Source organism: Frankia sp. AvcI1 (genome assembly GCF_001420875.1).
In the GTDB taxonomy this organism is placed as follows: Bacteria; Actinomycetota; Actinomycetes; order Frankiales; family Frankiaceae; genus Frankia; species Frankia alni.
This window is the reverse complement of sequence record NZ_LJFZ01000019.1, coordinates 57672-115342: the sequence shown is the minus strand read 5'-3', so window position 1 is coordinate 115342 and position 57671 is coordinate 57672. Positions and strand designations below refer to the sequence as shown.

General features: G+C 73.0%; 28 protein-coding genes, 1 tRNA gene and 43 pseudogenes (2 of these 72 cut by a window edge). 26 read left to right on the top strand and 46 right to left on the bottom strand.

The features are described from left to right. The 3 genes and pseudogenes from UK94_RS58585 to UK94_RS58575 all read left to right on the top strand — a co-directional run. Positions 1-824: pseudogene (locus UK94_RS58585) on the top strand (cation:proton antiporter); its annotated part reaches 339 nt to the left of the window's first position; the annotation flags it as partial. A 1-nt stretch (position 825) separates the two neighbouring features. Beyond that, a pseudogene (locus UK94_RS58580) lies at positions 826-1215 on the top strand (cation:proton antiporter); the annotation flags it as partial. A gap of 5342 nt (positions 1216-6557) precedes the next feature. Beyond that, positions 6558-6956 (top strand): hypothetical protein (locus UK94_RS58575; RefSeq protein WP_235488758.1); only part of this gene is annotated, 399 nt, incomplete at its 5' end. A 332-nt stretch (positions 6957-7288) separates the two neighbouring features. Here UK94_RS58575 and UK94_RS74405 read toward each other — a convergent pair. From UK94_RS74405 to UK94_RS58545, 10 genes and pseudogenes are all read right to left on the bottom strand, one after another. Then, positions 7289-7519, bottom strand: a pseudogene (locus tag UK94_RS74405) (FAD-binding oxidoreductase); the annotation flags it as partial. Position 7520: 1 nt separating this feature from the next. Further along, a partial coding sequence (locus tag UK94_RS58570; protein WP_313949552.1) for a styrene monooxygenase/indole monooxygenase family protein occupies positions 7521-7913 on the bottom strand: 393 nt, incomplete at its 3' end. A 413-nt stretch (positions 7914-8326) separates the two neighbouring features. Further along, a pseudogene (locus tag UK94_RS58565) lies at positions 8327-8554 on the bottom strand (ATP-binding protein); the annotation flags it as partial. Between the two features lies 1 nt (position 8555). Continuing rightward, positions 8556-8866: ATP/GTP-binding protein (locus tag UK94_RS58560; protein ID WP_235488756.1), on the bottom strand; the 311-nt coding region annotated here is incomplete at its 3' end. Positions 8867-8913: 47 nt separating this feature from the next. Beyond that, positions 8914-9285: a DUF742 domain-containing protein gene (locus tag UK94_RS19575; protein WP_011602992.1), complete on the bottom strand. Its 372-nt coding sequence runs from the start codon at positions 9283-9285 to the stop codon at positions 8914-8916. Then, positions 9282-9432 (bottom strand): annotated as a pseudogene (locus tag UK94_RS58555) (roadblock/LC7 domain-containing protein); the annotation flags it as partial. The pseudogene UK94_RS58555 and the gene UK94_RS19575, both read right to left, overlap by 4 nt. A 1-nt stretch (position 9433) precedes the next feature. After that, positions 9434-9719, bottom strand: a 286-nt coding sequence (locus tag UK94_RS19570; RefSeq protein ID WP_235488754.1) for a roadblock/LC7 domain-containing protein, incomplete at its 3' end; no start/stop codon positions are given. Positions 9720-9822: 103 nt separating this feature from the next. Next, positions 9823-10213, bottom strand: a pseudogene (locus UK94_RS74400) (ATP-binding protein); the annotation flags it as partial. Between the two features lies 1 nt (position 10214). Continuing rightward, positions 10215-10422, bottom strand: a pseudogene (locus UK94_RS58550) (ATP-binding protein); the annotation flags it as partial. Between the two features lie 43 nt (positions 10423-10465). Then, positions 10466-10939, bottom strand: a pseudogene (locus UK94_RS58545) (ATP-binding protein); the annotation flags it as partial. 925 nt (positions 10940-11864) lie between these two features. Here UK94_RS58545 and UK94_RS19560 point away from each other — a divergent pair. Continuing rightward, positions 11865-12305 carry a hypothetical protein gene (locus tag UK94_RS19560; RefSeq protein WP_041938999.1) on the top strand — a complete coding sequence of 147 codons (441 nt, stop codon included), beginning with the start codon at positions 11865-11867 and terminating at the stop codon, positions 12303-12305. A 2217-nt stretch (positions 12306-14522) separates the two neighbouring features. Here the strand turns inward: UK94_RS19560 and UK94_RS58540 are convergent. The 3 genes and pseudogenes from UK94_RS58540 to UK94_RS58530 form a co-directional block, all read right to left on the bottom strand. After that, positions 14523-15573: pseudogene (locus tag UK94_RS58540) on the bottom strand (RQC domain-containing protein); the annotation flags it as partial. 1 nt (position 15574) lies between these two features. Beyond that, positions 15575-15847, bottom strand: a pseudogene (locus UK94_RS58535) (ATP-dependent DNA helicase RecQ); the annotation flags it as partial. 1 nt (position 15848) lies between these two features. Further along, positions 15849-16511: RecQ family ATP-dependent DNA helicase (locus UK94_RS58530; protein ID WP_235488752.1), on the bottom strand; the 663-nt coding region annotated here is incomplete at its 3' end. Positions 16512-16748: 237 nt separating this feature from the next. On the opposite strand from UK94_RS58530, the pseudogene UK94_RS58525 reads away from it, so the two are divergent. Further along, positions 16749-17208: pseudogene (locus tag UK94_RS58525) on the top strand (protein kinase); the annotation flags it as partial. 1 nt (position 17209) lies between these two features. Continuing rightward, positions 17210-18526, top strand: a pseudogene (locus UK94_RS76255) (protein kinase); the annotation flags it as partial. A 396-nt stretch (positions 18527-18922) separates the two neighbouring features. On the opposite strand, the pseudogene UK94_RS58515 reads toward UK94_RS76255, so the two are convergent. The 18 genes and pseudogenes from UK94_RS58515 to UK94_RS19500 all read right to left on the bottom strand — a co-directional run. After that, positions 18923-19028 (bottom strand): annotated as a pseudogene (locus tag UK94_RS58515) (hypothetical protein); the annotation flags it as partial. Position 19029: 1 nt separating this feature from the next. Continuing rightward, positions 19030-19959, bottom strand: a pseudogene (hypE, locus tag UK94_RS19540) (hydrogenase expression/formation protein HypE); the annotation flags it as partial. A gap of 108 nt (positions 19960-20067) precedes the next feature. Continuing rightward, positions 20068-20848, bottom strand: a pseudogene (hypD, locus tag UK94_RS19535) (hydrogenase formation protein HypD); the annotation flags it as partial. Position 20849: 1 nt separating this feature from the next. Next, positions 20850-21180, bottom strand: a pseudogene (locus tag UK94_RS58510) (hydrogenase formation protein HypD); the annotation flags it as partial. Then, positions 21177-21443 carry a HypC/HybG/HupF family hydrogenase formation chaperone gene (locus UK94_RS19530; protein WP_011603003.1) on the bottom strand — a complete coding sequence of 89 codons (267 nt, stop codon included), beginning with the start codon at positions 21441-21443 and terminating at the stop codon, positions 21177-21179. The gene UK94_RS19530 and the pseudogene UK94_RS58510, both read right to left, overlap by 4 nt. A 4-nt stretch (positions 21444-21447) precedes the next feature. Next, positions 21448-22244, bottom strand: a pseudogene (locus tag UK94_RS58505) (carbamoyltransferase HypF); the annotation flags it as partial. A gap of 1 nt (position 22245) precedes the next feature. After that, positions 22246-23922 (bottom strand): carbamoyltransferase HypF (gene hypF, locus UK94_RS19525; protein WP_235488750.1); only part of this gene is annotated, 1677 nt, incomplete at its 3' end. After that, the gene (locus UK94_RS58500; protein ID WP_235488800.1) at positions 23919-24029 is read right to left on the bottom strand and encodes a hypothetical protein; all 111 of its coding nucleotides are present in this window, start codon (positions 24027-24029) and stop codon (positions 23919-23921) included. The genes UK94_RS58500 and hypF, both read right to left, overlap by 4 nt. Positions 24030-24380: 351 nt before the next feature. Further along, a pseudogene (locus tag UK94_RS58495) lies at positions 24381-24758 on the bottom strand (hypothetical protein); the annotation flags it as partial. Between the two features lie 24 nt (positions 24759-24782). Beyond that, positions 24783-25100, bottom strand: a pseudogene (locus tag UK94_RS58490) (hypothetical protein); the annotation flags it as partial. Positions 25101-25741: 641 nt separating this feature from the next. After that, positions 25742-26416 (bottom strand): annotated as a pseudogene (locus UK94_RS58485) (hypothetical protein); the annotation flags it as partial. Further along, positions 26409-26981 carry a hydrogenase maturation protease gene (locus tag UK94_RS19510; protein WP_063822609.1) on the bottom strand — a complete coding sequence of 191 codons (573 nt, stop codon included), beginning with the start codon at positions 26979-26981 and terminating at the stop codon, positions 26409-26411. The pseudogene UK94_RS58485 and the gene UK94_RS19510, both read right to left, overlap by 8 nt. Positions 26982-26995: 14 nt before the next feature. Further along, a pseudogene (locus UK94_RS58480) lies at positions 26996-27253 on the bottom strand (nickel-dependent hydrogenase large subunit); the annotation flags it as partial. A 1-nt stretch (position 27254) separates the two neighbouring features. Next, positions 27255-27488: pseudogene (locus tag UK94_RS58475) on the bottom strand (cytochrome-c3 hydrogenase); the annotation flags it as partial. A gap of 1 nt (position 27489) precedes the next feature. Continuing rightward, positions 27490-27643, bottom strand: a pseudogene (locus UK94_RS58470) (hypothetical protein); the annotation flags it as partial. A gap of 1 nt (position 27644) precedes the next feature. Then, a pseudogene (locus UK94_RS58465) lies at positions 27645-28117 on the bottom strand (cytochrome-c3 hydrogenase); the annotation flags it as partial. A 1-nt stretch (position 28118) separates the two neighbouring features. Beyond that, positions 28119-28492 (bottom strand): nickel-dependent hydrogenase large subunit (locus tag UK94_RS58460; protein ID WP_235488796.1); only part of this gene is annotated, 374 nt, incomplete at its 3' end. Positions 28493-28672: 180 nt separating this feature from the next. Next, complete coding sequence (locus tag UK94_RS19500; RefSeq protein ID WP_041939002.1) at positions 28673-29644, bottom strand: hydrogenase; 972 nt, start codon at positions 29642-29644, stop codon at positions 28673-28675. Between the two features lie 208 nt (positions 29645-29852). On the opposite strand from UK94_RS19500, the gene UK94_RS19495 reads away from it, so the two are divergent. The 4 genes and pseudogenes from UK94_RS19495 to UK94_RS58450 form a co-directional block, all read left to right on the top strand. Further along, a complete protein-coding gene (locus tag UK94_RS19495) occupies positions 29853-30269 on the top strand; it encodes a hydrogenase maturation nickel metallochaperone HypA (RefSeq protein WP_231861567.1) in 417 nt (138 codons plus the stop codon). A gap of 6 nt (positions 30270-30275) precedes the next feature. Further along, positions 30276-30840: pseudogene (gene hypB / locus UK94_RS19490) on the top strand (hydrogenase nickel incorporation protein HypB); the annotation flags it as partial. Position 30841: 1 nt separating this feature from the next. After that, positions 30842-30903 (top strand): annotated as a pseudogene (locus UK94_RS58455) (hypothetical protein); the annotation flags it as partial. Between the two features lies 1 nt (position 30904). Beyond that, on the top strand, positions 30905-31124 hold a 220-nt coding region (locus UK94_RS58450; protein ID WP_313949551.1), incomplete at its 5' end, for a GTP-binding protein. Positions 31125-36157: 5033 nt separating this feature from the next. On the opposite strand, the gene UK94_RS19480 is transcribed toward UK94_RS58450, so the two are convergent. Continuing rightward, the gene (locus UK94_RS19480; RefSeq protein ID WP_041939003.1) at positions 36158-36535 is read right to left on the bottom strand and encodes a hypothetical protein; all 378 of its coding nucleotides are present in this window, start codon (positions 36533-36535) and stop codon (positions 36158-36160) included. A gap of 1208 nt (positions 36536-37743) precedes the next feature. Between UK94_RS19480 and UK94_RS58445 the strand changes: the two are divergent. The 4 genes and pseudogenes from UK94_RS58445 to UK94_RS58430 form a co-directional block, all read left to right on the top strand. Beyond that, a pseudogene (locus UK94_RS58445) lies at positions 37744-38166 on the top strand (acyltransferase family protein); the annotation flags it as partial. Between the two features lies 1 nt (position 38167). After that, a pseudogene (locus UK94_RS58440) lies at positions 38168-38263 on the top strand (hypothetical protein); the annotation flags it as partial. Position 38264: 1 nt separating this feature from the next. Continuing rightward, positions 38265-38307, top strand: a 43-nt coding sequence (locus UK94_RS58435) for a hypothetical protein (protein WP_235488793.1), incomplete at both ends; no start/stop codon positions are given. 10 nt (positions 38308-38317) lie between these two features. Then, positions 38318-39141, top strand: an 824-nt coding sequence (locus tag UK94_RS58430; protein WP_235488748.1) for an acyltransferase family protein, incomplete at its 5' end; no start/stop codon positions are given. 159 nt (positions 39142-39300) lie between these two features. Here the strand turns inward: UK94_RS58430 and UK94_RS19465 are convergent. From UK94_RS19465 to UK94_RS58415, 4 genes and pseudogenes are all read right to left on the bottom strand, one after another. Further along, positions 39301-39373: transfer RNA gene (locus UK94_RS19465), tRNA-Arg, on the bottom strand. A 238-nt stretch (positions 39374-39611) separates the two neighbouring features. Next, positions 39612-40002 (bottom strand): annotated as a pseudogene (locus tag UK94_RS58425) (aldo/keto reductase); the annotation flags it as partial. A 1-nt stretch (position 40003) separates the two neighbouring features. After that, positions 40004-40060, bottom strand: a pseudogene (locus UK94_RS58420) (hypothetical protein); the annotation flags it as partial. 9 nt (positions 40061-40069) lie between these two features. Beyond that, a partial coding sequence (locus UK94_RS58415) for an aldo/keto reductase (RefSeq protein ID WP_235488746.1) occupies positions 40070-40511 on the bottom strand: 442 nt, incomplete at its 3' end. 399 nt (positions 40512-40910) lie between these two features. On the opposite strand from UK94_RS58415, the gene UK94_RS19455 reads away from it, so the two are divergent. The 3 genes and pseudogenes from UK94_RS19455 to UK94_RS74395 all read left to right on the top strand — a co-directional run. Further along, on the top strand, positions 40911-41630 hold the full coding sequence (locus UK94_RS19455; RefSeq protein ID WP_055750972.1) for a single-stranded DNA-binding protein: 720 nt from the start codon (positions 40911-40913) through the stop codon (positions 41628-41630). Between the two features lie 17 nt (positions 41631-41647). Then, positions 41648-42515: pseudogene (locus UK94_RS76250) on the top strand (hypothetical protein); the annotation flags it as partial. A gap of 1 nt (position 42516) precedes the next feature. Further along, positions 42517-43181, top strand: a pseudogene (locus UK94_RS74395) (hypothetical protein); the annotation flags it as partial. A 791-nt stretch (positions 43182-43972) separates the two neighbouring features. Here UK94_RS74395 and UK94_RS19445 read toward each other — a convergent pair. Then, positions 43973-45171 (bottom strand): annotated as a pseudogene (locus UK94_RS19445) (DUF1254 domain-containing protein); the annotation flags it as partial. 331 nt (positions 45172-45502) lie between these two features. On the opposite strand from UK94_RS19445, the pseudogene UK94_RS58405 reads away from it, so the two are divergent. The 4 genes and pseudogenes from UK94_RS58405 to UK94_RS58390 form a co-directional block, all read left to right on the top strand. After that, a pseudogene (locus tag UK94_RS58405) lies at positions 45503-45886 on the top strand (ATP-binding cassette domain-containing protein); the annotation flags it as partial. A gap of 1 nt (position 45887) precedes the next feature. Beyond that, positions 45888-46123, top strand: a pseudogene (locus UK94_RS58400) (ATP-binding cassette domain-containing protein); the annotation flags it as partial. A 1-nt stretch (position 46124) separates the two neighbouring features. Next, positions 46125-46614: pseudogene (locus UK94_RS58395) on the top strand (ATP-binding cassette domain-containing protein); the annotation flags it as partial. 1 nt (position 46615) lies between these two features. Further along, on the top strand, positions 46616-47185 hold a 570-nt coding region (locus tag UK94_RS58390), incomplete at its 5' end, for an ATP-binding cassette domain-containing protein (protein WP_235488745.1). Between the two features lie 78 nt (positions 47186-47263). On the opposite strand, the pseudogene UK94_RS58385 reads toward UK94_RS58390, so the two are convergent. From UK94_RS58385 to UK94_RS58360, 6 genes and pseudogenes are all read right to left on the bottom strand, one after another. Continuing rightward, positions 47264-47364, bottom strand: a pseudogene (locus UK94_RS58385) (globin); the annotation flags it as partial. Position 47365: 1 nt separating this feature from the next. Then, positions 47366-47431 (bottom strand): annotated as a pseudogene (locus tag UK94_RS58380) (globin); the annotation flags it as partial. 1 nt (position 47432) lies between these two features. Then, positions 47433-47584: pseudogene (locus tag UK94_RS58375) on the bottom strand (globin); the annotation flags it as partial. A 1-nt stretch (position 47585) separates the two neighbouring features. After that, positions 47586-47701, bottom strand: a pseudogene (locus UK94_RS58370) (globin); the annotation flags it as partial. A gap of 27 nt (positions 47702-47728) precedes the next feature. Further along, positions 47729-48805, bottom strand: a pseudogene (locus UK94_RS58365) (alpha-amylase family glycosyl hydrolase); the annotation flags it as partial. Between the two features lies 1 nt (position 48806). After that, a partial coding sequence (locus tag UK94_RS58360) for an alpha-amylase family glycosyl hydrolase (RefSeq protein WP_268761509.1) occupies positions 48807-49511 on the bottom strand: 705 nt, incomplete at its 3' end. A gap of 503 nt (positions 49512-50014) precedes the next feature. On the opposite strand from UK94_RS58360, the gene UK94_RS19425 reads away from it, so the two are divergent. Continuing rightward, positions 50015-52276 carry a SpoIIE family protein phosphatase gene (locus UK94_RS19425; protein ID WP_235488743.1) on the top strand — a complete coding sequence of 754 codons (2262 nt, stop codon included), beginning with the start codon at positions 50015-50017 and terminating at the stop codon, positions 52274-52276. A 45-nt stretch (positions 52277-52321) separates the two neighbouring features. Here the strand turns inward: UK94_RS19425 and UK94_RS19420 are convergent. From UK94_RS19420 to UK94_RS19415, 3 genes and pseudogenes are all read right to left on the bottom strand, one after another. Next, positions 52322-53508, bottom strand: a pseudogene (locus tag UK94_RS19420) (SDR family oxidoreductase); the annotation flags it as partial. 1 nt (position 53509) lies between these two features. Continuing rightward, positions 53510-53989 (bottom strand): NAD(P)H-binding protein (locus UK94_RS58355; protein WP_235488741.1); only part of this gene is annotated, 480 nt, incomplete at its 3' end. A 66-nt stretch (positions 53990-54055) separates the two neighbouring features. After that, a complete protein-coding gene (locus UK94_RS19415) occupies positions 54056-54571 on the bottom strand; it encodes an HNH endonuclease (protein ID WP_009739884.1) in 516 nt (171 codons plus the stop codon). Between the two features lie 476 nt (positions 54572-55047). Here UK94_RS19415 and UK94_RS58350 point away from each other — a divergent pair. From UK94_RS58350 to UK94_RS19400, 4 genes and pseudogenes are all read left to right on the top strand, one after another. Continuing rightward, a pseudogene (locus UK94_RS58350) lies at positions 55048-55731 on the top strand (mechanosensitive ion channel); the annotation flags it as partial. 1 nt (position 55732) lies between these two features. Further along, a partial coding sequence (locus tag UK94_RS58345) for a mechanosensitive ion channel (RefSeq protein WP_235488739.1) occupies positions 55733-56343 on the top strand: 611 nt, incomplete at its 5' end. Positions 56344-56519: 176 nt separating this feature from the next. After that, positions 56520-57251, top strand: coding sequence for a response regulator transcription factor (locus tag UK94_RS19405; RefSeq protein ID WP_041939006.1), 732 nt, complete (start codon positions 56520-56522; stop codon positions 57249-57251). Between the two features lie 290 nt (positions 57252-57541). After that, positions 57542-57671: the 5' end (the start) of a HAMP domain-containing sensor histidine kinase gene (locus tag UK94_RS19400; protein ID WP_235488788.1), read on the top strand. Its footprint extends 1406 nt past the window's final position; only the first 130 of its 1536 coding nucleotides appear in the window; its start codon is at positions 57542-57544; its stop codon lies beyond the right edge, outside the window.

The window sequence follows — 57671 nt, the reverse complement described above, 5'->3', positions numbered from 1 at the left end:
GTGATCGGCGAGATCCTCGCGGGCCTTGCCCTCGGCCCGAGCCTGCTGGGCCTGTTGCCGGGTGATCTTCCGCGGACGCTGTTCCCTCCGGACACCCGCCCCTCTCTGAACATCCTGTCCCAGCTCGGCCTGGTGCTGTTCATGTTCGTCGTCGGCTACGACCACGACCTCGGTGACGTCCGCCGCCGGGGAGGGCTGACGGTCGCCCTGACGGCGGCGTCGATCCTGGTGCCGTTCGGCAGCGGCATCGGCGTCGGCGTCGTCCTGCATCCGTGGCATCGCAGCGTCGACGGAAAGGCGGTCGACCTCCTGCCGTTCGCGCTGTTCCTCGGCACCGCCATGTCCATCACCGCGTTGCCGGTGCTCGCCCGCATTCTCACCGAGCGGCGCATGGCCGGCGACGCGGTCGGGAAGATGGCGCTGACCTGTGCGGTCATCGGGGACGCCATCGGCTGGTGCACGCTCGCGGTGGTCGTCGCCGTGGTGCACGCGAGTGGCCCGTGGGGGTTCCTGCGCATGGTCGGTGAACTCGCCGGCCTCGTCGCCGCGCTGGCGATCGTCGTGGCGCCGCTGGCCCGGGTGCTGGCACAACGGGCGGCCGCGCGGGCGGATCCGCGCAGCGTCGGTCCGGCCCTGCTCACCTTCGCCGTCGTCGGCCTGCTTCTCTGCTCGTGGGCGACCGCCGAGATCGGCCTGCACCCGGTGTTCGGGGCGTTCGCGTTCGGCACCGCGCTGCCCCGGTCGAGTCTCGGCCGGCTCGCGCCGGACCTGGGGGCGAACATCGAGCGGTTCGGGGCGATCCTGCTGCCGGTCTTCTTCGTCGCNGCGGGCCTGTCGGTGGACCTGGGCGCCGTGGACGGGCGTGGCCTGCTGGAGATCCTGCTGATCGTGGTGGTGGCCTTCGCGGCGAAGATCATCGGTGCGGGCGGTGCCGCCGCACTGTTCGGGCTGGGCCGCCGAGGAGCGACGACCTTCGCCGTGCTGATGAACACCCGCGGACTCACCGAGATCGTCATGGCCCAGATCGGCCTGGACATGGGCGTACTCGACCAGACGACCTTCACCGCGCTGGTCGTGATGGCGCTGCTCACCACCGCGGCGACCAGCCCGCTGCTCGACCGCCTCGGCATCCCCGTGCCGCCGGTGACCCCCATCCCGGCCACCCGGTCACCCCTCGATGCCACCGCGGCGCCGGCGCCGAGCGGCGAGGCGAGGNGGCTGCCTCGGAATCCAGCGAGGTAGTCGACAACCCCGGACTTCATACTTTCTGCGCCAAATTCCGTCATCCCCTGATCTCAGAGCACATACTCTGACCAGGAACTCGTAGGGCGCCACCAAGGGTGCAGAGGTCGTCGCTAGCCGACTTGTCTCGGTAGCGCTTGACCCGCTGTCGTAATGAGGTTGCCCGGTTTTCGGCCCGCAAGTTGGCTGGCCGGCAAGGGGGGCGNGCGCGTGGCTTACTTCTTCATCAGCTATCGGCACCCACACAGGGATGACGCTGTTCGCCTGGCGGAGATACTCGGTGCGGACGGACACCAGGTGTTCCTGGACGAGAGCGACATACAAGTAGGGGATGACTGGCAAAAACGGATCTCCCAGGCGCTACACGCCTGCGACGCGGTCTTAGCATTGGTGACGCCGGGTTACCCCGAGTCGGGCTGGTGTGTAGCCGAGGTGGCGATCGCGATCGATCGCGGCAAACGAGTTCTCCNGTTCGTGCGGGACGCGTCGCCGGNGACGATTCCCTTCCTCGAACGTGCGCAGTATTGGAAATGGTCGCCCGAGCACCCCGAGGCGATTTTACGGCTGCGGAGCGCGCTGAAGGCGTACGACACGCAGTGGCCCCAGGGCCGTCCCACCGGCCCGCTCGCCAACGGGCTGATCGGTTCCGCGAGACGCGGGCTCCAGAATCCGTTTCCCGGCCTCGAGAGCTTCGACAGCAAGCGGTCGTGGGCGTACTTCGGCCGGGCGAGGGAGATTCGCGAGGTGCTGGAGCGGCTGCGGGCCACCGAGCCTGCCGCCAGGGTCGACCCGGTGTTCATCGTCGGGCCCTCCGGCTGCGGCAAGTCGTCGCTGGCCCAGGCCGGCGTGCTGCCCAGGATTCTGGNGGAGCCCGGCTGGGCGGCACTGCCCACCGTGCCGGTCGACCAGGATCTGCTGACTCCGCTGGNCGCCGCGTTCGTCGTGTCCGCCGGGTACCTCGGCCTTGACGACTGGACGGCGCAGGGCGTGCGGGAGCGCCTGCGCCCCGAGGGTGATGGCGACGAGTCGGTCCCGACCTTGGCGGCCTTCCCGACCAGCGCCGGCCTGCGCGCCGTCGCGGACGATCTGCTGGCAAGGGCCGTCTCTACCAAGGACGCCAACCTGCTGATCGTGCTCGATCAGGTGGACGAGGCGATCTCGACTCAGGGCAGGAGTGCCATGGCGGCGGTGGCCGGACTGCTGTCCGCCGCGGCCGGGCCGCGGGTCCGGGTCNGCGTCCTGGCGACGTTGCGATCCGAGTTTCTCGACAGACTGCGTATGGCAGAGGGGTTCCCGCAGATCCAACTCTTCCTGCTCAGGTCGATCGACAGGTCCCAGTTGCGTGACGTGATCCGCGAACCGGCCAAGGAGGCGAAGCGGGAGGTCGAGCCGAAGTTAGTGGACCTCCTGGTCAGAGACACCGGCAGCGGCGATGCCCTGCCGCTGTTGGCACTTACGCTCAGGCGGCTCTTCGAGGCGACTGCCGCCGACGGCAGGCTGGACGTCGAGGGCTACGAGCGGGTCGGCACGGTCCACGACGCCTTGGATCGGCAGGCCGGCGAGGCCCTCATGGCGCGGGTGGACGCTGGGCGGGATCGACAGACCGTCCTCACCAGCCTGTTGGAGCTGGTCGCGATCGGNCACGACGGCGAGCCGGTGTGCCTGCGCCGGCCCTGGCGCGACATCGGCGCCGAGTCGCACGCCGACCTCGACGCCTTCGAGGCACGGCGGCTGCTGAGGAAGACCGATGATGGCTACGTCATCGTCACCCACGAGGCCGGGTTCATCAGATGGCAGCCGCTGAAGGACATGATGGGGGNCCGCCAAGCCCTGCTCCTGGAGCAGCGGGCGGCTAAGAATGCCGCTGAAGAGTGGGAGCGGACCAAGCACGAGAAGGCAGTCCGGTTGTGGTCCCTCAGTCGACTTGATGCGGCTCTGCTCTCCCTGCTGGGCGCACAGCGGCCTGCAGGGCGTGGCCACCCGCTCCACGGGCTGCGTCGGTTGACCGGCTATCGGTCGGAGATCCTGGACTGTATCGACCAGCTCGGCACCTCGGAGGGATCCCGCGCTTTCCTCAAGGAAAGCTATCGTCAGGGCCGCCGTCACCGCTGCAAGCAGATCTTCATCGCTTGCAGTGTGGCGTTGGTAGTGGCGGGATTGTTTACGTCTGCCGTCTACAAGGCCGTCGAGGCGAACAGTAAGGCGCATGACGCGGAGACGGAGAAGGGGAACGCGCGGTACAGTCAATGCAAGGCGGTGAGTGAGCGGCTTGTCCAGAATGCGCAGGGTCTGCGGGACAACAATCCCCGCGACGCTCTCAGGCTTGGCCTCGCCGCTTCCACCAGTCCATGTCACACTGACAATGCCACAAGCAACCTGCTCACGCTGCAGGAACTGTATTTCGACCGCACTGAGACGGCGCCGTCGGTCAGCTCGGTCACCCACGTCGCCGCGGTACACGCGCTCGCGGCGAGCCCCGATGGGCTCCATCTGGCCACCGCCACCGAGGGCAAGGGCGTGGACCTCATCGACCTGCGGGGGAACACGCACCGCCCGCTGCGCTTCGNCGGTCCCGCGTATGCGGTCGCCTTTGACCGGGGCGGCGACTTGCTCGCCGTGGCCGGGCGGTCGGGCGACATCGCGGTGTGGAATCTCCCTTCCGGTCGGCCGCCGGCGCTGATCCACGGGACGGGCGAGCCGGTGAACGGCATCGTCTTCTCTCGCGACTCGACTCAGGTGATCACCGCTGGCCAGGACGGCACCGTGCGGACCTGGGACGTCGCGACCCTGCGAGAGACGGGGCGGGCGTGGCGGACCAACGGCTCACCGTTCGAGGGTCTCGCCGCCAGCCCGGACGGCCGGCTGTTGGCCACCGCCGGTTCCGACACTGACGTCGTGCTGTGGGACGTGNCCAGCGGGACTCCCCGCGCCACGCTGCGTGGACACACCGGTCCGGTGCGCGCGGTCGCGTTCAGCGTGGACGGGACGAGCCTGGCCAGCGCGTCCGACGATGGGTCCGTGCGGCTGTGGAACACCGCGAACCCCAGCGCCGGGGCTACCGTCGTGCTCACCGGGCACAATGACCGGGTGCGGGCGGTCGCCTTCTCCCCCGACGGCGAGGCGATAGCCTCCGGCGGGGACGACGCGTCGGTGCGGCTGTGGCACTGGCGCTCCGGCCAGCAGCGGCGTGCGTTCGCCGGACCGACCGGGTCAGTCAGCGGTCTGGCCTTCACCGCGGGCGGGCTCAGCCTGGCCGGCGCAGGACTCGACGGCAGCGTGGGGCTGTGGGACGTCGCCACCGGTGGCCCTGAGGCCGTGCCCGGGACGAGCGCGGTGGCCTTCGGACCCGCCGGAAGTGGCCTGCTCGCCACCGGTGCGCCGCGCCACCCGATCACGCTATGGGACACCACCGGGCGGCGGGCGCCACTCGTGCTCGGCGGCTCGACGCCTCCCTCCGCCGAGACCGAAGGCGTCGGCGCGGCCCGCTCGGCGCCGGGCACCTCTGCCCGCCGCCCGGCGACCGACGGCGCTGAGCCGTTCGCGCTCGCGTTCAGCCCGGACGGCGCGCTGCTCGCCGGGGCATTGAGCGGCGGGCGGATCGGGCTTTGGCGCACCGCCGACGGGCGGCTGGAGACGACGCTGACCGGCCACGTGGGCGCCGTCTATTCCATTGCATTCAGTCCCGACGGCGAAATGCTGGTCAGCGGCGGGCAGGACGCGAGCGTCCGGCTGTGGACGCTGCAGCACGGCACCGTGCCGCCCACGGTGTTCCACGGTCACCTCGGGCCGGTGCGATCCGTTGCCTTCAGCCCCGACGGCGATCACTTCGCCAGCGGGAGCGACGACGGCAGCGTCGGTCAGTACGACAAGGTCTGCCAGCCCGGCAAGATCTGCGGCGGCAACGCCGACAGCGGGGGCTGGCGGGCTAAGGCCCGCTACCACCACCTGCCGCCGGTCGACGCGGTCGCCTTCAGCCCGGACAGCATGGTGCTGGCCAGCGGCAGCGAGGACCACACGGTCGCGCTGTGGCCGGTTCGCCTGCCGGGCGATCCGCCTTCCTCGATCATCAGTGGGCCCTCCCAGCCGATCGTGTCGCTGGCCTTCTCCCCGGACGGGAAGCTGATCGCCGGCGCCGCGGCGGACGGCACCCTGCAGCTTTGGGACGGCGGGGACGCTCACGCTTCCCGCGGCATCATTCGGACCCGGCGGTCGGCGTCGGCGGTCGCCTTCAGCTCCGACGGCAGACAGATCGCAAGCGCCGGCGACAACGGCACGCCAGCGCTGTGGCAGGTGGAACCGGCCGCGGTGGAGGCGAGCATCTGCGCGCTGGACCTGGAACTCACCCCGCAGCAGTGGCGCCAATACGTGCCGGACGTACCCCCCTGGCGGGAGTGCCCATGATCGTCAACCNCCCGGGCCGGCCGCCTACCCGGCGTTCGGTGCTGCTCGCAGGCCTGCTCACCGGTGGGCTAGCAGCGGGCTGCGAGCACGGCGCCGTCGACTCCTCCCACCAGTCCTCGCCGCCCGATCCCGACGCGGACGACGTCACCTGGTTCAAGAGCTCGATCACCCAGAGCGCGAACGATCCCGGCCGGATCCTCGTCGATCTGTACGAACGCGACAATCTTGGCGGTCGGGTCACGACGATCGCCGCCGACACCCGAACCGACACGATGCGGGAAAGCCTGCGACGCACGATTCAGAGTAGGGAATCCAGACCCGATGTTTATCTCGGTGACGTCATCTGGCCGGCGGAGTTCGGCCATAACGGCATCGCGGCCCCGTTGGACGGCCGGCTGAACCCTGCGTTCTGGAATCGCTACGACCCCGACCTGGTGGTCGCGTCGCAGTACGACCATCGGACGTACGCCGCGCCGCTGTTCGCGGATCAGGGGGTGCTGTACTACCGTCCATCCCTGGTGGGTAGGCCGCCGGCGACCTGGCAGGAGCTGGCCGCCATCTGCCGGGACAGCGCCCACGCCCCGAATCTCAACGGTTTTCTCTGGCAGGCTGCCGATTACGAGGGCCTCACCTGTTGCTGGACCGAGTTCGCGGCCGGGTCCGGGGCGCCGATCGCCACCAGCCGCCTCGAACCGGCGCCGCTGAACAGCCCACCGGCCGTCGAGGCGCTGCGCTTCGCTCGGCACCTCATTGCGGAGGGCATCTCCCCGCCGGCGGTGATGGGATTTCAGGAGACACACGTCACCCAGGAGTTCAGAGCCGGCCGCGCGCTTTTCATGCGGGGGTGGGGCACGGCCTGGCAGGCCCTGATCGAGCCGGTGACCTCTCAGATCGTCGATGATGTCGCCGTGGCNCCGCTGCCCACCTTCACCACCGGAGGCCCGCGGTACTCCACCGTCGGCGGCTGGAGCCTGTTCGTGAACCCGTACAGCCGGCGCCTCCGGCAGACCGTGCGCTTCATCGACTGGATGACCAGCGTGCCCGCGCAGAAGATTCTCGCCAGATCGGCAACGATACCGACGATCCGCACCGTTCGGGCCGACGCCGAGCTGCGTGAGCAGTATCCGCCGTTGCAGGCGGCGGCCGCGTCCACCAAGGCCTATCGACCAGCGGGCCTGCTGGGCTACGCCGAGGTCAGCAGGGCCATCCATACCAACGTGCAGCTCGCGCTGCGCGGTCAGCTCGAACCGGCCGAGGCGCTGCGCAAGGCGCAGCGCGACTGCGATCGGGTTCGAGGCGCCAAACCGAGCTGAGGGCCGTCGCGCCTTACGGCGGCCCGCGGCGTCGTTACCGGGCCGAGGTCAGAAGCCGGCGAGGTAGGCGGCGGTCTTCGTCGGGTCGAGGAACCAGTGCTGGAAGTCGCTGGGGTCGTCGAAGCCGTTGACGAAGCGGCGGGCGACGGCGTCGTGTGCCCCCGCCGCGCCGAGGATCTGCTGGACGTGCTCCGGCGGCGGGGCGAGCAGCGCGTTGGTCCAGGTGGTGACGTGCTGGGCGTAGTCCCAGTACTGGTCGAAGGCGCCCTGCATCCAGGCGCGGTCGAACGGCCTGTCGCCGTGGGCGAGGATGCTGTCCAGGTAGGAGGCGNCACACTTCGCGGCGTTGTTCGCGCCCTGCCCGGTGATCGGGTCGTTGGCGACGACGACGTCGGCCATCCCCAGCACCGCCCGGCCCGACGGCAGCTCGCCGACCGGCCGGCGCACGACCGGCGTGTAGCCGCCGGCCAGCGTGGCCTGGGCGTCGGTGAGCTCCACGTCGGCGCAGCGCTCGTACTCCCACGGCACGTACGTCCGGGTCAGCTCAAGGATGCGGCGCAGGTNCTCGGCGGGCTCGGGGTGGTCGTCCCAGCAGTCCAGCGGGCCGCCGGGGATCCCCTCGAAGAACAGGATGTCGCAGTTCCCGCTGAGCGTGTACGCCGGGATGACGAACAGTTCCCCGACCCCGGGGGCGATGTTGAAGCGGACGCCGGGGGCGTCGGGGTGCTCGGGGCGCGGCGCGAGCCCGTGCACATACGCCAGCGACAGCACCCGCTGCGGCGCGGTGTACGGCGAGCGGGCGGGGTCCCGGTCGAACAGGCCGACCAGCTCGCCCTTGCCCGCCGCCACGATGACGAGGTCGTACAGCTCGGCGAGGGAGTTCAGGTCGGAGGTGGTGACCCCGGAGATGATGAGCTTGCCGCCGCGCTCCTCGAACAGCTCCGACCAGCCGGCCATCTTCACCCGCTGGTCAATCGACTGGGCGGGATGGTCGAGCCGGCCGAACCAGTCCAGCGCCCGGGTGCNGTCCGGCGCCNCCAGCGACACGCCCAGCCCCTGGATCCCGACCGCGTCGGCCTCCCACAGGTTCAGTCCGTGGTCGCGCTCGTNCTGCAGCGCCGTGTGGAACATGGCCTGGGTGGACATCACCCGGCCGGTGCGGATCTCCTCGGGGGTGCGTGCCGACATCATCGTGACGTCGTAGTCGTGCTCCCGCAGGGTGAGGGCGAGCTGCAGGCCCGACTGGCCGGCGCCGACGATCAGGATCTTGCGCATGAGTGCGTCCTCCTCGGGGTCAGGCCAGGAACGGTGGGTCAGGCCGGGGACGTTGGGTCAGGCCGGGGACGTTGGGTCAGGCCGGGGCTGGTGGGTCAGGCCAGGGACATGGCGTAGCGGACCAGTTCGCGCAGGGCCTCGGCGGTCGACGCCGGGTCCCGCGCGTCGCAGGTGATCAGCGGGATGCCCGGCCGTAACGCGAGGGCGTCCCGCACCTCGTCGAGGTCGTGCCACAGCCGGCCGTCGAACAGGTTGACCGCGACGACGAAGGGCACCGTCGAATCATGCTCGAAGTAGTTGACCGCGGCGAAGGACTGGTCGAGNCGGCGGGTGTCGGCGAGGACGATCGCGCCCAGCGCGCCGCGGGAAAGGTCGTCCCACAGGAACCAGAACCGCGCCTGGCCCGGCGTGCCGAACAGGTAGAGCACCAGGTCGGAGTCCAGCGAGATCCGGCCGAAGTCCATGGCCACCGTCGTGGTGGTCTTCTCGCCGTGCGGGGGCAGGTCGTCGACGCCCTCGCTGGCCTCGGTCATCCATGCCTCGGTGTTGATCGGCGGCACCTCCGACACCGAGCCGACCATCGTCGTCTTGCCGACGCCGAACCCTCCGGCGATCACGATCTTCGCCGAGATCATCAGCCGGTCCGGGTCGGCGCCGGCGACCTGCCCCGCCGCGTTCCCGCTCAGACCGGCAGCTCCCGCAGGCCGCTGAGGATCCGCTCCAGCACACCGCGGTCATGGGAGTAGGCGTGCGCCGTCGGATGGATGAACACCGCGCCCTGGGTGGCGAGATCACTGATCAGCACACGGACGACGCCGAGGGGGATCGACAGGAGCGCCGACAGCTCGGCGATCGAGAGCTGCGTCCGGGCCCGTTCGTAGAGCGCCTTCGACTCGGGCATCAGCGACTCGCTCAGCGCCGGGTCGTAGCTGGGAACCGAGACCAGCGTCTCCACCAGCAGGTGGTGACGGGTCCTGGTGCGTCCCCCGGTGAGCGTGTACGGGCGGATGCGCCGGCTGCGCGTACGCGGCAGAGCCGGCGGTCCCGGCGTCACAGCTGCCGGCCGGAGAGGACGCGGCGCAGGTCCGCTCGGGTCTGCGGGGTCAGCGCGTGGCCGGCGTGCTGCACGAACTGGGTCATCTCGTAGGCCACGACCTTCATGTCGCAGTCGGCGTCGGTGAGCACCGCGAGGCCCGCGCCCNCATCGATGCCCATGAACAGCAGGTAGCCCGACGACAGCCGGACGATGATCTGCTCGCAGGTCCCCTTGTCGAACAGCGCGGCGCTGTTGCGGGCGAGGCTCAGCATCCCGCTGGCGATCGCGGCGAGCTGCTCACCCTCGACGGTGCTGACCGAGTCCGACGAGGTGAGCGACAGCCCGTCGGAGGACAGGATCAGGGCGTGGGAGACCCCGTGCACCCTGGCGACGAAGTCGTTGATGAGCCAGGTGAAGTCGTCGCGTCCCTGGCGGTTGGTCGTGTCCGTCACGGCTTCCCTCACGCCCCTCGCTGCTCGTCACGGGCGGCCCGTTCACCCTCGGTGAACGCACCGAGATCGGCGAGCAGCCGCTCGTGGTCCGTCACCTGGGCCNCCCCCGCCGCGGGCGCGGCCGGCGGGGAGGCCGCGAGCGGGCCGGTGCCGCTCTTCAGACTGCGCGACACCCGGCGGGGCAGGCCGCTGGCGGTGGTCTCGACGGCGGCCGGGCTCGGTGGCGGGTTCGAGGACGGGTTCGGTACGGGCCGCAGCGCGGGGGAGGCGGTGGGCCGCGTGGAGTGGGCCGCGGGCGCGGCCGGGCGCGGGCGGGCCAGGTGCGCGGCCCGGCGTCCCGGCAGCCCGGCGGCCGTCGCGACGTGCGCCGCGGGGCCGACGGTACGCACGGCGGGAGCGACGGTGACGGTCTGTGCACCCGACCAGCTCGCCTCGGGCAGCTCGCAGATCAGCGCCGCGGGCAGCAGCACCGAGGCGGTCGTCCCGTGCGGGTGNCGCCGGTCGAGCCAGGTGCGCATCTCGTGCCGGGCCGCGATCCGCCCGACCACGGCCAACCCCATGTGCCGCACGGCGTCGTCGTCGAGGGTCGGACCGGCGCGCAATCGCTCGTTGAGCCGGCGCATCCGCTCCGCGGGCAGGCCGATGCCCTCGTCCTCGACCCGCAGCAGCGCGCTGCCCTGCTCGGTCAGGTGCACGCCGACGCNCACCGGCGCGCTTGGCGGAGACGACTTGGTGGCGTTGTCGANCAGTTCCGCCAGCAGTCGGCCGACGTCCTCGGCGGCGAACCCGACCACACCGAGCGAGACGACCCGGCCGATGGTGACGCGGGAGTAGTGGTCGATGGAGGACATGGCCGCGCGGATCACGTCGACCATCGCCGCGGTCTCCGACGCCGTCTCGTTGGCGTCCCGCCCGGCGAGGATGCGCAGGTTCTCCGCGTTACGGCGCAGCCGGGCGGCGAGATGGTCGAGCTGGTAGAGCTCGTCGAGCCGCTCGGCATCCTCCTCGCGGGCCTCCATCTCCTCGAGCTGGGAGAGCAGGGAGTCGACCAGGTTCAGGTCGCGCAGGGCGACGTCGGCGCAGATCGCCGACAGCGTCTGCGCGTCCGCCGTGGGCGCGGGCAGGGTCGCGGCAGGGGCGCTGTCCGCCGAGACGGCGCTCCCCGCGGACAGGGCGCTCCCCGCGGACAGGGCGCTACCCGCGGACAGGGCGCTACCCACCAACAGGGCAGTGTCCGCAGCCGGGGCGCTTCGCGCAGCCGGGGCGCTGCCTGCCGACGGGGCGGTGCCCGTGGCCTGGGCGGTGGTGGCCGACGGGGTGATGGAATGCNCTGGCATGGGTGCGGAGCCCGGTGTGGGACTCGACGGCGCCGCGGTGGGCGGGACCGCCGGGCGGGCGTGCGCCCCGGACGAAGCGAAGAGCTGCGCGGCGACCTCGCGGGAGTTTCCGAGCAGGGCGCGCGATCGTTGGAACAGTTCTCGGGCTCGTGTCGTCATCCCGTCCTTACTGCTCTCTCTCGTGCGGGTCCCTCCCGCCTTCGGCACCCCCGTCAGGCTGGTATGCAATCAGACGCCCGCCGGCCTCGTCCAACCGACTTGCCCGATCCCGGGGTGACATGTCCCTAGTTGTTCCGATCGATGCTGGGAATGAGCGAGGCCAACCGCCGCAGTGGCGCCGGTAACACCGGACGAGGGCGGCGGGCAGGCGGCTGGCCTGCGGCTACGGCGGGAACCTCGGGTTCGTCGGGTCAACCGTGCCCGGCACAACCCGCGGACAGCGCATTGCGCGGACACGCTCCCCGAGGTGGCGGCAATGCGCCCACCGGGATGCCCATGGGGGCGCGCAATGCTGCCCGGCGCAGCGGTGGCGCGGCACATTTTCCATTACCCGGAACGCTAGGTGCGACCAACGGGGTCGCTACGGCGTGGATCGGCGCGGGCGGGTCCGTGGTTCGACCGGCGCCGCCGGCCACGCCACGACGCGCGCGGACGTCGCCCGCGCGCCCCCCGCCGGCGGGGCACCCGTCCGCGCCGGCTAGCCTCTGCTCCTTCCACGAGCAAAGGGATCTTTCCGCGTGCAGGGATCCTCCGACGAACCTCGGATCCTCCGACGGGCAGAGGATCCTTCGACGAGCAAGGGGAGCCGATGAAGAACTGGCGGGCGCTCGCCCTGACCGCCGTCGTGGCCGTTCTCGCAGCCTGCGGCGGTTCCGGTGGCACTGGCGCTGCTGGCGGCGCCGGGGCATCCGGCGGGCCGCCGCCCGGGACCACGCCCAGCGCCGGCGCGTCGACCGCGGGCCGGGTGAGCGACTTCGACCTGGTGCACGACTCCGAGGCGGCGGCGACGTTCGTGACGGCCTTCCGCGCGCAGTTCCCCGCCCTCGCCGCCGGCCGCAGCGATACCGCCCTGCGCGACGACGGCACCCACATCTGCGTCGACGACCTCCCCGAGGGCGGCGATCGCCTCGCGCTGACCCGCATCCCGGCCCGGTTCGCCGACGGTGGCGTCACCCCCGACCAGCCGACCGCCGGCGCCATCCTGGCGCTGGCCCGGTCGACGGTCTGCGCCGCCGCCTCGACGCCGTAGCGAGCGCCGGGAAGCCGTCAGTAGCCGCAGCGGGTCAGGTGGTCGGCGCCGACCCGGAAGGCGTCGGCGAGGACGCGGATGCGGGCGGGCCGGCGCGCCGGATCCGAGTCGAGCGCCCGGACCAGCACCTCGTCGAGGGTGTCCGGCACCGGAAACGGCAGCGGTAGCCCGCGCAGCGGCGCCGGCCCGCCGCGCGCCGGCGTGACGCCGGTCAGGCAGTGATAGGCCATGGCCGCCAGCCGGAACACGTCCGTGCGCACCCCGATGCGGGGTCTGTGCAGCCCGAGGCGCTCCTGCTCGGGGGCCCGGTACTCGGCCGGCCCCTCCTCGGCATGGCGGGCGACCGTGGCGAGCCCCAGGTCACGCAGCGCCGGCGGGCCCGGCTGCGGACCGGTTCCCGGCAGGATCAGGCCGTCGGGGGTCAGAGCCCGATGGCTGTGTCCCGCCTCGTGCAGGGCCGCAAGGACGTCAGCCGCGTCCGCGGCGGCGCGCAGCAGGGCGACGGCGGTCGACGGGTTCGGCGCCCAGGTACGGCCCGGCGGCACCCGCCCCTCGCCCGGCAGCGCGCCCCACGGCCTCGGGCCCGCCGGCGGGCGCGGGGACGGGTGGCCGGGTCCGGGCAGCCGCACCGGATGGACACGGGGCCGGACCGACCCCCGGTCGGCGCGGCGCGGGGGGCCGAAGACCTCCCGCCAGGTCGGACCCGCCAGCCGGCCGGCGACCAGACCCGCCTCCACCGGCGTCACCTGGCCCTCGATCAGGTCGGGCAGGCCAGGCCGCCCGCCGATCTCGGCGAGCAGGCGGATCTGACTGTCCACGGTCGCGAGCTTCGCGTCCGCCGCGAACCCCGGCCGGCGCACGAGGACGTGGCGGAACCACACCGGGCGCGCCGGCGGACCAGGCAACGAGGCGGTTCCCTCCCGCAGCACCCACGATCCGTCGCCGCCGCGCCGCTCCCGCGGATTGCCTTCCAGCAGGCAGGCGCGGGCCGCCACCCGCACCGTCTCACCGCCCGACCAGGACACGTCCGCGGGCGCGGTGCGGCGGGCGGGCGGGGGATCCGGGACCGGCGTCGGGCCGTCCGCCCTGCCGGACCAGGCATAGCCGGCCGCGCGGGGCCACGCGTAGAAGGCGGCGCGCACGTGCGCGGCCACCGGCCGGCCGAGCCGGGCCCGCAGACCGCTCTCGTCCCACAGTTCGATGCGGATCGAGGTCGCCGCCTGCTGCTCGCGCCGCCAGCGGTCCCACCACATCGCCGTCGGCTGGTCCAGCGAGCCGGGAACGCAGAGAATCCATCGGTCGATTCCGTGGCCGTGCTCGCGGGCATTTCGCACCGCGGCTCGGAACGAGTCCCTGATCTGCGCGCGATGGCTCTCCCGCNCCAATGGCAGGAGGTATTGCGCCTGCCAGGCGATGATCCGGTCATCGAGGTGGCCGAGGAACACATCGATCCCGGCGTCCCCGGGGTTGGCGCCTATCAGCCGGAAGCCCGGATGCAGCGCATCGACGAGCTGGGAGATCATCTGTTTGAAATCATCCCGCGCGCCGGCCTCGCTGTGCGTGCGCAGGCCGTGCACGCGAAAGTCGACGGGGAACGGGTCAAGGCGCGGATCCGGCATGCGAGATCGCTCTTCCCGGGGCAGCGGAGGGAGACATCGGCCGACCGATCCTAGCTGATTCGTCCTGCTCCGGCTCGCTCCGGACGTTCCGTCCGGCCCGCCGCCGCAGCGCGCGGGGCGTTCCGCGGACACCGCCGCGAGCGGCCCCGCGCGGCGCCGGCGACATTTCCCGCCGTGCCTCGCCGCTGCGACCGCCGACGTCCGCGTGGTTTCCCGAATCGAGCCCGATATTCGAGATAACTTCGCGCCCCTACCCGGTCCTCTGTTCATCCGTTCATCTGTTCATCCGTTCATCGCTCCCGAGGAGCAGGCCCTGCAGCGGTTTTCCCGCCGTGGGCGGCCCGCCCGGCCCGTGCCGCCCGCGGTGGCTGCGGCCNCACCCGAGGTTCGGGCCGCCGCGGAAGCCTACGGCTGGGCGGCCCTCACGTTCTATGACCTCTCGGTGACCTGGTTGAACAACCGGTATGTGTGGCATTGTCCGGCTGCCGTGATCCCCTGGAACAGGTTGGCGAGGCGGCCCTGTTCGCCGGCCGCACGGCGGCCCCCGACGGGAGCTGACCCGTGCCCCCGCCGGCGGCAGCCGCGGGGGATCGGGGGTTCAGTCCGGTTCGGGCGGTTCGGCGGACGCGGCGAGGACGTCGAGAAGCTGCTCGCCGTACTTGGCCAGCTTGTTCTCGCCGACGCCGCTGATCGTGGCGAGGTCGGCGAGACTCGTCGGCATCCGCGTGGCGATCTCGCGCAGCGTCGCGTCGTGGAAGATCACGTAGGCGGGGACGCCCTGCTCCTTCGCGGTGGCGCCGCGCCACGCCCGCAGCCTCTCGAACACGGGCGCGGCCTGCGCCGGCAGGTCCACCGGCGCGGCGCGCCGGGCCCGGCCCGCGCCGGCCGAGGCGTCGCCGCCGCCGGATCGGACGCTCGACCGCGCGACCCGCTCGGGCTCGCGGCGCAGCGCCACCGTGCGCGTCCCGCGCAGCACGTCCGCGCTGGCCTCGGTGAGTGCCAGGGTGCCGTGTTCGCCCTGGACGGCGAGCAGCCCCTGGGCCAGCAGCTGGCGCACGACCCCGCGCCACTCGAGCTCGCGCAGATCCTCGCCGACGCCGAAGACGGTCAGGGTCTCGTGGCGGTGCTGGGCGACCTTGGGCGTGGACCGGCCCAGCAGGATGTCGATGACGTGGCCGGCGCCGAAGCGCTGGTGGCGCTCCCGGTCGAGGCGCAGCACGGCGGAGAGCAGCTTCTGGGCGGCGACCGTGCCGTCCCAGGACTGCGGTGGCTCGAGGCAGGTGTCGCAGTTGCCGCAGGCCGCGGTGCCGCGCTGACCGAAGTAGGCGAGCAGGCCGACGCGGCGGCATTCGACCGTCTCGCACAGGGCGAGCATGGCGTCGAGGTGGGTTCCCAACCGGCGGCGGTGCGCCGCGTCGCCGGGGGAGGCGTCGATGAGCCGGCGCTGCTGGACGACGTCCTGCAGGCCGTAGGCCAGCCAGGCGGTGGAGCGCTGACCGTCCCGGCCGGCGCGGCCGGTCTCCTGGTAGTAGCCTTCGACGGACTTCGGCAGGTCGAGGTGGGCGACGAAGCGGACGTCCGGTTTGTCGATGCCCATGCCGAAGGCGATCGTCGCGACCATGACGATGCCGTCCTCGCGCAGGAAGCGGNCCTGGTTCTCGGCCCGGACGAGGTTGTCGAGCCCCGCGTGGTACGGCAGCGCGGGAATCCCCTGACCGGCCAGGAACTCGGCGATCTTGTCGACCGACGCCCGGGACAGGCAGTAGACGATGCCCGCATCGCCGGGGTGCTCGGTGCGCAGCAGGTGTAGCAGCTGCGCCTTCGGCTCCTTCTTCGGCACGATGCGGTACTGGATGTTCGGCCGGTCGAAGTCGGCGACGTGGTGGTAGGCGTCCGCCAGGCCCAGCCGGGTGGTGATCTCCTNGTGCGTCTCCGGCGTCGCGGTGGCGGTGAGCGCGACGCGCGGGACGCCCGGCCAGCGTTCGTGCAGCATCGACAGCATCAGGTAGTCGGGCCGGAAATCATGCCCCCACTGCGCGACACAGTGCGCCTCGTCGATCGCGAACAGCGAGATCGTGCCCCGGTCGAGCAGGCGCAACGTCGCCTCGACGCGCAGCCGCTCCGGCGCGAGGTAGAGCAGGTCGAGCTCGCCGGCGAGGAAGGCGGCCTCGACCGCGCGCCGCTGGTCGAGATCCTGGCTGGAGTTGAGGAAGCCGGCCCGCACGCCGAGCGCCCGCAGCGCGTCGACCTGGTCCTGCATGAGAGCGATGAGCGGGGACACCACGACCCCGGTGCCCGGGCGGACCAGCGCCGGGATCTGGTAACACAGCGACTTGCCGCCGCCGGTGGGCATGAGGACCAGCGCGTCGCCGCCGTCGACGACATGATCGATGATCTCCCGCTGGCCCGACCGGAACGACTCGTAGCCGAAGACCCGCCGCAGGACCTGTGCGGCGGCGCCGGTGACCATCCCGGCACCGGCGCCCCCCGCGGCACCGGCGCCCCCGGCACCGGCGCCCCTGGCGGCGCCGGCGGAGGTGCCCGACGGGTCGGCGAGGTGCTCCGGGGGGCCGGGCGGCAAGGTCATCTGGCCACCTTACGGCCATCCGACCGGGTCGGTGGGCCCGTGGTCCGCGGCTGTGGACAACCGTCGTGGTCCACAGCCCGGGACGTTCGGCGAGGTCGGAAAGCCGACGACCATGGGCGGGCAGGGGCAGGCTCGCTACCATCCAGGTGATTTGTCACCGCGACGCCAGTACCCGTGGGAGTCGTCCACCCGTGGGCTCGGCGCGGCCGCGGTCCGGGCCGAGGAGAAGATCGCGTCATGCCAACCGACCCGGAGCAGGTCGCGGTCGCGGCCCTGCGTCTCACCGATCCCGTCCAGGTCGGGCCCCACCGCCTACTCGGCCGGCTCGGCGGCGGCGGGATGGGCGTGGTCTACCTCGGCGACGGCCCGCTCGGCCGGGTCGCCGTAAAGATCATCAGATCCGAACTGGCCGACAACCCCAGCTTCCGGGTCCGCTTCCAACGGGAGCTACAGGCCTGCTTCCGGGTCCGCGGCCGGCACACCGCCCAGCTGCTCGACTTCGACATCACCGCCGAGCCGCCGTGGCTGGCCACCGAGTTCCTCCCCGCGCCCACTCTGGGCCAGCACATCACCCGCCACGGCCCCCTCGACGAGGCCGACCAGGTGCGGCTGGCGGCCGGGCTCGCCGACGCGCTCGTCTCGATCCACGCGGCCGGCCTCATCCACCGCGACCTCAAGCCGTCCAACGTGATGTGGANGGCCACCGGGCCGATCGTGATCGACTTCGGGGTCGCCGCCGTACGCGACGCCGACCAGCTCACCGCGACCGGAGTGCTGATCGGCACGCCGGCCTGGTTGGCCCCCGAACAGGTCACCGTCGGTGAGGCGGCGGTGGCCTCCGACGTGTTCGCCTGGGGTGGCCTGGTGGGCTACGGCGCCACCGGGCAGCCGCCGTACGGGGAGGGGCCGTCCGACGCGGTGACCTACCGCATCGTCCACGAGGAACCCCGGCTGGACTACGCGCGGATCGCGCCGTCGCTGCGCGAGCTGGTCCGCCGATCGATGGCCCGTCAACCCACCGACCGGCCGACGGCCGCGGAGCTGCGCGCCGCCCTCGCGGACGCGGCCGGCCTCGACGCCGCGTCAGGCTCGGGCGGCGGGTCGGGTCCGGGCGGCGGGTCGGGTCCGGGCGGCGGGTCGGGTCACGGTGGAGGGTCGGGTCCGGGTGGCGCGGCGGGCCGAGGCGGCCCGATGGACGACGGCGGGTCGAACGAGTCGGATCGTCCGGTCGGGTTCGGTCCGAACCGGGACGTCACGCTGACCGTCCACGCCCCCACACCGCCCAGCGGGCCGCCGCCGACGATCCCGTCGCCGCCGCTGCCCGTCGGTGGCCCGGCAGGCGTCGGCGCGTCCGGCGGCACACCGCCGTGGAACGTCTCGGGCGTGGTCGGTGCCGCGGCGGGGGCGCGGCCAGGAGACACCTCCGCGGATGGGCCGAGGCGCCGGCGCGGCCGGCTGCTCGGGACCGGTGTCGCGGTCGTCGTGCTCGCGGCGGCCGCCGTCACAGCCGTGCTGCTCACCCTCGGGGGTGGCGGCACCGACGCGCCGACGACCTTCAGCTACACCGCGACCGGGCCCTGGCGACTGGTCGTCGCCGACCGCCAGTCCGGCGACGACGTGGGCTGCACCGTCACTCCGCACGGCGCCAACCCGTCCGGGTTGGCAGGGTCGGAGACCGTCTACGGGGACAGGACCTTCCAGGTCCACCAGACCGGGCGAATCGAGCTCGACGTCACGCCGTCCCCGCCCGGCTGCCGGCTCACCGCGCAGGCCGGCGGCGGCGACGCGACCCTGCCGTTCACCGTCCAGCAGACCGGCGACAGCAGTGCCTTCCACGCCCCCAGCGCCGTCGAGGTCCAGGTCAAGGACTTCAACGGCAGCGAGACGTGCGAGTTCGTGCTGCGCGATCTCGCCAGCGGGGAGAACGTCGACTTCGCCACCGCCACGAAGGACGCGCCGACCGTCCGACTCGACCCCGGCGGCCGCAGCCAGGTCTACCTGGCCGCCAGCGACTGNGCGGTGCGGATCGGCNCAGCCGGCTGAGCCCGGCCGCATGGGCAGGGACTTGGACGAGTAGGCCCGAATCGCTTTCGAGACGCCAGGGTGTTGCTCACCAACTCTGCTGGTGCCGTACGGTCACGAGCGTGTCTCTGGGGGTGTGTCCGTAATCTTCGCCTTCCCTGAGGGGGCTCGCCGACGAGGGTGGCGGTCGATCCAAATTTGTTCAGCCGAGGTCGCTGTGTCCACGTATCAAGATAGGGCGACAGATCGCATACGAGGACGAATTTCGGCGCGTGGGCGTGGGCCGTGGGCGTGGGCCGTGGGAGTGGGCGGGAGTCGCGTACGGCTCGGGCGGCTGGAGTGGGCGCCGAGCGTGTCCACCGCTCGGACGGTTGCGCTCGGGCGATGCATCAGCAGATGCGGGGGAGCTGCTCGCCGAGCGGCCGGTCGACGATGCGGGTCCCGCCGAAGGCCGTGCGGGCGACGACGACGCCCGGATGCTCCGCGGTGACGGAGNCGATCATCACCGCGTCGCGTCCGGCCGGATGCGCCCGCATCGCGGCGAGCACCGCGTCCGTATCGGCCTCGGCGACGAACGCGACGAGCCGGCCCTCGCAGGCCACGTGCAGCGGGTCGAGACCGAGGAAGCCACAGGCCGCCTCGACCACGGGCGGCACCGGCACCGTGGACTCGGTGAACTCGACGCCGGCCCCGGCCGCCGCGGCGATCTCGCACAGCGCGGTCGCCAGACCGCCGCGGGTCGGGTCGCGCAGCGCGTGCACCCCGGGCACGGTCGCGGCCAGCATGGCGGCCACCAGCCCGTGCAGCGCCGCGGTGTCGGAGCGGACGTCCCCGCCGAACTCCAACCCCTCGCGGACGCTGAGCACCGCGATCCCGTGCTCGCCGATCGGCCCGGAAACGATGATCCGGTCTCCGGGCACCGCCCGGTCGGGCCGGACATCCACGCCGGGCGGGACGAGCCCGATGCCGCTGGTGTTGACGTACAGGCCGTCGGCGAGGCCGCGCTCGACGACCTTGGTGTCGCCGGTGGCCAGCCGTACCCCCGCCGCGGCGGCGGCGCGGCCCATCGCCTGCGCCACCCGGCCGAGGACGGCGAGCTCCAGCCCCTCCTCCAGGATGAACCCGGCCGACAGCGCCAGCGGGACCGCGCCGCGGCAGGCCAGGTCGTTGACGGTGCCGTGGACGGCGAGCTCGCCGATCGAACCGCCGGGGAAGAACAGCGGCCGCACGACGTAGGAATCCGTCGTGAAGGCCAGCCTGAGCCCGCCGACAGCCAGGACCGCCGCGTCCGCCAGCGCCCCGGCTGGCAGTGCCGTGTCCGTCGGCGCCGTGTCCGTCGGCGCCGCGTCCACCGGTGTCCCGCCGCCGGCGAACGCCGGGAGGAACAGGTGCTCGATCAGCTCGCTGGTCAGCACGCCGCCGCCGCNGTGGCCCAGCACGACCCGCGCATAGTCGCGCAGCGGAGCCGGGCAGGCCCAGCCCGTCATGTCCGCAAGGTCGGTCATGCCTGCATCGCCGCCGCCGGCCCGGTGGNGTCCGGCGAGTGGGCGCTGCCGGCCGGGGTGAGGCGCCGGTACTGGAAGTAGGCGGCGCACGCCCCCTCCGCCGAGACCATCGTCGCTCCCAGCGGGCGGCGCGGCGTGCAGGTCGTGCCGAACGCCGCGCAGTCCGGCGGCCGGAGCAGCCCCTGCAGCACCGCGCCGCTGCGGCACGCCGCCGGTTCGGCGACGGTGAGGCCGCCGACGTCGAACCGGATCTCCGCGTCGAAGTCGCGCCACGCGTCCGCGAGCCGCCAGCCCGAGTCCGGGATCGTCCCGATGCCCCGCCAGGCCCGGTCGCACACCGTGAAGACCTCGGCCAGGATCGCCCGGGCGGCCGGGTTGCCCTCGGGCTGCACCGCCCGCTGGTAGGCGTTGGCGAGCTCGGCCCGGCCGGCCTCGAGCTGCGCGACGGCGTGGCGTACCCCGTCGAGGAGGTCCAGCGGCTCGAACCCGGTGACGACGATCGGCATCCGGTGCGCGGCGACCAGCGGTTCGTACTGCTCGGTGCCCATCACCGTGCACACGTGGCCGGCCGCGAGGAACGCCTCCACCCGGTTGCCCGGGGCGGTGGCGACCGCGCTCATCGCCGGCGGGACCAGCACGTGGCTGACGAGCATCGAGAAGTTCGCCAGGCGGCGGCGGCGCGCCGTCACCGCCGCCAGCGCGTTGGCCGGCGCGGTCGTCTCGAAGCCGACCGCGAAGAACACGACCTGGCGGTCGGGATGGGCCTCGGCGAGGCTGACGGCGTCCAGCGGCGAGTACACCACCCGGACGNCCCCGCCGCGGGCCTTCACGGTGAACAGGTCGGTGTCGCTGCCCGGCACCCGCAGCATGTCCCCGAACGAGCAGAAGATCACCTCGGGCCGGGCGGCGATCGCCAGCGCCCGGTCGATCGTCTCCAGGGGCGTCACGCAGACCGGGCAGCCGGGTCCGTGGATGAACTCGACCTGGTCGGCGAGGAGCTGGTCGAGCCCATACCGGATGATCGCGTGGGTCTGGCCGCCGCAGACCTCCATCAGCGTCCAGCGCCGGCTCGCGGTGGCGGCGATCGCGTCCAGCAGCCAGCGGGCCAGGTCCGGGTCGCGGAACTCCGTCAGATACTTCACCGGCTCGCCTCGACTTCGGCCGCGCCGAGTTCGGTGTCGAGCAGCCCGAGGTCGCGGAACATCGCCAGCGTCTGGCGCGCCGCGTCCTCGTCCACGCTCGTCAACGCGAAACCGGCATGGATGATCGTGTACTGCCCGACGGTGGCGTCGGGCAGGTAGGCCAGGCACACGGTCCTGGTGACGCCGCCGAAGTCGACGAGCGCCATCCGGGTGCCGCGGTCATCCCAGATCTCGGTGATCCGGCCGGGTATCCCCAGGCACATCGCGTCACATGTCCTTCCTGTCGGCGACCGGCGCCGGATCCTGGTCGCCGGCCAGCGCCGCGACGACGGCCTGGCCGAGAGCCAGTCCGCCGTCGCCCGCCGGCACCTCCTGATGAACGAGTACGTCGAAACCGGCGGCAGCCAGCCGTGCCCGGCAGGCCCGCAGCAGCACGACGTTGGCGAAGACCCCGCCGGTCAACCCGACCAGGCCGACGCCGTGCCGCCGCCGCGCCACCTCGGCGACACGGGTCACCGCGTCCGCGACGGCGACATGGAACGCGCCGGCCAGCGTGCCCGCGGCCATCCCCGCCCGCAGGCCGTCGACGAGGCCCGCGAGCACCGGCGCCGGCTCCAGGACGCCGTCCGCCAGTCCGAAGACCAGCGGCCACGCGCCCACGCCGGCAGCGGCCCTGCCGGCAGCGGCCGTGCCGGCGGACGGCCCGCCCGTATCACCCGACCGGCCGGCGGCGAGACCTTCGGCGGTGGGTGCCTCGGCGGCGAGGGCCTCCAGCTCGACGGCGGCCTGCGCGGCATAGGTGGTCCGCTGGCGCACCCCGAGCAGCGCCGCCACCGCGTCGAACAGCCGACCCATGCTGCTGCTGGGCGTGCAGGCCACGCCCCGGTCCAGGGCGGTGCGCACTGTGCTCAACTCCGCGGCGGAGCAGGCCCGCACCGGGGCGAGATCCGCCGACCAGGCCAGGCCCGCCGCGGCCAGGTGGGCCAGCGCCACCCGGCACGGGTTGCGCACCGCGGCGTCGCCGCCGGGCAGGCCGACCGGGCGCAGGTGGGCGACGCGTTCGGNGCGGGTGACGTCGGAGCCGACGAGGAGCACCTCGCCGCCCCAGATCGTGCCGTCGTCGCCGTAACCGGTGCCGTCGAAGGCGACGCCGACGACGGGCTCGCCGAGCCGGCCGTGCTCGGCGAGCAGCGCCGCCACGTGGGCGTGGTGGTGCTGCACCAGCCGCAGGGGGCGCTCGGCGCCGGCGGTCCGCCGCGCCCAGGCCCGGGTGGCGTAGCCCGGGTGGGGGTCGGCGGCGAGGACCGCGGGTTCGATGCCGTACAGGCGCGCCAGCCGCGCGCCGGATCGCTCGAACGCCGCCATCGCCGCGAGGCTGCCCAGGTCGCCGTGGTGCTGGGACAGGATGGCGCGGCGCCCGGTCGTCAGGCAGAGCGTGTTCTTCAGCTCGCCGCCGACGGCGAGCACCGGCCCGACCGGGCGGGGAAGATCCACCGGCAGCGGGACGTGGCCGCGGGCGCGGCGTAGCGGCACGACCTGCTCGGCGTCACAGCGCAGCACCGAGTCGTCGCACGGCGCCAGGATCGGCCGGTCGTGGGTGAGGAAGGCGTCGGCGAGTCCGGCGAGGCGGGTGCGGGCCTCGCGGTCGTCGAAGCAGATCGGCTCGCCGGAGCGGTTGGCACTGGTCATCACGAGCAGTCGCGGCGGCGGGCCGCCGCCGGGGGCCGGCGCGAACAGCAGGTGGTGGAGCGGCGTGTACGGCAGCAGCAGCCCGACGAGTGGGCTGCCCGGCGCGACCAGGGCCGACAGCGGCGCCCCCGGGGCGCGGCCGGTGAGCACGATCGGCGCGGCCGGCCCGCTCAGCAGCGCCGCCACCGCCGGCGAGACGGTGCCGACCCGGGCGGCCGTGGCCAGGTCGCGGGCCATGACCGCGAACGGCTGGTCCGGTCGGTTCTTGCGCCCGCGCAGCCTGGTCAGGCCCTCGTCGTCCTCGGCGCGGCAGGCCAGGTGGTAGCCGCCGACACCCTTGACCGCCACGACCGCGCCGGCCGCCAGCGCCCGCTGAGCGGCCGCGAGCGCCGCGTCGGTGCCGGTCACCGCCGGCCCGTCGAGCGGGCTGAACCACAGCCGCGGCCCGCAGTCCGGGCAGGCGATGGGCTCGGCGTGGAAGCGGCGGTCGGCGGGGTCGGTGTACTCGGCCGTGCAGCGCGCGCACATCGGAAAGCGCGCCATCGTCGTCGCCGCCCGGTCATACGGCAGCGCCTCGATGATCGTGAACCTGGGGCCGCAGTTCGTGCAGGTGATGAACGGATGGCGGTGGCGTCGGTCCGCCGGGTCGAACAGTTCCCGCAGGCAGTCCGCGCACACCGCCGCGTCCGGGGGCACCAGGGTACGGGCGCCGGCCGCGGCCCTGCTCGCCACGATCCGGAACCCGGCCCCGCCCGGGCGGGGGGTGCCGGGAACGTCGGTCACCGTGATCCCGTCGATGCGGGCGAGGGGCGGCGCGGACGGCGCCAACCGGCGCAGGAACTCGGCGACGTCGGCGGGGTCGCCGTCGACCTCCGCGAAGACCGAGGCCGAGTCGTTGCCGACGAAGCCGGTGAGCCCGAGGCCGCTGGCCAGCCGGTGGACGTGGGGCCGGAACCCGACGCCCTGCACGATGCCCTCGACGACGACCCGCCGGCGCACCCGCCCGTCCGGCGGGCGCGTCGCGGACCGTTCGACGGCGCGCGGGGGGATCATGGCCGCCGCTCCCAGATCACGACCCGGTTGTTGCCGGAGTCGGCCACGGCGAGCCGGCCGTCGGACAGGGACAGGCCATACGGCCAGCAGAACGTGTCGGCGGTCACGCCCGACCAGCGGTTCTCGCCCGTGTCGGCGAACGACGGCTGGCCGAGGACGGCGGTGGCCGCCGTGCCGGTGACCTGCGGCAGGCCGTCCCAGAGCAGGATCCGGTTGTCGGCGGTGTCCGCGACGGCCAGCAGGTCGCCGTCGCAGTCGGCGGCGTAGGGGAACCGCAGCGTGCCGGCCTGGCCGGGGGCGTAGGGGGATTCGCCGCAGCCGGTCAGGTCGGTCTGGCCGAGGGCGAGGTCGGCGGCGGTGTCGGCGTCGGGATGGGGCGACCAGCCGAGCAGCCGGTGGTTGCCGGCGTCGGCGACGAGCAGCCGCTCGGCGTTCCCGGTGATGTCATGCGGCCACCNGAAGGTGGCGGGCCCGGCCGGGCCGCCGCGGTTGTCCTCCCGGCTGGTCGGATCGGGCTGGCCCAGGATCAGGTCGGGGGCCCGATCGGGGGAGGTTGGCAGGCCGCCCGACCAGCCCAGCACCCGCCGGTTACCGGTGTCGGCGACGTAGAAGCGCCCGCCGATCACGGCCACGCCGAACGGCCAGTAGAAGGTGGTCGGCCCGCACGACCCGCCCCGGTTCTCCCGCACGCTCGTCGCATCCGGCTGGCCGAGGACCAGGTCGGGAGGGGTGTCGGTGGTCACCGGGACGGTGTCCCAGACGAGGACCCGGTGGTGCCAGGCGTCGGCGACGACGAGCCGGCCGTCCGTGACGGCGATTCCGGTCGGCAGGTGCATCCCCCGTTCGGGCCCGCGCCCGCNGGCCGCCGGGCCCTCGCTGCTTGCGTCGGCCTGGCCGAGCACGACGTCGGCGGGGGCACCGTCGCGGGCCGGTCGACCGTGCCAGATCAGCACCCGGTGGTTGCCCGAGTCGGCCACCACGAGCAGGTCGTCGCCGAGCCACACCCCGCGCGGCGCGTACAGCCAGGACGACGACGGCTGCGCCGCGGGCAGCGCCAGCCCCCCCGGCGCCGGCGCCCCCAGCCACACCGACGGCTCCCAACCCGCCGCCGGGTCGTCCGCGGCGGCGGTGACCGGCCCGGTGCCTCGGACGGCGGCCGCCGACCGGGGGGAACTCATGCGGGTCCGGGCGCGCCGCGGCGGCGGGTGATCTCGTCGAGCACGCCGCGCACCGCCAGCGCCGCGTCGTCCGCCCCGGACTCCTCGAAGATCGTTTGCGCCTCGCGCAGCACCGCGGTCGCCTGGTCGTAGGCGCCGAGATGGGCCAGGGCGTTGCCCTGGTTGGCCAGCGCGCGGGCGTGGCCGAGCGGATCGGTGTTCCGATCGCGGGCGACGATGACCTGCTGGTAACGGGCCGCCGCCTCGATCAGGTTGTCCTTCTGGTGCGCCGACGGCGCGTAGACCAGGGCGTTGGCCAGGTTGAGCTGGGTGCTGGCCCACTGCTCGGGGTGGGTCTCGGGGGTGTAGACGGTGAGCGCCGTGCGCAGGCCCTGGATCGCGACGCCGATGCGAAGCTGGTCGGACGCCTGGCTCATCGGCATCGCCAGGTAGGCGGTGGCCAGGTTGACCTGCACCGCGGCGAACAACTCCGGCGAGCTGTCCAAACTGATCAGCCGCAGCGCGGCCAGATAGTGTTCCACCGCGGTGCGCAGGGCCGCCGCATCGTCGCGGGCGCGCTCCTGGTGGGCCGCGCCGAGGGCCAGGCGCAGCTCGGCGCGGGCGACCACGAGATCGGTGGCGTCGAGGGCGGCGAGCGCCGNGGTCAGGTCGGCGAGGACGGCGTCGGTCGGCCCCTCGATGCTGCGGCGCAGGTCGGCCGCGGTCGACAACAGCTGCGCGGTCAGGCCCGGGGACGCCCCCCACGCCGCGGCGACGGCCCGGCCCAGCGCCCCCGCCGCCTCCCCGGTCCGCCCGGCGGCCATGGCGTGGGCGGCGTGCGCCGAGTGCACCAGCGCCGCGATCTCGCCGGTCTCCCCGGCCAGCGGCGGGGGCTCGGCCAGATCGCCGAGGGCGAAGCGGACCACGTCGACGAGGATCCCGAGCTCGGCCCCCAGCGCCTGGCGAAGCTGCGCGGGATCCTCGACCGGGGGGCCGCCCGGACGCAGGACGAACCGGTTGTACCGGTCGATCGGATCGTCGCCGTCAACCTGGGTCGCGGCGCCGACGACGTCCCCGCCGTAGGCCAGCTCCAACGCGAGCAGCCGCGTCGGCCAGGCGTCCGGGCGGCGCCCGGCGGCGAGCGTGCGGCGCAGCTCGGCCGTGTCGTCGCCGCCCGGCACCAGCAGGAAGCCGGCGGGCAGGGGAAACACCCCGACCGGCTGCGGCCGGGCGCAGTGCGCCGCCGACTCGGTGGCGACTGGGTCCGTGTCCGTGTCGGGGTCCGTGTCGGGGTCCGTGTCGGTCTCGGTGTCGGTCGCGGTGTCGCGGTCAGCCATGTGAGTCTTCCTCGCTGTGCGGGTCGGAAAGATCTGCGAGGATCAGCCGCTGCATCCGTTCCATCGCGCGGCGCACGGCCGGGGTGAGGTCGGCACCGGGCTCCAGCCCGCCGGCCTCGACGAGGTAGACGGTGACGTCGGTCGGGTAGTCGTCGCCGAGCAGCCACCGGCCGAAGGCGAGTGCCTGGTCCCAGCGCACCGCATGGGGGTGTGGCAGGTGCAGGGGAAGATCCGCAAGTTCCGCGGCCGGCACCCGGTAGACGGTGCCCGGCGCGGCGCCGGTGCGGGCGGCGTCGACGATCACGACCCGGCGCGCGCCGCGCATCGCGAAGGCCGTGTCCATCCCGGCCGTGCCGCCGTCGACCAGGCGCACCCCGGCCGGCACGCCCGCCTCGGCGAGGCGGCGGATCAGGATCGGTCCCACCCCGTCGTCGCCGCGCAGCAGGTTCCCGCAGCCGATGACCACCGTGTCGCAGCGCGGCGGCTCGAAGCCGGGCGGGTCGACCTGCACCCGCGGGCTGGCGGGCACCGGCTGTGCGGCGGGCACCGGCTGTGCGGCGGGCACCGGTCGTCCGGCGTTCAAAGGTCCCCGTTGATGACGAACCTGCTCAGTTCCCTGCCGGTCCGCCCGTCGTAGGCGTGGACCGTGCAGACCAGGCAGGAGTCGAAGCTGCGGGCCACGTGGCCGAGCTCCACCGGGTCGGCCGGGTCGGCGACCGGCGTGCCGACGAGCGCGGCCTCGATCGGGCCGGGTGTGCCGTCACCGTCGCGGGGCCCGATGTTCCAGGCCGTCGGCGTGACCACCTGGTAGTTCGCAATCTTGCCGTTCTCCAGAACNATCCAGTCGGACAGCGAGCCGCGGGCCGCCTCCGTCGAGCCGAAGCCACGCCCGTCGGCGCGCTGCACCGGCGTGGCGTGGAAGGGCTCGTGCAGGTCGATCTGGTCCAGCCAGGCGCGTACCCACTGGTAGTACTTGGCCGCCTCGTGCATCCGGGCGAGCAGGCGCACCATCACCGACGGGCCGATCGCGTCGAGGATGTCCCCGAACAGCGGGTCGTCGTCCTGGTGGTCGNCCGCGCCCGGGGCGGCGGCGGCGATTCGGCGGGCCAGCGGCCCGGCCTCCAGCGGCACGTACCCGAGGTTCGGCACGTCGTAGCGGGGGGACTTGGCCCAGCTGTACTTGCCCTGCTCGCGGCCGCGGACCGGGTCGATCGGGTTGGTCTCCCCNTCGAACGGGTGGCGCGCCGAGGTGCCCGCGTAGAACGAGTGGGTGACGTCCTCGCGCACCCGGGCCTGGTCGAACGCGCTGTAGGAGCCGCCGGCGTACACCCCGGAGCGGCCGATGAGCGCCGCGTTGCGGCCCTCGATCGTCGGCCGGGCGTACTTCTCGGGGGAGAAGTACGTGCCGGTCGCCAGGTAGTTGCCGATGCCCTGGCCGTAGCCGTCGAGGCCGATGTCGAGGCAGTAGCGCAGGAAGAAGCCGCAGTCGCTGTCGTGCTGGGCCTCGTTCTCGTAGATCCAGGCGAGCACGTCCGCCCAGGTGCGGTTGGCCAGCCAGCGATCCACCGAGCAGCCCAGCCACTGCTTCTCGAGCCACTCGGTCTTCCAGTGCTCCAGGATCGCGATGGAACGGGTCACGTCCGCGAGCGTCGGCGCGCACATCACCCCGCCGGGCACCATGAAGCTGGAATGCGGCCACTGNCCGCCGAAGATGGCGTACACCTCGATCGGCTTGGCGGACAGCACCACCCCCGGGCCGTAGCTGGACCCGGTGAACGGGGCGAACCGGCGCACCGCCTCCGGGTAGAGCTGCGAGGAGGCGTACCTGGGGTTGGTCAGGTCGATGGCGAACAGCGCGTAGAAGCACCGCGGGATGCTCTGCAGCGTCTCGCATGCCTGCGCGATGTTGCGGATCAGCGTCGCGTTCGGCGGCAGCTCGGTCTGCCACGCCACGTCCAGCGCGTACGCCGACTTGTACAGGTGGCTGCCGCCGCAGATCCCGCAGATGCGCGGGGTCACGATCAGGCCGGCCTGCGGGTCCTTGCCCCGCAGGATGATCTCGAAGCCGCGGAACATCGCCGCCTCGGTCCAGGCCGAGGCCACCACCCCGTCGTCGATCGTGACCCGGACGTCGAGGTCACCCTCGACGCGCCCCATCGGGCTGACGTTGAGATCGACGGTCGTCATCGACATCGCTTCTTTCCGTGTGCGTTCCTCGCGGGGCCCCGGGCGGGACGCGCGCGCCGTGGCGGCGGATCAGACGACGAACATGTCTTTCTTCGACCACTTCGGGGCCGCCGCCCGGGCGGCCGCCGCCTGGGCCAGATAGGTCAGGTGGCCGCTGCCCTCGGGGACCTCGCGCGGGATGACCCCGGCGACCTTCTGGGTCTGGAAGACCGTGCCGGGGGCGAGGTCGAAGAACGGGAACTCCGGCTCGGTGCAGCCGATGCACGGCATCCCGGCCCGGGTCTTCGACGACTGCCGGTTCCACAGGATCCGGTTGCACGGAGAGTGCGTCATCGGCCCGCGGCAGCCGAACTCGTAGAACAGGCAGCCCTGCCGCGTCCCGTCGCCGAAGGTCAGCGTCGACTGCTTGTACTCGAAGTACTGGTTACGGGTGCAGCCGGTGTGGGTGAACGTGGTGAAGAACGTCTGCGGCCGGTGGAGCTCGTCGAGCGCGATGTCGGCGGCCCGGCCGGTGGCCAGCGCCACCAGGATCTGCGTGATCCAGTCCGGATGGGCGGGGCAGCCCGGCACGTTGATGACGGGCAACCCGCCCCGCGAACGGAAGTCCGAGCCGAGGAACCCGCCCGGGGCGCGCTTGTGGAACTGCAACCCGGTGGAGTCGGTCGGGTTCGGCGCCGTCGCCGGGACCCCGCCCCAGCAGGCGCAGTCCCCGATCGCCACGACCACCTGGGCCTGGCCGGCAAGGTCGCGCACCCAGTCCTGCATCGGCCGGTCGGCGAACACGTCGAAGCGGCCGCTGCCGTCCGGGCCGCGCATCACCGAGCCCTCGAAGACGAAGATGTCGACCGGCCGCTGTCCCCGGGCGCAGTCCCAGAACAGCTCCCGCGCCTGCCCTCCGGTGGCCAGGCCCAGCGACGGATGCCAGAGCAGATCCAGACCGAAGTCGGTGATCAGGTCGATGACGGTGGGTTCCTCGGCGTTCAGGAACGACATCGTGTTGCCGCTGCACGCCCCGCCCTGAAACCAGAGCACGGATGACATCGGTGGTCCCTTCGTCGGATGGCCGGCANCCGGTGGGGCGGCGGGTCGCGACCGGTCGCCGCGCGCCTCGCGTCGCATGGCTCAGGCCNCACGAGGACTGCCGGCACAGCGACGCTACGTGCCCGGGAAGGGGACGCCGATGCGTCGTGTGCGGAGGCTGCCACCAAGGCGTGGTGGCGTTTGCCGCTGCGTGCTCGGCGGGACCACAGTGAGCCCGGCTGGGCGTCGGGGAGCCCGGCTGGGCGTCGGGGAGGGCGAGGCGGTGCACGAGCTGTCGATCTGCCGCTCCGTCGCGGGCATCGTCGCCCGCCACGCGGCCGGCCGGCGGGTGACCCGGGTGCACCTGCGGGTGGGGGCGCTGCGGCAGGTGGTGCCGGACACCCTCGTCTACTGCTGGGGACTGGCGCATGCCGACGCGGTCGGGGCCGAGGCACTGGCCGGGTCGGAGCTGGTGGTCGAGTCGGTCCCGGCCGGGGTGCGCTGCCGTCCGTGCGGCGCGTACAGCGAGCTGGCCGTGCCGGTTCTGCGCTGCGCCGCCTGTGGCACCGCCGACGTCGTCCTGGTCAGCGGCGAGGAATTTCTCGTCACCTCCTTCGAGGTGGCGACCGACGCCGTGGAGGCGTGACGAACAATGGGCAGATTCCATCCGCACTCGAACAGCCACCCGCACTCGAACAGCCACCCGCACTCGAACAGCCACCCGCACTCGAGCAGCCACCCACACGACGATCCGCTCGAGGACGGTCATTCCCGGGCCGGTTCGGTGGGGGACCATTCTGGCTATCGCACCGGCGCGGAAAGGGTCGAGGTGCTGGAGCGGATTCTCGGGGAGAACGAAAAGGTTGCGCGGGCCAACCGGGCGGCATTCGACGCGGCCGGCGTCACCGTGGTGAACCTGATGTCCGCGCCCGGCGCCGGTAAGACGACCCTGCTCGTCGAGACGCTGCGCCGCCTCGCGCCGCACCGGCGGATCGGCGTCATCGAGGGGGACATCGAGACCAGCCTGGACGCCGACCGCCTCGACGGGTTCGGCGCGTCGATCGCCCTGGTCAACACCGGCGACGGCTTCGGCGGGGAATGCCACCTGGATGCGCCGATGGTCGCCTCCGCGCTGCCCCGGCTGCCGCTCGCCGCACTCGACCTCGTCATCATCGAGAACGTCGGCAATCTGGTGTGCCCCGCCGAGTTCACCGTCGNGGAGGACCGGCGCGCCATGGTGTTCGCCGTCACCGAGGGCGAGGAGAAACCACTCAAGTATCNGGTGATGTTCCGCTCCGCGGATCTCGTGCTGGTCAACAAGACGGATCTGCTACCCCATCTCGACTTCGACGTCGAGGCGTTCCGGCGCAACCTCGACGCCGTCCATCCGGGGGTGGCGGTGCTCGCCGTGAGCGCCCGTACCGGTGCTGGCGTCAACGCCTGGTGCGACTGGCTCGCGGACCACGCCGGAGCGTGTGGCGCGACTCCGGCCCGGCGTTAGGCCGTGCCCTGATTTACTTGACATTTCGGCGTCGGCGGGAAATTCGGTGTTCCGTCTCCGGTGAGTCGGCGATCCCGAGAAGATCGAATATTGAGATCAGGGGGTGCTCGGCGCGTCGCGTCCGGTGATTGTGTCCGATCCGGTAGAAAGTCAGTGGTCGGGAATGCGGAACGCGGAAAGGTCGAGACATGCGCCCATCCAGCGGCAGTCGCAGGCATACACGTACCGCGGGTAAACGCCGGGCACTGGCCGCCGTCGCGGTGGCGGCCGCCTTCGGCTTCCTCACCACGGGCGCCGGCTGCCCGCCGCCCGGACAGCCCTGCCAACCCTATCCGCCGTCGTCGGCTGTCTGCTGATCCCGGCTGGAGTGGGAATCGACCGGGGNGGCCCGGGACCCGCGGTCGTCGGCGCACTGCCGATCCGGGCGCCACCGGGCACGTCCCGCCCGTGTTCCGACACGGCGTGAGGTAGCCGACACGGCCGTCTGAGATGCTGTCCGGGTGGATTCGGGGGAACGGGCCTGCGACATCTTCGTCTCCAACCTGCCGCAGGACAACGAGTGGGCCGCGTGGATTGCCTGGCAGCTCGAGGACATAGCCGGCTACNGCGTTCTGCTACCGGAGTGGGATGATGTGCCCGGCTCCCGTCGGATCGCCACGTTGGAGACCGGCCTGCGGACGGCGTCCCGTTTCCTCGCCGTCGTCTCCGCGCAATACCTGGATTCGCCCGTCGCGCAGACGGTGTGGCGGAAGGCGTGGGAGCTGGATCCCCACGGGGACCGTCGACAGCTCATTCCGGTTCGCATCGAGCCCTGTTCGCTGCCCGGCCTGATGAACGACGTCGTCCCGTGCGACCTGTTCGGGCTTTCGTCCGAGGTGGCGAAGGAGACGCTGGTGGCCGCGGTGCAGGCGGCGATGGTCGGACGGGCCCGGCCGAGCGCCGAGCCGGCGTTCCCGTGGGCTCGCGCCTCCCAGCACCGCCCTGGGTCGGGCGAGCCGGTGTTCCNGGGCGTGCCGGGGCTGCGCGGCCACGGTGACGCCGATCCGGCCCCGGTCGATCCGGTCCTGGCGGAGGCGGCCAACGAACTCGCCGAGAAGGTGGGCGTCCAGTGGAACGAGGAGTTCCGCCGCCGCCGCCTCAACGAGACGCTGCTACCGGTGCGCTGGGTGCCGGCGGATCCCGACCTCGTGACCGACTGGCCGACCCTGGTCGGCCTGGCCACCTCCGACAGCGCCGGCTGGCCGCCGCCGTCACCCGGTCGGTGGGCCGCACATCCCGGCGAGCTGGCCGGCGGTGGCAGCGACCTCGCCGATGTCCTCGACCGGGTCCCGACGGGCCGACTGCTCGTCCTCGGTGAACCCGGTGCCGGCAAGTCGGTGCTCCTGGTCCGCCTGGTACTCGATCTGCTCCGACGCCGCCGGCGATCCGGNCCGGTGCCGGTGCTGCTGTCGCTGGCGTCGTGGAATCCGGTCCTCCCGGACGGTGACGGGCGTTCGCGGGTGGGGGAGAGCTTCGACGACTGGGTGCGGGCCCGCCTGCGCGAGTACGGCCTGGGGACCTCGCCGGCAGGGCGGTCCGGCCCGGACCCGGTCGTCCGACGGCTGCTCGACGAGGGACTCGTGACCCTCCTGCTCGACGGGCTGGACGAGATCCCGGGCGACGTCCGCGGTGTGGTCCTCGGGCAGATCAACGACGGGCTGCGCAACGGCCTGCGGATGGTGGTGACCGCGCGCGTCCGGCAGTACCGGGAGGCGGTCCGGCTCTCGGCGGGCACCGAGATCCGGCTGACCGGAACCGCCGGGATCGAAATGTGTCCGCTGGAGCCGGGAGCCGTCGCCCGCTACCTGCGGGCCACCGCGGCGGGCCCGCAGACCCGCCGGCGATGGGAGTCGGTTCTACGGGTCATCAGCCCGGAAGGCGACGGACGCACGGATGGTCGTGCCACCGATCGGACGGCTGATCGGACCGCTGATCGGACCGCCGGACGCACCGTCGAGCCGGGCGACGATCCCCTCGCGGAGCCGGCCGACGAACCCGACCCGGCCGACGGAAGGGCTGCCGCCACCCTGCGGGGGGCCCTGTCGACCCCGCTGATGACCGCGCTGGCCCGAGCGGTCTACAGCCCACGCCCCGGGGAGCACAGCGGTGCTCCGCCGAACCCGGCGGACCTGCTCGCCCTCGGCCGGACCGGCGATCCGGCCGCGGTCGGCCGGCATCTGCTGGACCGGTTCATCCCGGCCGCCTATCGCGACTCGCCCCGCTGGCGGCCGGCGCAGGCCGAGCACTGGCTGACCTTCCTCGCCCGCCACCTCGAGCACACCCGTGGTGGCAGCCCTGATCTCGCCTGGTGGGAGCTCCCGCAGGCCGTGCCCGCGCGGCACCGGTACTGGTACGGATGTCTCGGTGGGCTGGCGATCTGGGCCGTCCTGATGCTGGGTCTGCTGGCCACGACCGGGGCGGCGCAGCTCGTCCGGCTGTGGCCGGGAGTCAGCGGCCCGCAACCGGGTCGCCTGGTTCTCCTGGCCTGGCCCCTCGGCCCGGTCTGGGCCGGCCTGCTGGTCTGGTGCCTGTTGGTGTCGGGAATCGCGTTCAGCTCCGTCGGCGGGGTGCGCCGCTGGGGCGTCAGGCCGCCGGCGCGGGCCGTGCGGTTCCGGNTTCGGCAGGCGAGTCCCCAGGTCGTCGCCTACAGCGCGCTGCTCGTGGTCGTGGCGATCGTGGCGAAGATGGCCACGGCAACCGGAGCCACGGCTCTCCTCGATCGGCACGGCCTGCCGGCCACCGTCGCGATCACGGCCATGGCGGTCCTGCTCGCGGGCCTGACCGGTGTCCTGCTGAGCGCGACCAGGACGCAGACGGCCGACCTCACGACGGCCTCGGACCCGCGCCGGCTGATGGCGGACGACCGCCGGGTCTTCGGCACCCTTCTCGCCGTCATGGTGCTGGGCACGTTCCTCGGCACGGGCGCGTGCCTCAGCCTGATCTGGACCGTGACGTCCACGATCCCGACCGGAGCGGCTGTCGCAGTCGCGGCCTTCCTGGCCGCCCTGTTTGCGCTCCCCGCCGGTCTGGCGGTGGCGATGGGGCGGACGGCCTGGGCTCCCTACACGGTCGTGCGGTGGCGCCTCGCCCGACGGGGGGTTCTTCCCCGACAGCTCGTGGAGTTCCTCGACGACGCGCACCTGCACCGGGAGGTGCTGCGCAGGGTCGGCGCGCTCTACCAGTTCCGACACCTGGAGCTCCAACGCCGCCTTGCCGGCGTCGCCGAGGATCCGGTGACCGCCCACTTTGCCGCGCAGACCCGCGCGCAGGAACAGGCGCGGCTGGGCGACCTCGCCGCGATCATGCCGGTGCTCACCGAGCGCGACGCGCGTCCCGAGGGGAGCATCCCGCCCTCGAACAACCTCGTTCTCGGCGAGGTGGNCGACAGCATGCTGGCGGGACACCGGGCAGGCCTGATCCTGCTCGGTGACGCGGGCGCGGGTCGTGTGACCGTGCTGACCGGCCTGGTGAACGTCCTGCATGCCCGACGCGAGCCCGGCGGACCGGTGCCGGTTCTGCTGCCCGTGACCTCCTGGCAACCCGAGCGGATGGGCTTCCCCGACTGGCTCGAGCTCGAGCTCAGGCGGCGCCATCCCTGGCTGACGTCGTTCGAGGCCGAGGTCAGCCGCGCTCGCTCGCTCGTCGACAACCGGCGCGTCCTGCCGGTCCTCGACGGTCTGGAAGCGCTGCCCGCGCAGAGCCGCGTCGCCGCACTCACCTCGATCCAGCAGTGGCTGGGCGACACGCTGCCGCTCGTCCTCGGAGCCGACGAGGAGTGCCTCGCCGCACTGGGAGGATGGTGCCCGCCGGCCGGGGCCTGGGTGATCGACGTGCACCGGCCCGGGCCGGTCGCCGTCGCCCGCTTCCTGGCCAGGACGTCGATCGCGCCTGCCGCGCCTGCCGCGCCTGTCGCGCCTGTCGCCCCTGTCGCCCACCTGCCTGCGCGGTGGGCGGAGATCGTCGCGATGCTCGCCGAGGAGCCCGCGTCGGCGGTGGCCATGGGGTTGCGGGACCCGGCCGCAGTCGACCTCCTCCGATCGGGCTACGGAACGCGGATCGGTGAGCCGCGGTTCGAACCGCCCGATCCCGCCGAGCTGCTCGACCGCGACCGGTTTCCGTCAGCGGCGGCGGTACGGATGCGGTGCGCGCACCAGTTCCTGCGGGCGACCTGCCGCGGCGGTGACGGCGTGCCCGACGTGGCTCGCGGTGGCGGGGATGACTCGGCCCAGGCCCGCATGCACACGCTGCGCTTCCTGGCCGGGCGCCTGGCCGCGGACCGACGCGTGGCCCTGGGCTGGTGGGATCTGNAGCGGGCCGTGCCAGCAGCGATCCGGCTGCTGCCTTCGCTCGCCTTCGGTCTTGTCCTCGGGATCGAGGTGTCATGTCTGAGCGGCTTCGCAGTCGGCCTGCCGATGGGTGTCCTCTGCGGTCTGGTGTTGGCGTGGGTGCGGCGTCGGGACGCGTCACAGCCCCGTTCCCAGACTCTCAAGATGGTGACGTTCTGGACGCCGTGGCAGTCCCGTCCGCGGCGTCCGTCACCGACCGATCGTGCGCCCGCCGGAACCGTGGGCGACGATCCGTGGACGTCGTTACGCCAGGACCGGCNCTACGCGCTCTACGTCGTCGTGCCCGGCGGGATCCTCCTCGCCGGATGGAGTGGCTACTTCGCCCTGTTGTTCACGTCCGTCCATGTGTCGACAGCAGTACTGCTGCTCGGCTCGGTCGGCGGCGCGGTCGCCGCGCTGGACACCCCCTGGGGCCAGTTCGAACTCGCGCGCCACTGGCTCGCCTGGCGCCACGCGCTGCCGGTCGACATCCTCGGTTTCCTCGAGGACGCCTGCGAGCGCGGAGTGCTGATCCAGACCGGCGGCGTGTGGGAGTTCCGCCATCGGGATGTCGCGGCCTACCTGGCTTCCCCGGCGGCGGACTGAGCCGTGCCCGAAACACGGCGCAGTTCTTGCGACGTGTCCGCACCGCGGCGTTCGGGCGGCCGGTCAGAAGTCCTGTCCGTCGGGATCCCGCGTGGCGGCGGGGGCGTCGCCGCTGGTCACGGCGGCCGGCGCGCCGGTGAGCTCCGGCCTGCCCGGCAGGTTCGGCTGTGGTCCGGCCCAGGTGCCCCGCAGCACGGCCACGGCGTGGTCGTAGGCATCGTGGGTCGGCAGCAGCCGGCGGATGTTCAGGGGCAGCAGGTCCTCGCGGTTCGTCCGGCCGCACCGGGGGCAGGTCTGCTGGTTCAGCGGGAGCAGCACGCCGCAGCCGCCCTCCTGCGCTCCGCAGCGTCGCCAGTCCCGGCCGACCTCGATGTGTCCGACCGGCTGCCAGCGGCGCGACGCCGTGGCTGGCCCGATCGTGGTGGTCGCGCCGGTTTCCACCAGGGCGGACGCCCCCGGGCGGAACCATCGTGCGCTCCTCCTCGCGGTCCATCGCGATGACAAGGCGCAGCGCCTCCCTAATTGTCCGGGTACTACCTATCTTGCGGTGGTTCCCTGGCCTCTCCGAGGGAATCGCCTGGCGACGCTGGAGGCAAGCGAATGGCACTTTCGGGTGATGCGTGGCCTCCGCGCACCTGCGCAATCCGGCTGGGCCGCCGAAACCCGGCAACCCCTGTGATCTGCGCGATCACCGCCGCTACCGCGTGGGCGATGCGTGCGTCGCCGCCGTGGCCGCCGAGGGACTGCGCTTTCGGCTAACCCCGATGCCGCGCCGGGGCAGCGCCCGTCATCCCAGCGGCGCGGACGCCCGCCGCACCGAAATCCTCGGCTATCACCCGTGGAATGTCGATCCCTCGCGGTGCGCCGTCCCTGAGGTCGGCGCCCACAGCGTCACGGCGCGCTCGGATGCCGGCCTGTCCGCTCGAGCGCGGTCCGGCGACCCTTCGCCGGTGGGTTCGAGGCGCATCCGGGGCCCGGATGGCGCTGCGCCGCCATACTTGTTCCGGGTCTGTGAGCGCGCACGACGACTGCACGATGACGAGTCCGACGGGGGTTCGATGGGGATGTCCGGCCACATCTTTCTGATGGCGCTCACGGTTTCGAACATGCTCGTCCAAGGTCCGTTGGCCAAGCTTGTGCGTTCCCGGTATGGCCAGGGCGGCGCAACCAGGATGCTCGATGGTGCTAGTGGCGTCTATGGATTGATCTTCACTGTCTGGGCGTCGGTCGCCTGGGGCTTCCCCTGGCCGGGCGCCGGCGTCGGCGCGGGAATGCTCCTGATCGTGCTGGGAACGTGGCTGTACCGGCGCCGCGAGGCGGGGAGNCTCCGGGCATCGGCCGGGCAACAGACTGTGCCCGGNCCGCGCGAGCCGGCATAGGCAGCCGTCGCGCGAGGCGGCCGCGAAGAAGAGCAACCACAGCGCCTGCGTTGTCCTGGGGTGAGAGGGCCGAGCCGACATCGCGGTGTCCACCGGTGTCCACCGTCGGTCCGTAACAACCAGATACATCCCCAGATCTTCCTCGACGCAACAGGTGGACAACACCGGGAAAACGCCGAGCTCCGGGCTGGAGTCGCTAGTGTGCCTGGTCGTATCCGTTCGACACTCCCGCCCCCCGGCGCCTGGGACGGCCTTCGCTTTTCATACGATATGAGCACAAGGTTGTCCGCCTGCGTCTTCATCGGAGGGCGTCGGCCTGGGGGGATGCCGGATCGGTCCGGTGGTCTTGGTGGAGACATCGTGGGGGGAAAAGCGGCACCGTCCGGAAAGGTGGCACGGTCCGCGCCGGACGACCATTACCATCACCTGGACGCGTTACGCGGCATCTTCATGCTGGGCGGAGTCTTCGTCCACGCCTCGACGCTCGGTGACGATCCGGTCTTCCACGGGATTGCCTATGCCTCCGGTCTCTTCCGGATGGCGGACTTCTTTCTGATTTCCGGATTTCTTTCCGCGATGCTCGTCGGGAAGTACGGACCCGCGCGCACGGTGCGCCGCAGGCTCGCCAGCGTGGGAGTGCCCTTCCTGTGCACCCTGGTTCTGTTGAATCCCACCGCCCTGTGGCTGAGTTACNACTTCCACAACCCGGACGTCTCGTTCCTGGACTTCCTGCACGGCCGCACCGTCCCCGAACCCGCGGGTGAGCTGCGCTGGCTTCTGCAGCTGTGGTNTCTCGTGGCGCTGCTCGTCTACGCGCTGTGCACCCCGGCGGCCNTGAGCCTGNTGTCCCGCGTCGTGTCCAGCCCCGTCTACCGGCGGGCAACCACCGGTCGACCACGCGTCATGGCCACGATCATCGTGTCGGTCATGGTGAGCATCATCGTCATGCGCGGGGGGTACCGGGCCGCCGTCGTGCCCGCGATCGGCTCCGATCCCCTCGACCTCCCGGTCGAGGAGACACTGGACTATCTGCCGTTCTTCCTTCTCGGGGTGCTTCTCCACCTGGATCGGCGGCGACTCCTGCCGGCCTTCCAGCGGCCGGCGCCGATCCTGCTCGCCGTGGCCGGTGTCCTGCTGCTGGCGTCCACCCGGGGCTGGGTGGGCGGGCTGGCCTCGTCCACCGGCGTGGTACTCAGCCGGACCCTGTTCACCGTCGCGATCACCGTCAACCTGTTCGCCGTGGCGAGCCGGCTCGTTCCCGGCCCCAGGCCGGCCGTCCGCTACCTTTCCGACGCCTCCTACACGGTCTACCTCTTTCACTACTTCTGGATCTACGTCATCGCCACGCTTCTGTCGTTCGACCCGAGCCTGCGCTGGCCGCAGATGCTTCTGGTCACGGCCCTGACCTTCGGCGTGACCTTCGCCCTCCACCACTTCGTCATTCTGCGGTCGCCCTTTCTCCGCAAGATCTTCAACGGAAAGTTCCCCGCCGGCGGCCGTCAGGGAGGCCGCCACGGCGACCGCCGGCCCGCTGCGGCACCCGCCGCCAGGACTGCGACCGTCACGGCCGCAGGGTCGGAGCCCGAGCGGACCCAGCCGCTGCGCTGGCTTCCCCCGGCCCCCCACCTGGACCCGGAACGGACCCAGCAGCTCCACTGGATTCTCTGATGTCCTGGCCAACAGTCGAACCTGAGATGTAGCAGCAGCGTGACGACCGCGCGCAGGCGGGCGTGGGAGATTTGCCATCCGGTCTGAGGACTCCGCGGACCCGACCTTTTGGATCATGGTCCGCGAACCGCAGGCCAGGGGTACCGACACCCTGCTGGGTGCGCCCGGCAGGGATCGAACCTGCGACCTGGTGCTTAGAAGGCACTCGCTCTATCCACTGAGCTACGGGCGCGTTGGTACAGGAGGGGCCTACCGGGAAGCTCCGCCCAGCGTAGCAAGCCCTGACCAGGTACTGGATACGCGGGGACGCGTCGCCGGCCGGTGAGTCGGGGNGACCACGTGGAGGTGCGGGGGAACGGCGAGGGACCGGGCGCGCCCCGGTTCTCTGGTCCGACCGGGCGATACCGAGGACGAGAGGCCGGGGCGCGGGAGGTTGAGGTCCGGGAGGTTGAGGCGCGGGTGGCCGAGGGTCAGGAGGCCAGGCGGGACAGGTCCTCGAATTCGACATCGGTGAGTTCGACGCCGGCAGCGGCGATGTTCTCCTCCAGATGGGCCACCGACGACGTGCCCGGAATGGGCAGCATCACGGGGGAGCGGCGCAGCAGCCAGGCGAGGGCGAGCTGGGCGGGGCTGGCGCTGTGGTGCTTGGCGGCGGCGTCGAGAACGCTGCCGGGAAGGGCGAGCCGGCCGGTGTCGACCGGGTTCCACGGAATGAAGCCGATGCCCTCGCGGTCGGAGTAGTCGAGGACGTCCTCGGCGGTCCGGTAGGCGAGGTTGTAGCGGTTCTGCACGCTGACGATCGGAACCAGGGTGCGGGCGTGGGCCAGCTCGGCGACGCTGACCTCGGACAGGCCGATATGGNGGATCTTCCCCTCCTGCTGCAGCGCGCGCAGTTCACCGAGGGAGTCCTCGACGGGGGNGTCGGGGNCGATGCGGTGGAGCTGGTAGAGGTCGATCCGCTCCAGCTTCAGCCGGCGCAGCGACATCTCCACCTGCTGGCGCAGGTAGGCGGGGCGAGCGACGGGAGCCCACCGGTTCGGACCCTGCCGGGTCAGGCCGCCCTTGGTCGCGATGACCAACCCCTCGGGGTAGGGGTGCAGCGCCTCGGCGATCAGCTCCTCGCTGACGTGCGGGCCGTAGGAGTCGGCGGTGTCGATGAAGTCCACGCCGAGCTCCACCGCCCGCCGCAGCACGGCGCGGGCCTCGGCCGGATTGGCGGGGGGACCCCAGATGCCGGGGCCGGTGATGCGCATGGCGCCGAACCCGAGCCGGGTGATCGGCAGGTCGCCGCCGAGCAGGAAGGTGCCGCTGCCGGCAGCCGTGGGGGCGCCGTCCGGGCTCGTGGTCGAGCTGGTCGTGGTCGTCGACATCGCTGTCCTCCGGATACGACGGTGCTGGTGGGGAACCGCCTCGGCGAGAGGTGACCGCCGGGCGTCGGGTGGGGCGGGTGAGCGCCGGGTCAGGCGCCGCATCGTCCGATCGGGCCATGGCCGGGCATCTCGCCGACCTACGGATCGGCAACCGGGCGTCCAGGAACGGTGTTCCCGCTCCGGTCGTCCCTACTGCTCGTCTGGCCCGGGCGGGTCCGGGCGACCGCGGGCGCAGTGGTCCGAAGCGGGGATACGCGGGGGATGGCGGGGTGTGGACGGTCGCCGGTTATCCACAGCCCGACGGTCGGGGCTTCCGGGGTCGCTNCTGGCGGCCCACAGTGGAACGACGCCGGCGCGACGCAGCGCCGGCACCTTCCTCCCTGATCCGAGGAGCACACCATGCTCGACACGACCATCACCCTCGTCGGCAACCTCGTCGAGGACCCGGAGCACCGGACGACGACGAACGGTGCGTCGGTGTGCAGCTTCCGCCTGGCCTCCACGCCGCGCCGCTTCGACCGATCCGAGAACCGGTGGGTCGACGGCGCCACCCTGTTCCTTCGGGTGTCCTGCTGGCGGCAGCTTGCCGACAACGTCGCTGCGAGCCTCGTGCGCGGGGACCGGGCACTGGTCTACGGCCGGCTGCGGCAGCGCTCGTTCGAGACGAGCGAGGGCGAGCGGCGCGTCAGCTACGAGATCGACGCCGACGCCGTCGGCACGGAGCTGACCTGGCACGCGGCGCGCTCGCAACGGCTTGCCCGGCGGCCGGCGACGCCCGCGGCCGCACCGGTCGAGGCCACCGGGCTCAGCCTGCCCGGCGGCGGTCCGCTGGTCGACCTGCGCGAGTCGGCCGAGATCGGCCTGCCGCAGCCGGAGCCCGTCCCCTCGGTCGCGGGCACCGGCGGAGGGCAGGGCCTGGTGCCCGCCCTGACGAGGGACGTGCAGCCGATCGGGGTCGCCGCGATCGGGTCGTCGGCGGTCGGCCTGGTGCCGGGGGCGGCGGCACCACGGGCCGATGCCCTGAGCGGGGGAGGAACGGGAGCGACGCCCTTCCCGTCCGGCTCGGGAGTGGATGGCTCCCCCTGGCGCGCGTACTCCGCCGTCGCTGAGCAGCGCTAATCACTTTAAGTCCGATTGTGACTCCAATAAGTATTGGTGGGGTGGACCTGCCTCCGGCGCCGTCGGCGGCGCTGGGTACCGTGCCGGGAGTGAGCAGCCCGCACGAGAGCAGGCGGCCCGCACCCGCGCCCGCCGAGCCGGACTCCGGTCTGGTGCCGCCGGCCGTCCCGGCGCAGCGGGCGGTTCGGGGAAGGGTGCCCGCGGGCGGTGGCGGAGGGCCGGGCGGGGACGCCCTCGGCCGGCGCCTGTGGGGGCGCCTCGCCGTCGCTCCGGCCGCGGCACGGTACGTCGCGGTGCTCGCCGTGCTGAGCGCCGTCGCGGCCGTCGTGCTGCGGCACACCGTCTTCCCGCTGCTGTCGGTCAACAACGACGAGGGCATCTACCTGTTGCACGCCCGGACGCTGGCCGAGGGCAGGCTGTTCCCGCCCGCGCCCCGTCCCGCGCAGTCCTACCTGCCGTGGCTCGGCACCGTCGTCGACGACCACTACGTCCTGAAGTACACGCCCTTCGTGCCCGCAGTCTTCGCGGCCAGCCTGTTCGTCGCCGGCAGCATCGACCCGGCGCTGGCCGTCATCGCCGCGGCGGCGGTCGTCGTCACCTACCTGCTCGGCGTCGAGCTGTCGGGCAGCCGCAGGGTCGCGGCGCTGGCCGCGACCCTGCTCGCCCTGTCCCCGCTGGTGCTCCTGCAGAGCGCCATGGTGCTCAGCTATCTGCCGGCGCTGGTCCTGCTCCAGGCGACCGTGCTCGGAGTGCTCCGAGGCCGGCGGTCACACCGTGCGCCTCCCGTGGTGGGCGCCGGGGTCGCGCTGGGCGTCGCCGCGGCGGTGCGGCCGTACGACGTCGTGCTGCTGCTGGCACCCTTCGCGGTCTGGCTGCTGGTGGCCTNGGCCGGGCGGCGCTGGTGGCTGCTGCGCTGGCTGATGTGCGGCCTGGCCGCGCCGGTGGTGATCGTGCTGCTCACGAACGCGGCGGCGACCGGGAACCCGTTGCGCCTGCCGTTCGCGCTGCTCGAACCCGACGATCGGATCGGCTTCGGGCTGCGCAAGCTCTACCCGGCCGACGGGCGGCACGACTTCGGCCTCACCGACGGCCTGAGCTCCGTCGGTGACCATCTGTGGCTGCTCGGCGGCTGGGCCTTCGGCGGCGTCGTGCTTGCGGCGGCGTCGCTCGCCGCCGCAGCGCGGCGGCGGCTGTCCGCGCCGGCCGCGATGCTCGGCCTCGGCGGCCTGGTGTTCCTGATCGGGTACGTCGGCTTCTGGGGAGCGTGGAACGCCGCCGAGCTGTGGGGCGGCATCCGCTTCGTCGGCCCGTTCTACATGGTCGCCGTCCTCGTCCCGCTCGTGCACCTCGGGGCGATCGGATGCGCGTGGGGCGCGGCTGCCCTGGTCGCCCGTGGACGCCGGCTCGGGTTCGCCGCGTTCGTCCCGGTGGTGGCGGCCGTCGTCGCCCTGACGATCGTGGTCCTCACGGGGGCGGTGCGCGACAATCTGGCGTTGACCGGCAACGACCGGGACCTGCGCGCCATGCTGCGCCGGCTGCCGGATCGGCCGCNGGTGTTCGTCGCGGCGAACCCGGCGTTCCTCGGTCATCCCACCCCCGTGACGGCCAACGGCCCGGATCTCGACGACCCGGTGCTCTACGCGATCGCCCGTGGCGTCGACGACCTGACCGTGGTTGCGGACCACCCCGAGCGGCCGGCCTACCTGCTGCGCCTTGCCCCTGCGTACGACCGATCGCCCGGGTCGCCGTCCACGGCGCGGGTCGAGCGACTCGCTGTCCGCGCCGGGGATCGGGTGGCGGCGACCGTCGCCGTCGCGGCCGGCGCCGCGCCCCCCCGCAGTCGGTCCGCCCGGCTCGTGCTCACCGCCGGCCGTGACCGCCTGTCCCTCCCGGTCGACCCGCGGACGGCGACGTCGCTGACGTTCACCATCGACGACGACGGCCTCGACGTGAACGACCTTGCCGTGAACAACGCTGCCGTGAACGACCCCGCCGTCGATGACCACGACACGGGCTCGGCCCGCGCGGGTGCGGCGCGCAGACCGCCCGCTCGCCCGACGGCGACGGTGGTGCGCGGCGGTCGCGGCACCTCCGTCACCGTGACGCTGTACGCGACGGACCGCCTGGGGCGCGAGCGCACCGTCGACCAGCAGATCCTCCCCGTGCGGCTCGCCGCGGGCCGCGGCGAGCCGGACCGGGACGAGCCCGCGGTCACGGTGCTCGGGTCGGTGGGGCAGGTCGACGAGGTCGGCACGGGTGCCCGGCCGCCGCTGCGAGTCACCCTCGCCGACGCCGGTGGCGCCCGAGGGGCGAAGCCACGGACAGGCGGGAGAGCCGAGTGATCAGTGGACGCGGCGGATCGGTGGCGGCGCGTACGTGCCGTCGAGCACGTCCTCGCCGGGGCTGTGGATCCGCAGCGTGGGACGGAAGTCGCCGGTCGCCGCGGGCAGCCAGTTGGCCTGCTCGGCCTCGTCGGACGGGGGGTCGCTCTGGATGAGGACACGGACCGAGCCGTCCGGGCCGCGGCGCAGGTCGCGGGTGCGACTGCCCAGGGAGTACCGGTGCAGGGGATTGTCCACCAGATAGTAGTCGGGGGCGTCGTACATCGTCACCGACCATTCCGCCGCCGGGGGCGGCGGCGCCAGATCGAGGACGTAACGGTGGGCGCCCGTCAGCCGGCGGCCCTCGACGTCCACGAGGCAGGTCGCCTCGATGCTCTCGTAGCCGTGGGTCGCGCCGATCGGCTGACGGGCCGCCATCGCCCGGGCCAGTCGCGCCTGGTCGCGGTCGGTCATCCGCCAGGCCGACTCGTCGCGGGTGCCCGGGCCCAGGCGGTCCAGGTTGAAGTCGAGGGCATGCGGGGTGCTCGACCAGCCGTTGCTCAGCGCCCGCCCGGCCTGGGCGACGCGCTCGAGCCCGTCGCGGCCGGCGCGCAGCCCGCCGCGCAGCGACCAGGTGAGCGCCGGATCGGGATCGACGTACGGCGAGGGATCATCAAAGATCCCGAGCGGGGCGAAGCGGCGCGCGTAGTCGGCCTCGGCCGGCGGCGGCGGACAGGCCCGCAGCCAGATCCGCAGCTCCTCCCAGAACCGCAGGTCGTCGCAGACGCTCTTCGAATGCTCCGGCGGTCCCTCCGCTCGGCGCGCGTCCGGGTCCAGGGAACGCAGCCGGAGCTCGTCCTGGAGCCGGTGGACCGGGCGGGCGTCGGCAGGGTCGTCGAGGCCGAAGCGGCCGATCACGGTCAGCAGCCGGGTGGGCGCCTCGAGGCGGATCAGGTCCGGTGGCGTCGGCTCCGTCCAGCCGGGCGGCACGAGCACGTAGGACCCACCGCGCCCGGCGCCGGTCCGTCGCCCCGCGTAGGCGAAGTTGTTGCGCCAGGCGTCGACGAACAGCAGCAGGCTGTACCGGTCACCGCTGTCCGGGACGGACAGGAGCAGCGGGCCCGGGGCGAGGTCGACCTGGGCCACCGAGTGCAGCACGCCCGCGTTGATGCCGACGAACGCCGAGCGCGGGCCCGGAAGGTCACGCACGTGGGCGAAGGNGTTGAACCCGGCGGGTGTGAGCAGCCCGATCCCCTCGGCGGCGAACAGCCCGATCAGCCGGACGTTGCTCACCAGCGGGTAGCCGAAGACGTACGCCTCGGCCGCCAGCCCGAACCGGTGGTCATCCGCCCGCATACCTGCCCGCCCGCCGCCTCTCGCCGTCCGGTGTCGGCTCTCGTACCGTCCGTGCCCGCAATCGGGTGGCGGTATCCCACCGAGGCCGCGAGGCCGGCGGCAGCGGGCGGGAACGGGCTGCGAATCGGCGGCGGGCGGTCACGCCACCGATCANCGCCGCGAGGATGGTCGCCGCGATGCCCTAGGGTTGACGACATGGCGCAGTACGTCTTCCAGTTGCGCAAAGCGCGCAAGGCCCACGGTGACAAGGTCATCCTCGATGACGTGACCCTGGCATTCCTGCCCGGAGCGAAGATCGGGGTGGTCGGTCCGAACGGGGCGGGGAAGTCGTCCCTGCTCAAGATCATGGCTGGGCTCGACCAACCGAGCAACGGCGAGGCGATCCTCAGCCCCAGCTACTCCGTGGGCATGCTCGCCCAGGAGCCGGCGCTCGACGAGACCAAGGACGTTCGCGGCAACGTCGAGGACGGGGTGCGCGAGATCCGTCGGGTGCTCGCCCGCTACGAGGAGATCAACGAGAAGATGTCCGCGCCCGACGCGGACTTCGACTCGCTGCTCACCGAGCAGGCCGAGCTCATCNACAAGATCGAGGCCGCCAACGCCTGGGAGCTCGACAGCCAGCTCGACCAGGCGATGGACGCGCTGCGGCTGCCCCCGGGCGACGCCGACGTGTCGCTGCTGTCCGGCGGTGAACGGCGTCGGGTCGCCCTGTGCAAGCTGCTGCTCGAGGCGCCCGACCTGCTGCTGCTCGACGAACCGACCAACCATCTCGACGCGGAGAGCGTCGCCTGGCTCGAGCAGCACCTGGCCCGCTACNCCGGCGCCGTGCTCGCCGTCACCCACGACCGGTACTTCCTCGACAACGTCGCCGGCTGGATTCTCGAGCTCGACCGGGGCCGTGCCCACGCCTACGAGGGCAACTACACCACCTACCTGGAGGCCAAGGCCGCTCGGCTCAAGGTCGAGGGCCAGAAGGACGCCAAGCGGCGCCGGGTCCTCGCCCAGGAACTCGAGTGGGTCCGCTCCAACCCGAAGGCCCGCCAGACCAAGAGCAAGTCACGTCTGTCCCGCTACGAGGAGTTGGCCGCCGAGGCGGACCGGGCTCGTCCGCGCGACTTCGAGGACATCCAGATCCCGCCCGGCCCGCGGCTGGGCAACCAGGTCATCGAGGCCAAGGGCCTGGCCAAGGGGTTCGACGGCCGTCCGCTCATCGAGGACCTGTCGTTCACCCTGCCGCGTGGTGGCATCGTCGGCGTGATCGGCCCCAACGGGGTCGGCAAGACCACGCTGTTCACGATGATCACCGGNCAGGCGACCCCCGACGCGGGCAGCCTCGTCATCGGTGACACCGTCGACATCGCCTACGTCGACCAGTCCCGGGCCGGTCTCGACCCGAAGAAGAACGTCTGGCAGGTCGTCTCCGACGGCCTCGACCACATCGTCGTCGGCAAGGTCGACTTCCCCAGCCGGGCGTATGTGTCGTCGTTCGGATTCAAGGGCCCGGACCAGCAGAAGCCCGTCGGCGTGCTGTCCGGTGGCGAGCGCAACCGGCTCAACCTCGCCCTGACCCTCAAGCGCGGCGGCAACGTGCTGCTCCTCGACGAGCCCACCAACGACCTCGACGTGGAGACCCTGCGTTCGCTGGAGGACGCGCTGCTGGAGTTCGCCGGCTGCGCCGTGGTCGTCTCCCACGACCGCTGGTTCCTCGACCGGGTCGCCACCCACATCCTCGCCTGGGAGGGCACCGACGAGGACCCGGCCCGCTGGTTCTGGTTCGAGGGCAACTTCGCCGACTACGAGACCAACAAGATCGAGCGGCTCGGCCAGGAGGCCGCCCGCCCGCACCGCGTCACCTACCGCAAGCTCACGCGCGACTGACGCCTCGCCGCCACCCGGGCCGGGAAAGCAGCCCGGGTGGCGGCGGTGCTGTCGTCGGCGGTGCCGTCGTCGGCGGGCTCAGTCGGCGCGGTTCTGCAGCGAGTTCGCCGCCATCTGCAGGTAGTCCCAGAGCGTCTTGTACTGGTCGGGCGGCAGGCCCAGGGAGTCGACCGCCGCGCNCATCACGACGAGCCACGCGTCGCGCTGCGCCGGGCCGATCGCGAACGGCACGTGCCGCATCCGCAGNCGCGGGTGGCCCCGCAGCTCCTGGTAGTCGCTCGGGCCGCCCCAGTACTGGATGAGGAACAGGCGCAGGCGATCCTCCGCCCCCGCCAGGTCGTCCTCCGGATACAGCGGACGCAGCACCGGATCGTTCGCCACCCCCTGGTAGAACCGCGCNACCAGCCTGCGGAACGTCGGTTCACCACCGACCGCGTCGAAGAAGGTCGTGGTGGTGGGCTGGGCCGGTGTGGGGGGCTGGCTCACGCCTCCATTGTGCGTCACATCGGCGCGCATCCGGCCCGCCGCAGCGCTCTCAGCCCNCACGGGGCGCGACCCACGCCGTGGTGTCCGGTGGCAGCGTCAGCGTCGCGCCGTCGTAAGCCACAGGTCCGCTCGCAAGCACCAGCCGGCCGCTCAGGTCGATCGTCACCTCCCGCCCCATCGCCGTCACACACGTCATACGCGCCGCCCCCACCGAGGTGGGCGACCCCGGGGTCGCCCGTTCGGCGGTCTCCCGTTCGGCGGTCGCCCGTTCGGCGGTCTCCCGTTCGGCGGTCGTCCGGTCGAAGGCGAGGCAGCCCGCGGGTGCGTCGTCGCGCCAGCGCAGCTCGTCGCCGCGCAGATGCGGCAGGGCCCGGCGCAGCGCGAGCGCCCCGCGCGTGAGCAGCCAGGTCGACAGCGGATCCGCGGCCTGGGCGAGCACCGCGAACCCGGCCCAGTCGGCCGGCTGCGGCAGCCACGGCTCGACGCCGTCCACGGTGAACCCGTACGGCGGCGCGTCGCCGGACCAGGGCAGCGGCACGCGGGCGCCGTCCCGGCCCGCCACCGTGCCCCCCGAGCGGGTCCACGCCGGGTCCTGGCGGGCCGCCGGCGGCACGTCGGCCTGCGGCAGCGCCAGCTCGTCGCCCTGGTAGAGCACGGCGACGCCGGGCAGCGCGAGCAGGGTCAGCAGCGCCGCCCGGGCGCGGCGGGTGCCGACCTCCCCGCCCCCGTAGCGGGTCACCGGACGCACCACGTCGTGGTTGGCCAGCACCCAGGTGGCCGGCGCGCCGACCGCCGCAAGCGCCGCGCGTTCGGCGTCGATCACCGTCCGCCAGTCCGCCGCCGACCACGGGACGGTCAGCAGGGAGAACGAGAACGTCAGGTGCAGCTCGTCGGGGCGGACGTAGCGGGCCAGGCGGGCCGGGTCGCGCACCCAGGTCTCGCCGATCAGCACCCGGGGCCGGCCGTCCCGGGCGGCGTACTCGTCGGTGATCGTCCGCCAGGTCCGGTAGATCTCGTGCACGCCGTCCTGGTCCCAGACCCGCGGTTCGCCCTCCTCCCGGAACCCGCTGCCGTCGATCACCGGGCCGGGTGGGTTGTCGCGCAGCTCGCCGTCCTTGACCAGGCCGTGGCTGANGTCGATGCGGAAGCCGTCGACGCCCCGGTCGAGCCAGAAGCGCAGGGTCGCCTCGTGATCGGCCCGCACGGCGGGATGGTCCCAGTTCCAGTCGGGTTGCTCGGCGTCGAACAGGTGCAGGTACCACTGGCCGTCGCCGACCCGGGTCCAGGCCGGACCGCCGAAGACGGACACCCAGTTGTTCGGGGGCTCGCCGCCGTCCGCTCCCCGCCCGTCCCGGAAGATGTACAGCTCCCGCTCGGGTCCGCCCGCCGGGGCCGCCAGCGCCGCCTGGAAGGCCGGATGCGCCGAGCTGGAATGGTTCGGGACCAGATCGACGAGGACGGCGAGACCGGCGTCGGCGGCGTCGGCGAGCAGCGCGTCGAGATCGGCGAGGCTGCCGAACAGCGGGTCGACCTCGCGGTGGTCGGCGACGTCGTAGCCGTGGTCGGCCATCGGCGACGGGTAGAAGGGTGTGATCCACAGGGCGTCGACGCCCAGCTCGGCGAGGACCGGCAGGTGCTGGCGCAGGCCGGTGAGGTCCCCGACGCCGTCGCCGTCCGAGTCGGCGAAGCTGCGCAGGTAGACCTCGTACAGCACCGCCCGCCGCCACCACTCGGCATTCCGGTTGCCGACACCGGCCGGAGCCGAACGGGGGGTTTCCCCCCTGTTACCAGAACTCGATCCAATCGTGGAATAGTCAGTACTGGAATGATGTATCCCCATGTGATCCTTCCTGATGCCCTTGGTCCTGCGGGGACCGATACCCACCCGGGCGCCGTCGCCGACGCCGGGACGCCGACGGACCCGCCGTCCCTCCTGGCCTCCGGCGGCGCACCGAGCACCCCGGCCCCGTCGGGCCTGCCCCGCCCGGACCCGCCGCCCCGCCTGTACGCGGGGCCCTGTCCGGGCCGGCGGCCCCGGGCTGTCCCACCGCCGCGACCTTCCGGGTGCGGTCGGTCGGACGGCCGTCCTGGTGCGACACATGCTCCTCCGGTGGCGGCTCGGCGGCGGCAAACCCGGTCTGAGCGCGCGAAGGGATGGCGATGGGGTACTGCTCCCGGCTCGGGTCGACGTTCTCGCGATGCGCGATATCCGGTTACCGAACTAGACTTCCGCGGGTGGACGAGGTGACTGGCCGTTACGGCACAGTCCCGGGAGTCGGATTCGGTCGGGGGCGGGGGGATCCAGCCCCGACGTCCGAACCCGTCACTGGGAGTTCGTCCGGCATGTCCGCAATCACCGCCGCGGCGGATGCCGGGATCGCCCTGGGTTCGCAGGCGGCCGCCCGGATGTCGCAGCAGGTGCGCCGCTCGGCGTCCGCGGGCCTGCGCGGCGCCCGGGGGATCGTCCGCGTCCTGTGGGGCGGGCCGAGCGGCGACGGCCGGGACGGGCCGGAGGGCTCGCCGGCGTCGTTCCTGGCCGACGCCGGGCTCGTCCTTGGCGGCACCCTCGATCCGGAGCACGTCCCCGACCTGCTCGCCGGGCTCGCGGTGCCCCGCTTCGGCACCGGCGCGATGGTCTGGGTCCGCGACGGCGACGACGTGCGGCTGGGTGCCACCGTCTTCGTCGACCCGAAGGTCGACAAGATCATGCGGGCGATCGTCGCCACCCGCCCGCCCAGGCTCGCCGACGAGTTCCCGCCCGGCGTCGTGCTGCGCAACGGGCAGACCTACTGCCTGCCCGATTTCGACGATCTACGAGCCAAGATGTCGTTCCCGCACGAGCTCGCCTACCAGCAGTTCCGTCGCATCCAGGGCGGCCCGACGGTGAACGTGCCGCTGTCGGTGCACGGGCGGATCCTCGGCGCCATCACCGTCGGCCGGCGCGAGGGCTTCTACACCAACGCCGAGGTCACCCTGCTGGAGGATCTGGCCCGCCGCGGCGCCCTGGCGCTGGAGAACGCCCTGCGCTTCAAGGAGGCCCAGGAGTCGGCGTTGACCCTGCAGCGCTCGCTGCTGCCGGCCCATCCACCCGCCCTCGAGGGTGTCGAGATCGCCATGGAGTACCGGCCGGGGACGGCGGGCACCGAGGTCGGCGGCGACCTCTACGACGTGATCCCGCTGTCCGGCGGCCGGGTGGGGGTCGCCATCGGCGACGTGATGGGCCGCGGTCTGCGGGCCGCCGCGGTGATGGGCCAGCTCCGCGCGGCGCTGCGGGCCTACGCGCTGGAGGACTGGTGCCCCGCGGAGGTCCTCACCCGGCTGGACCGGGTCGTCGGCCTGCTGCCCGGCCTGCAGCTCGCCACCTGCATCTACGCGGTCTACGACCGGCACACCGGCCGGGCGACCATCGCCAGCGCCGGGCATCCGGCCCCGCTGGTGATCCTGCCCGACGAGGACCCGGACTATCTGGTGCTCGACCCCGGCCTGCCGCTCGGCGTCGGCGAGGGCGGCGGCTTCAGCGAGACGACGGTGACCCTGCCGCCGGGTTCGGCGCTGGTGATGTTCACCGACGGGCTGGTGGAGTCGCGGCGCCGGCCGCTGGTCGACGGCCTGGAGAACCTGCGCCGCGGGTTGATCGAGCAGCGTGCCCGGGTGGCCGCCGCGCGGGCCGGCCAGGCCGCGGCGAACGGCAACGCCGCGGACGCCGCAGGGGGGGACGCGTCGGGCGGCACCCTGGCCGGCGGCTCCGGCAGGCCCGGCGAGGCGTCGACCGGCGCCTGGGTCGATCGGCGGGCGCCCGGACCCTCCCTCGGCCCGCCGCCGGGCATGGCCGACCGTCGCAGCGGCCGGGACCGGCGCACCGGCCCGGATCGCCGTGTCGGGGGCGAACGCCGCGCCGGGGCGGATCGGCGCCGCCGCGCCCGCGGCGACAGCTTCGCCGCGCGGAGCTGGTTCGGCCCGGACACGGTCGCCGGCACGGGCGAGGGTCCGGCCGAGGAGACGGCCCGCTCGCTGCTCGAACGGTGCCTGATCGCCGCCGACCTGCCGGCCCGCACCGACGACGACACGGCCATGGTGGTGCTGACCACCCAGGCGGTGAACCCGCCGCTGCTCGAGCTGGCGCTGCCCGCGGTGGCCGCCTCGGCCGGCCAGGCTCGGATGGCGATGCGCGACGTGATGCTCGACTACGGCATCACCTCGGTCGAGGACGCGACCCTGCTGGTCAGCGAGGTGGTGACGAACGCGGTTCTGCACGCGCGCAGCGACCTGGTGCTGCGGGCGTCGCTGGAGCCGGGCCGGCTGCGGATCAGCGTCGAGGACCGCGAGGGCGGCCACCTGCCGCGTCCGGGTGCGGCGGCGGCGAACAAGCCCGACCCCGAGTCGGGCTGGGGCCTGCTGCTGGTGGAGGCGCTGTCGCTGGCCTGGGGCGTCGAGACGACCCCGGGCGGTAAGCGCGTCTGGTTCGACATCGAGATTCCCGACGGGCCGGGACGTGGCATCGGGGGCCGGCTGCCGGCCGGCTCCGAACCGCCGCCGATGTCGGGCCCCCCGGGGCTCGGGCCGTTGCCCCCCGACCCGCCGGCCCAGGGCCGGGGCTGGAGCTGACCACCGGGCCCTCAGCGCCGCCCGGCCCTCAGCGCCGTCCGTCTCTCAGCGGCGAGCGGTCGCTGCGGGGGACACCCGGGTCGCCTCGGCGGTACGCACGATGTTGCGCAGCATGCCGCCGAACACGGCCGCGTGGAAGGGGCTGACCGCCCACCAGTAGAGCTGGCCGGGCAGCCCGCGGGGCAGGAAGATGGCCCGCTGCCGGTAGACCGTGCCGCCGTCGTCGCCGACGGCGGCACGCAGCTCCAGCCAGCCGTCGCCGGGCATCTTCATCTCCGCCCGCAACCGCAGCAGCCGGCCGGGCTCGATCTCCTCGACGCGCCAGAAGTCCAGCGCCTCGCCGACGCGCACCCGCTGCGGGTCCCGCCGGCCGCGGCGCAGGCCGACGCCCCCCAGCACGGTGTCCAGCCAGCCGCGGGCCGACCAGGCCAGCGGCCACGAGTACCAGCCGTTCTCGCCGCCGATGCCCTCGATGACCCGCCAGAGCCGGTTTGGCGGGGCGGCCACCGGCATGCTGCGCTCGTCGACGTAGAGCGCCCCGCCGGTCCAGTGCGGATCCGTGAAGGTCGGCTCGCCGGGCGGGCGGGGGGCGCAGGTCACGCTGCCGCGGCCGGCCGCGGTCCCCAGGATCGACGGCGACAGGGTCCCGGCGGTCCGCACGGTCCCTGCCGGCTCTGCGGTCCCGGCCGCCTTCGCGGTGGTCTCCACCGGCTTCGGCCGGGCGGCCCGCCGCGCGGTCCGGGTGGGCGAGCGGGTCGGCCAGACCGCCGTCGACCAGCGGGTCTCGACGCCGCGTTCGCGGACGCGGGCGAGCGCGTAGGCGGCCGCGGTGTCGAAGGGCATCAGCCCGTCCGGCGGGTCCGGGATCCACCGACGTACCGCGTGCCCGTCGCGGACCACGACCTCGGTGCGCAGCGACCGGACCAGGGGCTTTGCGATGGCCTTGGGCACCGGGGTGACGACGCCGACCCACAGCGAGGACAGCCCGGGCGACAGCACCGGCACCGGGATGATGATCCGCCTGCGCAGCCCCTCCACCGCCGCGAAACGCTGCATCATCTCCGCGTAGGTCAGGATGTCCGGGTCGCCCACGTCGAACGACCGGTTGACCTCCGTGGGCACCCCCAGCGCGCCGATCAGGTAGTACAGCACGTCGCGGACCGCGATCGGCTGGATGCGGGTGCGCACCCAGCGGGGGGTCAGCATCACCGGCAGCCGTTCGGTGAGGTAGCNCAGCATCTCGAACGACGCACTGCCGCTGCCGATGATGACCGCCGCCCGCAGCACGATGGTGGGGACCCCGGAGTCCAGCAGGATCCTCGCGACCTCCTGGCGGGAGCTCAGATGCGCGGACAGGCCCTCCTCGCCGCCCGCCGGGCTGAGCCCGCCGAGGTAGACGATGCGCCGCACCCCGGCCGAGCGGGCGGCGGCGGCGAAGGCGCTCGCCGCCTGGCGGTCCACCGCGGAGAAGTCCCCGCCCGCGTCGATGGAGTGGATGAGGTAGTAGGCGACGTCGACACCGGACATCGCCGCCGGCAGGGAGGCCGGGTCGCGGGCGTCGGCCTGGACCACCTGCGCCCGGGCCGCCCAGGGGACGCCGCGCAGGCGGGCCGGATCGCGGGTCATCGCCCGCACGTCGTACCCCTGGTCGAGCAGGCGGGGGGCGAGCCGGCCACCGATGTAGCCGGTCGCCCCGGTGACGAGGATGCGCACACCGCCTACCTGCCCAGCGCCGACGACGCGTACCCGGGACCGGTCGGGCCAGGTGCCGCCGGTGCCTCAGGCGGAGGCGGCCTCGGTCACGTCCGTGCTCAGGTAGGCCGACCAGCGCGGATCCATCCGTCGGGACCCCAGAATGCGCCAGGCGGCTCCGCTCGGCGCTCGGGGGGCCGTGCGGAGCCGCCAGCCAAGATCAGCCACGGCGCGGTCGGCTTTGACATGGTTGCAGCGACCGCAGGCCGCCACGACGTTCTCCCACACGTGCGCGCCCCCACGGGAGCGTGGAATGACGTGGTCCAGCGATGTTGCCGGCGCATTGCAGTACACGCACCGGTGATGATCGCGCGCCAGCACACCCTTGCGGGTCAGCGGGACCTGCGAGCGGTATGGCACCCGGACGAAACGCGCTAACCGGACCACGATCGGGACGTCGACGGACGTCGTCGAGGACCGAAGAACCTGGCCCGCCGATTCGACCATCACGGCCTTGTCGGTCAGGACCAGGACAAGCGCGCGCCTTTGCGACACCACGCACAGAGGCTCGTACGTGGCATTGAGAACCAGCGCCTCCGCCACGCGCCGACCTCCTGCCCACCGAGGGCCCTTTGCGGGCCGTTCTGCCCAAGCGTCTCCGGTGACAATGGACAGTCAACCGTCTTCGGNGGCAGAACGCGAGCCTGTTTGCATGGTCATCGGCTTTTGTGCCGTGGCGCTGCACATATCTGGTGGCCTTTGTCACTCTCCGCCCATCAATCGGTGAGCTTTTGGCCACTCTCCGTCGATCCAGTGTGAGCGGGGTCATCATGGCGGCGCGTGGTCGCCCGTTGGCCTGCTCCGGGGGTGGGCACCGATGGGCCGTCCCCATGGGCGAGACTGATCTCGATCGTCGCCCCCCGAGCATGGGCGCGCCATGCCGCGGATCGGCCGCCCCGGTGGTGTCGCGACCGCCAGGGCCGCCACGACCGCCGCCCGCGGTCGCCCTGACCGCCCACGGCAAGCCGACACCGCCGTGACCGCCGATGCCGCCATGACCGACGGAACCAACAGGAAGGATGACCGACGTCGTGACGCCCGCCCCGTCCCTGCTGGCCCAACCGCTCATCCCCGGCCTGGGGATGCTGCTGTCCGCCTCGCCGTCGCCCGCCGCGTCGGCGGGCCCGCTGTCCGCCGCCGCGACGGCAGCCCCGTCACCCTCGCCGAGTCCGTCGGCGACGACCGATCCGCTGGTCTCGCTCGAGGGGGTCGCCAACGCCCTGCGCGACGCCTGCGGGACCAGTCCCGGCCTCCTCTGTCGGACCGTCTACAACGCTACGCACAGTAACTATCTTGCCTCCGGCGCCGAGGTGTTCCTGGGCACCCCGATCAGGATCATCCTCATCCTGCTGATCGCCCTCGTGGTGCGGGCGCTGCTGCACAGGTTCATCCGACGGACCACGGAACGGGCCGGTTCCGGGGGCGGCGGCGGGCTCTTCCGTGGTTCCCGTGCCGGGACGCTGCTGGGCGCGTTCGGGGATCCGACGGTGCTGATGGAAAGGCGCCGGCAGCGGGCCGCGACAGTCGGTTCGCTGCTGCGCAGCGTGACCTCCATCTTCGTCTTCGGCCTGGCATTCCTGAGCATCCTGGGTGAGCTGGGCATCAATCTCGCGCCCATCGTCGCGAGTGCCGGCGTCCTGGGAATCGCCGTCGGTTTCGGCGCGCAGAACCTCGTCCGCGACTTCCTGTCCGGGATGTTCATGNTGCTCGAAGACCAGTACGGCGTGGGTGACGTCATCGACGTCGGCGCCGTCTCGGGCACCGTCGAGGCGGTGAGCCTGCGGATGACGAGGCTGCGGGATGTCGAGGGAACCGTCTGGTACGTCCGTAATGGTGAGATCACCCGGATCGGTAACAAGAGTCAGCAATGGGCGAGGACCGTGCTCGATGTCCCGCTCGACTACGACACCGAGGTCGGCGAGGCCAAGCGGGTGCTCGGCCGCACCGCCGACGAGTTGTGGGCGGACCCCCGATGGAGCAGTCTCATCCTCGCCGAGCCGGAGGTGTGGGGCATGGAGACCATGACCGCCGACGGCTACTCCCTGCGTCTCGCGATCAAGACCCAGCCGCTGAAACAGTGGGAGGTGGCCCGCGAGCTGCGGGAGCGGGTGCGCACGGCGCTCAGCGACGCCGGCATCGCCCTCGGCACCGTCCAGCGCAGCGAGGTGACCGTGGTCGACGACGACGAGGAGGAGGAGCGCGACGACGACGAGGCCGAGGACGACGGCTCGGGGGCGGGGCTGCCGGGCGGCTCGATCACCGAGGACCTGCCGCGGCCGCGGCTGGACCCGCCGAGCCCGTCGCGTTCCGGGTGAGCCCGTCCGGGGCCTCGCCGTGCGCCGCCGGACCGCCGCGCCACCGGCGGATCCCCGTCGCAGCCGGGGATCCGGGCCGGCGGGCCGGCTGAAGCCGGCCTGAAGATCGCGGTAGGTGTTCCTGAGACGGCCCGGCAGCCGTCCATCTGCCCCTCGTGCCCAGGCAGACTGGAACCGTGCGGGTACTGGTGGTGGACGACGACGCGGCTGTCCGGGAGTCCCTGGAGCGCTCGCTCCGGTTCGAGGGTTATGAGGTGACGACCGCGGTCGACGGCGCGGACGCCCTCGACGCGGTGTGCCGTGACCAGCCGGACATCGTGGTCCTCGACGTGATGATGCCTCGCATCGACGGGCTGGAGACCTGCCGCCAGTTGCGGGCCCGCGGCGACGACGTCCCGGTGCTCATGCTGACCGCGCGGGACGGCCTGGCCGATCGGGTCAGCGGTCTCGACGTCGGCGCCGACGACTACCTGGTCAAACCGTTCGCGCTGGAGGAGTTGTTCGCCCGGCTGCGGGCGCTGACCCGCCGGGCGGCGCTCGCCGCCCGGGCCGCCGGGGCGGGCGGCGCCGGCGGGCCGGGTGCGCTCGCCGACTCGGTGCTGCGCTACGGCGGCGTGAGCCTGGATCAGGCCAGCCGGCAGGTGACTCGGGGCGAGCGGGAACTGACCCTGACCAAGACCGAGTTCGAACTGCTGGAGCTGTTCCTCAGCCATCCGCGGCAGGTGCTGTCCCGCTCAATGATCATGGAGAGGGTCTGGGGCTACGACTTCGGCCCCACCTCCAACTCGCTGGAGGTCTTCGTGAGCTACCTGCGACGCAAGCTCGAAGCGGGCGGCGAACCGCGGCTGCTGCACACCGTGCGCGGTGTCGGTTACGTGCTGCGTGAGCCGGCGGGGGACCGCGGGTGACGCGAGCCGGCGGCGGTTCGCCGGCACGCGGTGCGGCGCCGCCGTCCTGGGGGCGGCCGTTGCCCACCTTTCCGGCGCCCGCCGGTGCCGGTACCGGCGGACCGGTCGGTGGTGCCGGCGGACCGGTCGGTGGTGGTGCGCCCGCCGGGGGTGAGTCCGGCCTGCCGGGGGGCGCCGCCCCGCGAGCCGGGTTCGCCGCCCGGGTCGGGCCGAAGCAGCGGTCCCGGCTCAGGTTCTCCTCGCCGTTGGGCCGGCTCACCCTGCGGGCGCGGCTCGCACTGCTCGTGGGCATGGCGGTGGCCGCCGCCGTCGCGGTGGTCGCCGGGGTCTCCCTCGGCGCCACCAGCATCGTGCTCAACCAGGCCATCGACGACCAGCTCATCGAGCAGGCGGAGGCGTCCGCGGACACCATCCAGACCA

What these genes read in the sequence shown, in the direction of transcription:
- UK94_RS19455 (WP_055750972.1), top strand. Translation starts at nt 40,911, where the DNA reads ATGCTCGACACGACCATCACCCTCGTCGGCAACCTCGTCGAGGACCCG.
- UK94_RS19425 (WP_235488743.1), top strand. Translation starts at nt 50,015, where the DNA reads ATGTCCGCAATCACCGCCGCGGCGGATGCCGGGATCGCCCTGGGTTCG.
- UK94_RS19530 (WP_011603003.1), bottom strand. Translation starts at nt 21,443, where the DNA reads ATGTGCCTGGGGATACCCGGCCGGATCACCGAGATCTGGGATGACCGC.
- UK94_RS19560 (WP_041938999.1), top strand. Translation starts at nt 11,865, where the DNA reads ATGAAGAACTGGCGGGCGCTCGCCCTGACCGCCGTCGTGGCCGTTCTC.
- UK94_RS19500 (WP_041939002.1), bottom strand. Translation starts at nt 29,644, where the DNA reads ATGTCATCCGTGCTCTGGTTTCAGGGCGGGGCGTGCAGCGGCAACACG.